This is a genomic window from Pseudomonas sp. C 49-2 (assembly GCF_003970195.1).
Classification (GTDB): Bacteria; Pseudomonadota; Gammaproteobacteria; order Pseudomonadales; family Pseudomonadaceae; genus Aquipseudomonas; species Aquipseudomonas canadensis.
Genome location: NZ_RXYG01000003.1, coordinates 397,133 through 450,937 on the forward strand (window position 1 = coordinate 397,133; position 53,805 = coordinate 450,937).

The window sequence follows — 53,805 nt, forward strand, 5'->3', positions numbered from 1 at the left end:
CCACAGGTTCCGTGTTCACCCAGGAGCATCTCATGCGTACATTTTTTCATCCCGAGCAACTTTTGCATCATCCGCGCAGCTACTACTCCCGTGGTCAGATGCGCACGCCGCAGGAGGTTCCCGAGCGTGCCCGCAACCTGCTGTTGGCCGCGCAAACCTTGGGTTTCGACATCCAGCAGCCGCAGGACTACGGCCTCGATCCATTGCTGGCCGTACATGGTGCGCCTTACCTGGCTTTCCTGCAGGAGGCCCACCAACGCTGGAAGGAAATCCCCGAAGACTGGGGTGACGAAGTCATGTCCAACATCTTCGTGCGCGAACCCAACGCCCTGCGCGGCGTCCTTGCCCAGGCTGCGCGCTACCTGGCGGATGGCAGTTGCCCAATCGGCGAGCTGACCTGGCGCTCGGCCTACTGGTCGGCCCAGAGCGCCGTTGCGGCCGCCAAGGATATTCTTGATGGCGCTCCGGCCGCCTACGCCCTTTGTCGCCCACCGGGCCATCATGCTCGCTACGATGCGGCAGGAGGATTCTGTTACATCAACAATGCTGCTGTAGCGGCGCAGGCATTGCGTCAAGGTTTCCAGCGCGTTGCCGTGCTCGACACCGACATGCACCACGGCCAAGGTATCCAGGAGATTTTCTACGACCGCGACGACGTGCTTTACGTCTCGATTCACGGTGACCCCACCAACTTCTACCCCGGCGTTGCCGGCTTCGCCGAAGAGCGCGGTAATGCAGCAGGTGAAGGCTTCAACCTCAACCTGCCAATGCCCCACGGTGCCAGCGAGGCGGTGTTTTTCGAAAAGGTGGATCTGGCGTTGGCGGCGGTGAAGAACTTCTCGGCAGATGTGCTGGTGCTGTCACTGGGTTTCGATATCTACGAGTTGGACCCGCAGAGCAAAGTCGCCGTTACGCGGGAAGGGTTCGCGCGGTTGGGTGAGTGCATTCGTGGATTGGGCTTGCCGTGTGTGATCGTGCAGGAGGGTGGGTATCACCTGGAGACGCTGGATAGCAATGCGCAGGCGTTTTTTAATGGCCCGCAGGTTTGGGAGCTGTTTTAACCTGCGCACCGCCTCAACGTATGGATGAAGCGGTGGTGCGGTGTTTACGGCAAGGATTTACGTGTGTCGGGTACCAGTTCCAACACCCGGTCCCTGCCACCCTCGGCCAGCAGATAGGTCCCTCGACTGGTTGGCACAATCGACTGCGGCGCCTTCAGGAACGACAAGACCGTCTGTTGGCGCCCCTGCTTGTCTATCAGTAACAACCTCGCTCGGTGCGTGGAGTCCTCATTGACCCACAACCCGCGCTCATCGCACATCAAAAACGTCGGTTTGTTCAGGTCGGCCAGCACGTCGGGATCGCTGCCGTCTTCTGTCAGCTCACGTACCACACCTTTTTCTTCTCGGTGTAGAGCATGCGCCCGTCGGTGCAACGGACGACGGACTCGCCTTCCTGAATCTGGTCACGCAATACGGTCAGGGTCTGGTCGCTCCAGCGATAACGCAACAGTCGCCCGACAGGCTTGCGGTCCTCGATGGCATAGAGGTAGTCACCGTCATCCCACAGGCCCTGCACGTTCTCACCTCTGAACAGTTCGCTGACGACGCCATCCTTGAGAAAGCTCACGGGCAAATTAGCGGACTCCTGGCTGAAAACCCAACCACCGCGTGTGGCGAACAGGCCGTCGGGTTTGGAGAGCTTGCTCACCATCACATCACGCGTTCCATCCTTGAGGATGCGCACGATGCTGCCCTTGGCGTCATCGAGTTCCTGACTCCCCATCGCCCTGCAACAATGCCGCGTAGTCTTGCCCACCGTAAAACACTCCCAGGATCGACACTGTTTCGGTCGCGGGGTCCGCCGTGAACGCAATGGCGGTGGTGCGTCGATAGTGCGTGATACGTAAGTGGGTCAGCAGATCGTCACGTCGAATTCCGCGCAAGGGAAACAGGCAAAGGTTTTCGCAGTAGCGGATGAGGTTGTCGATAAAGCGTGCAGCTACAACGGGGGAACCGGCATCGCTGATGTAGTCTTCAAGGGCGTCGAGTTGCGCCAACGCTTCAGGCGAAAAGGCTACCGTGTAACTCACGCTTTCCCGGTGCCTTGTCGCTGACGCTTGGCTGCCATGTGTTCTCGAACCTGTTCGACGGACAGCGCGCGCTCGGGCTCGGCCTTGAGGGCTGCCGCAGCTGGGATCACCTCGTCCCGCAGCCAGTCTTCCATAGCGCGATCACGGGCCAGCAAGACCCTCAGGCCGTCGCGGATCACTTCACTTTCGGATGCATATTCACCGGCTGCGACTTTGGCTTTGACCAGGGCAGCCATTTCGATTGGCAACGTAATGCTCATTTGCTGGGTTGAGCGCATGTGGAAGTCCGCCGAAGGATAGTAGGATTCAATCCTACTTGACCATTGGCGTGATGCAAGAAGCAACTGATCGATGCCGATATCCGGCGACTCGTCGTCTGTCCAGAAGTGATAGGTTTCCATGCGTGCTACAGCTCCCGTTGTTTAGGTCAGGTCGCAAGTATTGACCCATTTAGAGAACTGCGTGGTCGCATAAACCCAATAACCCACTGATATGTATGACTTCATATTTGTAGCAGGGTTATTACAACAAGCCGGTCCCGGCATGCATGGCGCGCCATCGGCTCCCATACGATAATGCCTGCCACCTCGACCACATTGGCCTTCCCGTGATCATCAACTTCGACCTCAACGACCTCCAAGCCTTCCGCGCCGTGGTAGACAAGGGCAGTTTTCGCGGTGCCGCCGAAGCTATCCGGATCTCGCAGCCGGCCCTCAGCCGGCGTATCGAAAAGCTCGAGACCGCCCTGGATGTGAAGCTGTTCGAACGCACCACGCGGCGCGTCAGCTTGACCATGGTCGGCCGCGCTTTCCTGCCTCAGGTCGAGCGCATGCTCGATGACCTCGACGTGGCGCTCATGGGCATCAGTAATGTCGCGTCCACCCGCATGGGTAATGTCACCATCGCCTGCGTGCCGTCCACCGCGTACTATTTCATGCCCCATGTGATCTCCGAATTCCACAAGTTGTATCCGAAAATTCGCCTGCGGGTGCTGGATGCCAGTGCCGGTGAAGTGTGCAATGCGGTGGAAAGTGGCGAGGCGGATTTCGGCGTGAGTTTCAGCGGCAGTCTGGCCGATGAAGTGGAGTTTGAACTGCTGCTGCAGGAGCGCTATGTGCTGGCCTGTCGCCGCGATCACCCCCTGGCCCAGCGTGACAGCGTGAGCTGGTCGGAGGCCTACGAACACGACTACATCACTGTGGACAAGACCTCTGGTAACCGCTTCCTGCTCGACCAGGCGTTGCGTGGCGTGCGGGTGAAAAAGCCGAGTATCTGCGAGACGCACCACGTAACGACGATGATCGGGCTGGTGGAGGCGGGATTGGGGGTGGCGATGGTGCCCTCGATTGCCATGCCGGCGGGCGAGCACCCGATCTTGGTGAGTGTGCCGCTGGTGGAACCGCAGGTGATGCGCAATGTGGGCTTGATAAAACGCCGCGGGCGGACCTTGCCGCCAGCGGCGCTGGAGTTGGAGCGATTGGTGCGGGAGATGCCGTTTCGGTCAGCGTGACACCGAGTCCAGGCCGGTGGCTTGCACCACCGGTTGCGCCTGGGGCGACGCCAGGTACTGCAACAAGGCCTTGGCCTGTTCAGGGTGTTCGGCATTCACCGGGATACCGGCGGCGAACCGCGTCACCGATTGCACGTCTTCCGGGATCTTGCCGACGTAGGTCACACCCGGCACTGGCAGCAATTCCGCGACCTGCTGCAGGCCCACTTCGTAGTCACCCTTGGCGACCTGTTCGGCCACCGGCAGGCGTTCGATCATGGTGCCCTTGGCCGGCATGCCGAGCTTCTTGAACAACTCCTTCTCGACATACACACCGCTGGCGCTGTCCGAGTAAGCCACGGATTTGGCCTTGCTCAGCACGGCTTTCAGTTCGGCATCAGTACCGATTGCAGGTTTGACCGCACCGGCCTTCACCACTAGGCCGATGCGCGAGTCCGCCAGTTCCACGCGGGAGGCCGGGTCGACCTTGCCTTGTTTGATCAGGTCATCCAGGGCGTAGCCGACCATGATCACCACGTCGGCGTGTTCGCCACGGGCGAGACGGTTGGGAATCGCTTCCGGCGCCTTGCCCATGGACGGACCCAGAATGGTGTCGAGGCTGTCACCGCTTTGCTTGGCGTACTGCGGGCCAAGCAGTTTATACGCGGCGGTGAAGCCACCCGATGTCATCACCTTGAGCTGTTCGGCCTGGGCCGACAGCGCCAGGGCGCCGAGGGCCAGGGCCGTCAGGGTCTTGAGCAACGGCTTCATCATGCCGCCTCCTGCATGACCTGGCCACGGGTGTTGGCGCGACGGTACAGCGCGAGGGTCGAGCACAGCGCGCAGGCTGCGGCGAACATCATCCAGTAAGCGGGCGAGGCTTTGTCTTCGGTGATGTGGATGAACCAGGTGGAAATCGCCGGGGTAAAACCACCGAAAATCGCGGTCGCCAGGCTGTATGCCAGGGAGAAACCCGCCACACGTACTTCCACCGGCATGATTTCGGTCAGGGCCGGGATCATGGCGCCGTTGTACATGCCGTAAAGGAAGGAGAACCACAGCAGGGTTTCCAGCATGTGGGCGAAGCTTGGGGCATTCACCACGTAGGACAGCGCTGGATAAGCGGTCAGAACCGTCAGTACGGTCATGGCGATCAGCACCGGCTTGCGGCCAAACCGGTCGCTCAGCGTGCCGCCGATCGGCAACCAGACAAAGTTCGACACCGCCACCAGCAGGGTCACCAGCAGGGCGTCGGAGGTGCTCAATTGCAGCACGGTCTTGCCGAAGGTCGGTGCGTACACGGTGATCAGGTAGAACGCGGTAGTGGTCATGGCCACCATCAGCATGCCGCCGATCACCACGGTCCAGTTCTTCACCAGGGTTGCCAGCACTTCACGCATGGTTGGGCGATGCTTGCGGTTGGCGAACTCTTCGGTTTCCTGCAGGTTGCGACGTAGGATGAAGATGAACGGGATGATCACGCAGCCGATGGCGAACGGAATGCGCCAGCCCCAATCAGCCACCACGGCGGGTTCCATCCATACGTTCAGGCCATAACCCAGTGCGGCGGCGACCACGATGGAGATCTGCTGGCTACCCGACTGCCAACTGGTGTAGAAGCCTTTGCGGCCAGGCGTGGCCATTTCTGACAAGTAAACCGATACGCCGCCCAGTTCTGCGCCGGCCGAGAAGCCTTGCAGCAGGCGACCGAGCAGCACCAGCAATGGAGCCCACAGGCCAATGGTGTGATAACCCGGCACCAGCACGATCAGCAGCGTGCCGCTGGCCATGATCGACAGGGTCACGATCAGCCCTTTGCGGCGACCGACGTCATCGATATAGGCACCCAGGATGATCGCGCCCAACGGACGCATCAGGAAGCCCGCGCCGAACACGGCGAAGGTCATCATTAATGACGCAAACTCATTAGCGGCAGGGAAGAACGCGGCAGCGATGTAGGTGGCATAAAAACCGAACAGGAAGAAGTCGAACTGTTCGAGGAAATTGCCCGAAGTCACGCGGAAAACCGCGCCCACTTTCGAGCGGGCAGAGTCGGGTCGGGTAGGGTTAGTCATGGTTTTGTGTCTCCAGCGTTCTTTTTAAAGTGCTTGTTTCGCCTAAGACCGAGAATAGTGGCTGACACATTTAGAAATGATAAGTGACAAATTTGGATAGATTGATGTGCATTGGCTATCAATCGGTAGCGCGGTCAAAAATACGTTCGCTGTTCTATGCTGAAGGTGTGACCAATTCTTACGGATGGGAGGTGGCGATGACTGATCAACAGAAACGGCGGGACGAGCGGGAGCTTGAGCAACCCCGGCAGCGTGAGGAAGAAAAGCCCCAGACCTGGAAGCATCCCGATGATGGGACGGAGCTTTCCGAGCGGGATAAGGAACGTCCGCTAAAACCCTGAGTGCACACCCACCATAGGAGCCGGCTTGCCGGCGATGGCGTATTCAAAATCGCCATCGCCGCCAAGCCGGCTCCTACATTTTTAATGCACGCGGTGGGGGAAACTATTTGACATATTTGATTTGTGATCACATATTGAGGCCATAAGAACGACAACACAGGTTTTGCCTCATGACAGATGGTCCGCTCCTCCTGCCCACCCTGCGCCAGGTGTCCCGCGATACCTTGCAAGACCAGGTCTACCGCCAGATCCGCGAAGCCCTGATGAGTGGCCGTTTCCAACCTGGCCAGAAACTCACCATCCGCGGCCTCGCCGAGGCCCTCGGTTCCAGCCCGATGCCGGTGCGTGAAGCCCTGCAACGCCTCAGCGCTGAAAACGCCTTTGAAGTCACCGAAACCTCCCGTCTGCGCGTGCGCCTGATGACGGTCGACCGCCTGCGTGAAATCCGTGATGCGCGGGTCGCCCTTGAAGGCTTGCTCGCCGAAAAGGCGGTGCTGCTCCTGCAGAAAGCCGACCTCGATGAAATCACCGATCTCTGCCAGCAGATGCAACACGCCGCCGACGAAGTCGACGTGTCCCGCTACCTGTGGACCAACTTCGCGTTTCACCGGCGCATTTACGCCGTGGCCCAGGCCGAGTTGACCATGGCCGCCGTGGAAAACTTCTGGCTGCACATGGGCCCGTGCTTCGCGCTGGTCGCCCCGGATAAAGCTCACCTGCAACGCTCGATGGAAGCGCACACGCGCATCGTCGAAGCGCTGGCTGCGCGCGACGGCGCCGGCGCACGCGCAGCGGTGACCGATGACATCATGCAGGCCGCCGACTCCCTGGCGCGTCTGCTCGTCAAGAACGACCGTTCGCGGTCGTCTGTTTCAGGAGGTAAACGTGCATGAGTGTCCTACAACGGCTGCAGCCTTATCCTGGGTTACGTGTGTTGATTTCCGGCGGGGCTGCCGGCATTGGTGAAGTGCTAGCGGCGGCGTATCTGGAAGCCGGTGCCCAGGTGCATGTGTGTGATGTGAGCGAGCCGGCCCTGGCCGCGTTCCGCGACAAATACCCAGGCACCGTCGCCACCCGCGCGGATGTCAGTGATGCCGCGCAGATCGAGGCGGTGTTCAAGGTGCAGCGCGAGCGTTTCAGCGGCCTCGATGTGTTGGTCAACAATGCCGGGATCGCCGGGCCTACCGGCGGCATCGATGCGATCAGCGACGCCGAGTGGCAAGCCACCATCAACATCAATCTCACCGCGCAATACCGGTTTGCCCACCACGCCGTGCCGATGCTCAAGGAATCGTCCCACGGCCATCTGTTGCATATCGCCTCGGTGGCGGGGCGCTTGGGCTACGCCTGGCGCACGCCGTACGCGGCGACCAAATGGGCGATCGTCGGCTTGATGAAATCCCTGGCCTCGGAGCTGGGCGAGAGCGACATCCGCGTCAACGCCTTGCTGCCTGGCATCGTCGAAGGCCCGCGCATGGACGGCGTGATCCGCGCGCGTGCGGAGCAGGTCGGCGTGCCCGAAGCCGAAATGCGCCAGGAATACCTCAACAAGATTTCCCTCAAGCGCATGGTCACCGCCGAAGACGTGGCAGCCATGGCTCTGTTCCTCTGTTCGCCCGCCGCACGCAACGTGACCGGCCAGGCGATCAGCGTCGACGGTAACGTCGAGTACCTGTAAGCCACGGAAGAACACATCGCGCTGCACCCAGGATTTTTTTCATAAGAATAAAAGTCGGAGATTCGTCATGTCCAAAAATCGTCCTGTCATCATCACCTGCGCCGTCACCGGTGCGATTCATACGCCGTCGATGTCACCGCATTTGCCGATCACCGCGCAGGAAATTGCCGATGCCGCCATCGGTGCCGCCGAGGCTGGCGCCGCGATTGTCCACCTGCATGCCCGTGACCCCAACGACGGTCGCCCCAGCCAGGACCCGGCGTTGTTCGCCGAATTCCTGCCGCAGATCAAGGCCGCCAGCGACGTGGTGATCAACATCACCACCGGCGGCGCGCCGACCATGGGCGTGGAAGAACGCCTGCAGCCGGTGATGCAGTTCAAGCCGGAGCTGGCTTCGCTGAACATGGGCTCGATGAACTTCGGCCTGTACGAAATGCTCAACCGCTTTACCGACTTCAAGCACGACTGGGAGCGGCCGTACCTGGAAGAAAGTGACGACCGGATCTTCCGCAACACCTTCCGCGACATCACCCACATCCTCAACTCCTGTGCCGAAAACCGCACCCGTTTCGAGATCGAGTGTTACGACATCGGCCACCTGTACACCGCCGCGCACTTCCTCGAACGTGGCCTGCTCAAGCCACCGTTGTTTATCCAGTCGGTGTTCGGCCTGCGCGGCGGTATCGGCGGCCACCCGGAAGACCTGGCGCACATGCGCCGCACCGCCGACCGCCTGTTTGGCGACGACTATGTGTGGTCGATCCTTGGCGCCGGGCGTGGGCAGATTCCGCTGGCGACCATGGGCCTGTCCATGGGCAGCAACGCCCGTGTCGGCCTGGAAGATTCGCTGTGGGATGGCCCGGGCAAACTGGCGGCGTCGAATGCCGATCAGGTCCGGCGCATTCGTACCGTGATCGAAGCGCTTGGCCATCGGGTCGCTACGCCGGATGAAGCGCGGGAAATCCTCGGGCTCAAGGGGCGCGACCAGGTCAACTTCTAACCCAACAAACCGCCGCGTCAAGGCGCGGCCTGCATCCCGCACAACAACAATAAGGGGATCACCATGCGTATCGAAGTGCTTGTCGACGTCAAGACCACCCTGGGCGAAGGCCCGGTGTGGGACGTCGAGCAACAACGCTTGTATTGGATCGACAGCGCCGACGGCCGCATCTTGCGATGCACCGACGACGGTCGCGAGCTGCGAGCCTGGGACGTGGGCCAGAAAATCGGCTCCATGGCCCTGCGCCGCGACGGTGAGTCGGCTATCGTCGCCCTGCAAAACGGCGTGCACACGCTCGATCTCAGTAGTGGCGAACTCAACCTGGTCGCTGATCCGGAACCGCACTTGCCGGTTAACCGCCTCAACGACGGCAAGGTCGACCGCCAAGGCCGCTTTATCTTCGGCTCCATGGACACCCAGGAAGACAACGCCAGCGCCAAACTCTACCGGCTTGATGCCGACCTGAGCCTGCACACCCTGGACGAAGGCATCATCGTGTCCAACGGCCCGTGCTGGAGCCCATCGGGTGACACCTTCTACTTCTGCGACACCTGGTCCGGCGAGATCTGGGCCTACGACTACGACCTGGCCACCGGCAGTGTCAGCAATCGTCGCACCTTCGCCAAGGTCGACACCTCCGGCGAGGGCGCTGCCGATGGTTGCACCGTGGATGCCGAAGGCTGCCTGTGGCAAGCGCTGGTCTACGCCGGAAAACTGGTGCGCTACACCCCCGACGGGCACGTCGACCGCATCATCCAGATGCCGGTGAAAAAGGTCACCAGCCTGACCTTTGGCGGGCCGAACCTGGACACCCTGTTTGTGACCTCCATGGCCAAGCCGCCGCTGCCGCGTTTTCCGGCGGACGGTCAGCAGCGCGGAGCGCTGTTCGCCATTACTGGGTTGGGCGTGCAAGGAATAGCCGAGCGACGGTTCGCCAGCTAGCGCGTGTGTGTGACAAGGCATATTCCTTCGCAACCTTGTGTCAGTGCGCGCCCTTGCGCGCCTGGAGAGGCCCATGGCAACTATAAAAAAAGCGTCGCTGCGCAGCATTCACCGGCATTCCTGGGTGTCGCTGCTGGTCTGCTGGATGATCTGGATCCTCAATGCCTACGACCGTGAGATCGTGCTGCGCCTGGGGCCGACCATTTCCAAGCATTTCGATTTGTCCGCCGACCAATGGGGCACCGTGGCCACGGTGGTCATGCTGGCCCTGGCGCTGCTGGACATCCCCGGTTCGATGTGGAGCGACCGTTACGGTGGCGGCTGGAAACGTGCGCGCTTCCAGGTGCCGTTGGTGCTGGGCTACACGGCGATCTCGTTTCTGTCCGGATTCAAGGCGTTGAGCGGCAACCTCGCCACCTTCATTGCCCTGCGCGTCGGCGTCAACCTCGGCGCCGGCTGGGGCGAGCCGGTGGGCGTGAGCAACACCGCCGAATGGTGGCCGGTTGAGCGCCGCGGGTTTGCCCTGGGCGCGCACCATACGGGTTACCCGATTGGCGCGATGCTTAGCGGTATCGTCGCGAGTTTTGTCATCACCGTGTTTGGTGAAGAGAACTGGCGCTATGTGTTCTTCTTCGCGTTCGTGGTGGCGCTGCCGCTGATGATCTTCTGGGCGCGTTATTCCACCGCCGAGCGCATCACTGCACTGTATGTCGACATTGCCGCCAAAGGCATGACCCCGCCGGACAACGCGCCGGCCAGCCAAGTCAAAGGCGAGGCCTGGCGTACATTCCTTGCCACCTTGCGCAACCGCAATATCGCCCTTACGGCGGGCAACACCATGCTCACCCAAGTCGTATACATGGGCGTCAACATCGTGCTGCCGGCCTACCTCTACAACATCGCCGGCTTGTCCCTGGCCGAGTCGGCGGGGATGAGCGTGGTGTTCACCCTCACCGGCATCCTCGGGCAACTGGTGTGGCCGTCGCTGTCGGACATCATCGGCCGGCGCACCACGCTGATCATTTGCGGCGTGTGGATGGCGGCGAGTGTCGGCGCGTTCTACTTCGCCAATACGCTGACGTTGATCGTCGTGGTGCAACTGCTGTTCGGCCTGGTGGCTAACGCGGTGTGGCCGATCTATTACGCCGTGGCCTGCGACTCGGCCGAGCCTTCGGCGACGTCGACCGCCAACGGCATCATCACTACCGCGATGTTTATCGGCGGCGGCCTGGCGCCGGTGCTGATGGGCAGCCTGATCGCCATGGGCGGCGGTTGGACCACGCTGCACGGCTACACCGTCTGTTTCTTCGTGATGGCCGGCTGCGCCCTGGGCGGCGCACTGCTGCAACTGTTTTCCCATCGCCCCCAGGCCATGGCCGTGCAACTCGACTCCTAGAACAACACCGATGCGCCCCCCAGCCCGGCTGGCGGGGCGCCAAGAGGAATTGCCGATGACTACCGCCACTTCCGCCCGCACCCCGCAGGCGTTGAACAAACTGATGTTCGTCAAGTTGATGCCCTTGCTGATCATCGCCTATATCCTGAGCTTCCTGGACCGCACCAACATCGCCCTGGCCAAGCATCATCTGGACGTCGACCTGGGCATTTCCGCTGCGGCGTACGGGTTGGGCGCGGGGCTGTTTTTCCTGACGTATGCGCTGTCGGAAATCCCCAGCAACCTGATCATGCACAAGGTCGGCGCGCGGTTCTGGATCGCGCGGATCATGGTGACCTGGGGCCTGATCTCGGCGGCCATGGCCTTTGTGCAGGGCGAGACCTCGTTCTACGTGCTGCGCCTGTTGCTGGGCATTGCCGAAGCCGGACTGTTCCCCGGCGTCATGCTCTACCTCACCTACTGGTTCAACCGTGAACAACGGGCGCGCGCCACCGGTTATTTCCTGCTCGGCGTGTGCTTCGCCAACATCATCGGTGGCCCGGTGGGTGCGGCCTTGATGCGCATGGACGGCATGCTCGGCTGGCACGGCTGGCAGTGGATGTTCATGCTCGAAGGCCTGCCAGCGGTGGCGTTTGCCTGGGTGGTCTGGCGCAAATTGCCGGACCGTCCGAGCAAGGCGCCGTGGTTGTCGGCCGAGGAAGCGCGCGGCATCGAACAGCGCATCGCCCAGGAAACCGAAGAGGGCGCGGGTGAGGGCGGTCACTCGTTGAAAAACTGGCTGACCCCGCAAATCCTGCTGGCGATTTTTGTGTACTTCTGTCATCAGATCACCATCTACACCGTGATCTTTTTCCTGCCGAGCATCATCAGCAAGTATGGCGAACTGAGCACCATGAACGTCGGCCTGCTGACTTCGTTACCGTGGATCGCGGCGGCACTCGGTGCCTTGCTGATTCCGCGTTTCGCCACGACGCCCGGACGCTGCCGGCGGTTGCTGGTCACAGGGCTGCTGACCATGGCGCTGGGCCTGGGCATCGCGTCGATATCGGGGCCGGTGTTCAGCCTGCTCGGTTTTTGCCTGTCGGCGGTGATGTTCTTCGTGGTGCAGTCGATCATTTTTCTGTACCCGGCTTCCCGACTCAAGGGCGTTGCGCTGGCGGGCGGGCTGGGTTTCGTCAACGCGTGCGGGCTGCTTGGCGGGTTTGTCGGGCCGTCGGTGATGGGCGTGATCGAGCAAAGCACCGGTAATGCGATGAACGGCCTGAAGGTGATTGCGCTGGTATTGGTGGTGGCGGCTATTGCGGCGCTGCGGTTGCGCATGGGGCACGAGCCTGAGCGTGGCGCACAGGCCAGCGAAGCGTCCTACACGTAGACGCCAGCAACGCGGCTTTCTACACTGCGGCTTGTCTTGGGGAAAGGGGCAGGCGCCGATGAATCGCAATGAATTACGCAAGGCCGACATCAACCTGATGGTGGTGTTCGAAGCGCTGATGCTGGAGCGCAACGTGACGCGGGTGGCGGAGAAGCTGTTTCTCGGCCAGCCGACCATCAGCTCGGCCCTCAACCGCTTGCGTACCTTGTTCAACGACCCGTTGTTCATTCGCGTCGGCCACCGCATGGAGCCCACGGCGCGGGCCGAGGAAATCATCCAGCACCTGTCGCCGGCGCTGGACTCGCTATCCTCGGCCTTGAGCCTGACCCACGATTTCGACCCGTCCATCAGCACCATGACCTTTCGCATCGGCCTGTCCGATGACGTCGAGTTTGGCTTGTTGCCACCTTTGCTGCGCGCCCTGCGCCAGGAGGCGCCACAGGTGGTGTTCGTGGTTCAGCACGTCGACTACTGGCGTATTCCCGACCTGTTGGCGTCCGGCGATATCACCGTCGGCATCACCCAGACCCGTGGCCTGCCGGCGAATGCCAAGCGCAAGCTGCTGCGGCATATTCGGCCGCGTTTATTGCGTGCCGACGCCTCCGACACACCGCTGACCCTCGATGAATATTGCTCGCGCCCCCATGTGTTGGTGTCTCACACCGCCAACGTGTCCGGTTTCGCTGATGAATGGCTGGCGGAAATCGGCCGCAAGCGCCACGTGGTGCTGTCGGTGCCGCAATACAGCGCACTGCCGGCGTTGCTCGCCGGCACCGACCTGATCGCCAGCCTGCCGGACTACACCGCCGAGGCCATGGCCGTGTCGGGCCACCTGTTCTGCGAGCCGTTCCCGTTCGAGACGCCGACCCTGGACTTGTCTATGGTCTGGCTCAGCCATGTGGACACCGACCCGGCCGAGCGCTGGGTACGCTCGCGACTGGAAGCGTTCATGAGTGATCGAGGATTGGCGACCAAGGCCTGACTCCGTGGTATATCTAGGATTCTTCCTACCAAAGACTCGGAGCCCTACATGCCACACCTGCATCTGGAATACACCGCCAACCTGACGAACCTGGCCGTTGAGAAAACCCTGCTACGGCTCAACAACGTGTTGATGGTGTCTGGCCAGTTCGGTTCCGAATTCGATATCAAAAGCCGTGCGGTCAAGGTCGAGACGTTCCAGGTGGGCACCTCCCTCGACCCTCGCGGTTTTATCGCAGTGAAGCTGTCGCTGCTCAGCGGGCGGTCGCCGCAGGTCAAGAAGCAGTTGTCGGAAAGCCTGTTGGCTGCCTTGCAGGACCTTGGCGACTGGCCGGCGGGCGTACAGGTTCAGCTGAGTGTTCTGTTGGTGGATATGGATCGCGATTCCTACAGCAAAGTCGCGATTGGTTAAGCCCTACAACAACCCCTGATCGGCACACACCTTCACCACCTGTTCACGAAACCAGGTATTGGCACTGTCCTGTTCACTGGTTTCGTTCCATTGCATCTCCAGCGTGAACCCCGGCAAGCCGTTCGGCGCTTCGCAATGGCCGAATGCCGTGGCCGGTGCCAGCAACTTTTGCACGCGGCGCGGCAGGGTGACGATGAAATCGGTGCCGGTGATCATCTTCAAGGCTGCGCTGTAGCTGTTGGCACGGGCGATGACCTGGCGCTTGTGGGCCTGGCGTGCGAGCCAGCCGTCGATCATGTTGGTGTCGGAGGTCCACGGCGTAGGGAACACATGGCGGCGTTCGACGAAGGAGTGCAGGCTGAAGGCCGGTTCCCGGGGGGCCGAGCGTTTGTCGAACACGCACACAAGGTCGTCCTCCAGCAGCATCTGGGTGCGGAAGTCTCTGTGGGCGCGGTGGAAGTTGGGGCCGAAGCAAATCACCAGGTCGAGACGACCTTCGCGCAGGTCGTCGGCGGGGATGTCGGTTTCCAGCTTCTGCACATTGACGATCACCGGCAGGTCGGCGCGGTCGAAGTTTTTCAACAGGCGCGGCAGGATCAACTGTTCGAAATATTCCGGCGCACACACGTTGAAGGTCACGGCCTTCTGCGTCGGATCGAACGCCTGGCCACCGGCGTGGCAAAGGTTGATGCTTTCGAGGATTTTCTGCACATGGCTGTACATGGTGGTGGCCTTGTACGTCGGCCGCATGCCGGCCCGCGTGTTGATAAACAGCTCGTCTTCGAAGCTGGTGCGCAACTTCTTCAGGCTGTAGCTCACGGTGGACTGGCTGACAAACAGCGTTTCAGACACCTCGGTAACGCTGCTCTGGTCATAGACGGCGATAAACACCATCAAGTCCTGCATATCGAGCTTTCTGAGCAAGTTACTGTTTAGCATCGGTTTCGTCCGTAAACCCTTTGTACCGAATTCAGTACAAGACAGCACAAAAGCTTAACGGAACGAGCGTGCCAATAGAATGCTATGTAGGGCGTTTCTATGTTTGGTGTGAGACAAATACTGTTTGCAACACGACCTCAGCGTATATGTCGTGCGTAATGCTTTGGGTTGAAGCGCGTCACGATCAACAGCATCAGCACGATCACCGCCGTCAGCGACCACCAGGCCCATTCGAAGCTGCCCAGTCTGTCACGGATCATCCCGGCGATCAGCGGCGACAACCCGGCAATCAGGTAGCCGATGCCTTGCACAAACGCGGTGAGGCCACCGGCGCGGCGCGGGTTGTCCAGGTGGTCGAGGGACAGGATCAGGCTCATCGGGAACAGGCCGCCGATGCCCAGGCCGAGCAGGCAAGGCCACAGCAGGCTCAGGTGTTGCGGGCTCAGGATCAGGCCGCAGAAACCGAGGATGATCAGCACCAGCAACACCGCAACGACGCCGCGTTTATCCTGGCGACGGTTGGCGATGGCGGGGGTGATCAGGCCGGACACGACTTCCATGGCCGTCAGGAAACCCAGCAGCAAACCGGCGTTCTGTTCACTCCAACCCTGCTCCACGTAGTACGGCGCCAGCCAGGCGAGTACGCAGGTGTAGGACGCGGTGCCGAGGCCGAAGAATACCGCGAGTAACCAGGCGCGACCGTTGCCGAAAAATGATTCTTGAGGGCCCGCACCGGCTTGGGGCAGTGGCGGCAACACCGAGCGCTGCGCGTACCAGAACACCAAGGCCAACAGCGCCAGCACCGCCCAGATCGCCAGGCCGATGCGCCAACTGCCGGTCTGTACCTGCACGAACGGTGCAAACGACGCGGCCAGCGCCGCGCCGCCCATGATCGCGGTGACGTACAGGCCCATGAACAGCGAGACATTGTCACTGAACCGCGACTTGATCAGCGCCGGCATCAGCGCCTGGATCATCGCAATCCCCACGCCGGCGGCGATGGCGCTGACAATCAACTCCAGCGCCGAGTCGAGGAACAGCCGCGACAGCGTCGCCACGCCAATCACCACCAGTGACACCACGATGCTGCGGTGCTCGCCAAAACGTTTGGCCACGCCCATTCCAAAGAACATCGCCAAGCCCATGGCCATCACCGGCAACATGGTCAGCAGGGCCGCGCTGCTGAAACTCAACGGCACGTCGCCACGAATCGAGGACAACAGGGGGCCGACAGCGGCCATTGAGGGGCGCAGGTTGAGGGCGACCAGCACGACACTGATCATCAGCCAGACGGCGGTGGTGGGTTTTGTTTGGACGGTTTCCATGGGACGGCCTTGAGTAAACAGGCGCGAATCAGGCCATGGGTGGGAGGAGGGGCGCAAATGAGAAAGTCGCAGGGGCTATCTAAAAATTGCGCTGATCAAAATGTGGGAGGGGACTTGCCTCCTCCCACATCTGACCTGCGCCGTCAGTTAGAGCTGATCACATGCTTGATCTCCTGAAACGCCGCCAACCCCCACGGCCCCAATTCACGGCCAATGCTGCTCTGCTTGTAACCGCCCCACGCGGCCTGCGGGAAGATCACCTGCGGCGCGTTGACCCACACCAGCCCGGCTTGCAAGGCGTTCGCCACCCGCTCGGCGGTTTCATGGCTGGCGCTGACCACACTCGCCACCAGGCCGAAATCGCTGTCATTGGCCAGGGCGATGGCCTCGGCTTCGGAGGTGAAGCGTCGTACACAGAGCACCGGGCCGAAGATTTCTTCGTTCCACAACGCGCTGTCCAGCGGTACGTCGGTGAACACGGTCGGGCGGATGAAAAAGCCCTGCGGCAAATCTGCCGGGCGATCGCCGCCGCACAGCAAGCGTGCGCCATCTTCAACACCGCGCTGGATGTGTCCGAGTACGCGCTGATATTGCACGCGGTTGATCAACGCACCCATTTCCACGTCATCGGCAAATGGGTCAGCCACGCGAATACCTTCAGCCCGTGCCTGCACACGTTGCAGGAATTCATCCGCCAGGCTGTCAGCTACCAGCACGCGACTGGTGGCGGAACACATCTGCCCAGCGTTGAAAAATCCACCGCCACAGGCCAGCTCCACTGCCAGGTCCAGGTCGGCATCGGCCAGCACCAGCAGGGAAGATTTGCCGCCCAGTTCCAGGCTCACGCCCTTGATGGTTTCGGCCGCGCGCTGCATCACCTGCACGCCGACGGCGTTGCTGCCGGTGAAGGAAATCTTCGCCACGCGGCGATCCGCCGCCAGCGGCGCGCCCACTTCCAGGCCCGTGCCGCACACCAGGTTGAATACCCCAGCCGGCAAGCCGGCCTCGGCGATAATCCGCGCCAGTTGCAACTCCGCCAACGGCGTCACTTCCGATGGCTTGAGCACCACGCAGCAACCGGCCGCCAGCGCCGGGGCGAGTTTCCACGCGGTGGTGACCATCGGGAAATTCCACGGCACGATCAGCCCGACCACACCGCATGGCTCACGGCGCAGGCGTGCGCTGAAGTCCGCGCTGGGCAATGCCACCGGGCTATCCTGGCTGGCATCCATCGCTTCGGCCACGCTGGCGTAATAGTCGAAGGTGGCGATCACATCGTCCACATCAATCGCGGCTTCAAACAGCGGTTTGCCGTTGTTGCTCGATTGCAGGTGCATCAGCTGTTCGCGCTGCTCGCTGACGCCTTGGGCGATCTTGCGCAACAGCACGGCGCGGTCGCGGCCGGTGCTTTTCGACCAGTCGATGAAAGCGGCGCTGGCGGCATCGACGGCCTGGGTGACGGTGCTTGCATCACCGACGCTGACTTGGGCCAGGACGGCCTCCGTCGCGGGGTTGATCACCTCAAGCGAGGCCTGTCCGGCATGCCATGCCCCATTGATATACACACCGTTCAAGACCACGCTCATACCGCTACCTCCTTCATCCACAGCCCTTGGTCGACTTCAATCAGTGTCGGCCCTTGGCGATCAGCCGCAGCGCGTAGTGCCGCACGTAACGACTCAATCCCTTGAATGCTGTCGGCGGCGCAACCGAGTGCCTTGGCCACCCCGATAAAGTCCGGCGTGTAGATGTCCACGCCGACCGGCTCGATGGCGCGGTTGACCATGTATTTCTTGATCTCTTCATAGCCGTGGTTATTCCATAGCAGCACGATCACCGGCGTGCGCGCTTCCACGGCGCTGGCCAGTTCCGGCAGGGAGAATTGCAGGCCCCCGTCGCCGATCAGGCACACCACCGGCTGCCCATCGCCACGCCCCAGCCAGGCGCCGATGGCGGCGGGCAGGGCGTAGCCCAAGGTGCCGTAGCCGGTGGACGAGTTGAACCAGCGGCGCGGGTGGTCGAGGTTCAGGGTCAGGTTGCCGCTGTACACCGGTTGGGTGGAGTCGCCCACCAGTACGGCGTTGGGCAATTCTTCGAGGACGGTATTGAGGAACAGGGTTTGCGCGCGGGTGGCTGCGTCCCAGCTCGGGGTCAGTTCCGCCCACAGGTGTGCTACGCGCTCAGCGCCCCACGCGCTGTCACGCGGTGGCAAGGGTTTGCTGCTCAGCTCGGCCAGCAAGGCCTCTGCGGCGATTTGGGCATCGGCCACCAGCGCCACTTGCGGTGGATAGTTACGCACGGTCTGGTCGGGGTCGATATCGATGCGCAGCAGCGCGCCGGGAATCTCGAAACCACCGGCGAAGGTCACGTCGTAGTCGGTTTCCGCCAGTTCGGTGCCGATGGCTAGCACCACGTCCGCTTCGGCCACCAGCGCACGGGTGGCGACCAGGGTCTGGGTCGAGCCGATCAGCAGCGGGTGGCGGCCGGGCAGCATGCCTTTGGCGTTGATGGTCAGGGCCACCGGCGCGCCGAGCACTTCGGCCAGTCGGGTCAGTTCCGGGGCCGCGTCGATGGCGCCGCCACCGGCCAGGATCAAGGGTTTCCTGGCCGCCGCGAGCAGTTGGCTCATCTGCTTGACCGCCGAAGGCGCGGCACCGGCACGGGCCACGCTGACCGGTTCACTGCCCCGCAGTGCGTCGGCATTTTTCACCAGCACATCCAAGGGGATTTCGATGTGCACCGGTCGCGGCCGCCCGGCCTGGAACAACGCAAACGCCCGTGCCAACACGCCGGGCAGCTCCGCCGCCGACATCAGGGTGTGGGAGAACGCCGCCACGCCGGCCATCATCGCGCCCTGGTTCGGCAGCTCATGCAGCTTGCCGCGTCCGCCGCCCAATTGGCTGCGCGACTGCACGCTGGAAATCACCAGCATCGGGATCGAGTCGGCATAAGCCTGGCCCATGGCGGTGGTGATATTGGTCATGCCGGGGCCGGTGATGATGAAGCACACGCCGGGTTTGCCGCTGGTGCGCGCATAACCGTCGGCCATGAAGCCGGCGCCCTGTTCGTGGCGCGGGGTGACGTGACGGATGCTGGAACGGGCCAGGCCGCGGTACAGCTCCACGGTGTGTACGCCGGGAATGCCAAACACCTGGTCCACGCCGTAGCCTTCCAGGAGGTTGACCAATACTTCGCCGCAGGTCGCCATACAGATCGCTCTTATTGTTGAGGTAAGGCGTTATTGGACCGGCTGGCCCGTAGCGGCAACAATCGATAAAAAGTCATACTAGCCATGTCCTCACGTCATGGCTTGCCCCCCTATGAAACGCCTCCCGCCACTGCCCGCGCTGCACACGTTCTGGGTCACGGCCCAGTGCTGCAACTTCACCCGCGCTGCCGAGCAGTTGCACATCACCCAAGGCGCGGTGAGCCGGCAGATTGCCGGGCTGGAAAGTCATTTGGGCTATGCGCTGTTCCAACGCCAGGCGCGGGGTCTGAGCCTGACCGACGCAGGCCGCGAATGGTCACTGCGCGCACAGCAGGTGTTTGGCCTGCTTGGCGAAGCGGTGGAGCAGATCGGCAGTCGCCGCCAGACCCTGCAACTCAAGGCCTCCACCTGTGTGATGCGCTGGCTGCTGCCGCGCCTGATGCAGTGGCAGAAGGAACGCCCGGACGTGCCGGTTGAACTCACCACCACCGTGGCCTACACCGTGGACTTTCGCCGCGAGCAATTCGACGCGGCGGTGATCTATGCACCCATCGCCGAGCAAACGAGCGCGGCGCGGCATCTGTTCGACGAACAGCTCACACCGGTCTGCGCACCGGCACTACTTGCGGGCTTGCACACACCGCAAGATTTGCAACAACAGGTCTTGCTGCACCCCACGCGGGATGAGCGGGATTGGGCATTGTGGCTCAAGGCGGCGCAGACGCGACTGGGCAATTTGAGCCAGGGGCATCATTTTGAAACGCTGGATCTGGCGATGACGGTGGCGTCCCAGGGTTCCGGCGTGGCGATTGGCGACAGTGCGTTGATTGGCGAGGATTTGAAGGCGGGGCGGTTGGTGATGCCGTTTGAGTTAAGGGTGCCGACGGGGATGGGGTATTACTTGGTGTATCCACCGGGGGCCGAGCCTTCGGCGGGTCTGGAAGCCTTGATGGATTGGTTAGTGAGCCAAGCGCAACAGTCGTAACACCGCAGACCAAATGTGGGAGCTGGCTTGCCTGCGAAGGCGCTATGTCAGTCAATGATGTGCTGACTGATCCAGCGCTATCGCAGGCAAGCCAGCTCGCACAGTTTTTAACCGCGTTGCCTCAGTAGCCTACGGTGAAGCGCTGGCGCGAGTGCTTCGGCGATTCAACTTCGTCGATCAAAGCAATCGCATAGTCAGCAAAACTGATCCAACTGCGGCCTTCACTGCTCACCAGCAAGTCATCCTGGCCCACCCGAAATTTACCGGTGCGCTCAGTCTCGACGAACTCCGCCGACGGCGACAGGAACGTCCAGTCCAGTTCCTTCTCCTGGCGCAGTGCGTCGAGAAACGCCGCACCCGCCGTGGCTTCAGCTTTGTATTCCTCAGGGAAACCCACGCTGTCGATCACCCGACCGCCACTTGGCAGCAATAGCGAACCGGCACCGCCCACCACCAGCAGGCGTTTCGCCCCGGCTTTCTTCACCGGCCCGATCACGGCGCTGGCGGGCAGGGTGGCGAAGTGCGCCGCGCTGATCACCACGTCGCTGCCACTCACTGCCTGTTGCAGGGCGTTGGCATCCAGGGCGTCGACTTGTTTGACGGTGACGCCAGGGCGCACGGCCAGCTTGTCGGTATTGCGTGCGATGGCGGTGACGGTATGCCCACGACGCAGCGCTTCTTCCAGCAGTTGGCTACCGGCACGGCCAGTGGCACCAATGATTGCAATCTTGCTCATGACGTTCTCCAGTACGTTAGGGTTTGAAACGGTTCACCACTTCATTTCGCCCTTGGCGACTTTGGCGCTCAGTTCCAGCGAGCTTTCGTCGGCGAGGGTGGGGTAACGCTTTTTCATGGCCGCGATCAGGGCGGTGGAATCCTTGGCCTTGGCGGTCTCGGCGTCGAAGGCCTTGATGTAGTCGGCGGTAAAGGCCACGGATTTCAGGGATGGCGTGCCCAGGTAGTGGCCAGGCACCACGGTGCGCGGCTTCAGTTGTTCAATGCGTTGCAGGGTGGCGAGCCAATCCTTGTGGGACTGCGCGCTCTGGGTATCGGCCATCCACAGGTGGATGTTTTCGGAGACGACTACGCCACCGACCACGGCCTTGATCGACGGGATCCACACAAAGCTGCGATCCGGCTGTGGGCCGTCCAGGCCGATCACCTCCAGTTGCTGGCCTTCCAGGCTCAAGCTGTGGCCTTCGAGGACCTGCGGCACGATAGTTTTGGCCGGCTTGTCGGCACCCATTTTCGGGCCCCAGAACTCAAGCTTGCCGGCGACGGTGGCCTTGATGTGGTCGACCACCGGTTGTGGCGCCAGCACCTTGGCGTCGGGAAAGGCGGTGGTGAGGGTGTCGAGGCCGAAGTAATAGTCCGGGTCGCCATGGCTGATGTAGATGGTGGTCAGGTGTTTGCCGCTGGCACGGATCTTCTGCACCAATTGTTCGGCCTGGCCTTTGCCGAATTGGGCGTCGACCAGGATCGCGTCCTTGGCGCCGCTGACCAGCACCGAGCTGACCGGGAAGATCGCGGCTTCGCCTGGGTTGTACACATCCAGCTTCAGGTCGGCCGCAGCCGCATGGGCGGCGAAGGCCAGGGTGGCGGTGGCCAAGGTCAAGCGCTTGAAGGTTGAGAACATCGGGCGGCTCCAGCATCGGTAAAGGATGCACAGAGCTTAGTTGCACAAAACCAGACTAAAAATGCGATGCTGGGACATAGTTTGTTTCTGAAAGTGGACAGATCATGGATCGTCTTCAAGCAATGCGCGTGTTTGTCACGGTGGTGGACCTGGGCAGCCAGTCCGCTGCCGCCGATCATCTGGACCTGTCGCGCCCGGTGGTGTCGCGTTATCTGGCGGAGCTGGAAGACTGGGTGGGTGCGCGTTTGCTGCACCGCACCACGCGCAAGCTCAGCCTGACGGCGGCGGGCAGTGAAACCCTGCCACGCTGTCGGCAATTGCTGGAATTGTGTTGCGACATGCAAGCCGCCGTCAGCGAGCCCGATGACGCGCCTCGTGGTTTGCTGCGCCTGAGCGTCAGCACCTCGTTCGGCCAAGCGCAATTGGCCCAGGCCATTGCCGAGTACGTCAAGCGCTACCCGCTGGTGACGGTCGACCTGCAGATGCTCGATCGCACGGTGAACCTGGTGGATGAGCGCATCGACCTGGCTATCCGCACCAGCAGCGACCTGGACCCCAATCTCATTGCCCGACGCCTGACGGTGTGCCGCTCGGTGGTGTGTGCTTCGCCGGCTTATCTTTTGGAGCATCCGTCCCCTCGGAAAGTCGAGGATCTGGCCGGGCACAATTGCCTCACCCATTCCTATTTCGGCAAAAGCCTGTGGCATTTCGAGGAGCGTGGGGAGCCTGTCTCGGTGCCGATCAACGGCAATATCACCTCCAACGAGGCCAGCACGTTGTTACGCGTAACGTTGGCCGGTGCAGGGGTGTCGATGTTGCCCACTTACCAGGCCGGCGATTACATCCGACGCGGCGAACTGGTGCGCCTGCTGCCTGACGCCGAGCCACGGCAGATGAACATCTACGCGGTGTACGCCTCGCGCAAGCACATGCCGTCGGCGTTGCGCAGTCTGTTGGATTTCCTGGTATTGCGGTTCCCGGAAGAGCCGGCGTGGGATGTCGGTCTCTAGGCCGGGATCAACCTGTTGAATGTCGTCCGATAATGGCAACTTGGCCGGGTTGACCTATGCTTTAGACAGCACCCTGTAGATCCGCAGAGGTCTGTGCCATGAGCATTAAAACCAGAAAGTACCTGATGATTTTCAGCCTGTGCGCCATTGCCAGCGCACTCTACGGGACCGCCGCCTACCGTGTGGAGCTAACCCGTATGCAGCCGACCTTTGCGATCAGCTGCCATCAGGATCAATGTGTTCCCCACACCGGCAGCTTCAGCGCGCTCAGGTAGCCGGTTGTTCGGCTTTCAACTGCTCGCGAAACGCCTTGGGTGAGAACCCGACCCGTCGGCGAAACAGTCGAGAGAAGTTGGTGGGGTCGGAAAAACCCAACACCTCCGACATCTCATTGATGGTCATGCTGGTGTAAGTCAGCAGGCGCTTGGCTTCCAGCAATTGGCGGTCATGCATGATCTGCAGCGCAGGTTGGCCGCCCAACTCCCGACACGTCCCGTTCAGGTGTGAGACAGAGATGCCCAGCTTGTGGGCAAGATCCTCGATCTTCGGGTGTTCGCGGTAATGCTGCTCGACCAACTGGGTAAAGCGCCGAAAGTACTCACGCCCCCGTGGCGCGCGTGGGTGACGGCGCTGGATGGCCTGGCGGCTGATCCACACCAGCAACACGCTGACCAACGCGTGCAGCATCATGTCCCGTGCCGGTTGTTCATCGGCGTATTCATCCTGCAAGCGCGCGAACTGGCTGTTCAGGTAATCACTGTCTTTGCCCGCCGGGTAACTGCCGAGTGTCTGCAAACCGTCCACCGTTGTACCCAGTTGGGTTTGCAGGTGGCTGACCAACGGCGCCGACAGTGTCACCACGTAACCTTCAACGTCCTCGGGAAAGCGGAACCCATGCACGCACAAGGGGGGCAGTACTTGCAGCGTCGCTTCGTTCAGCGTGGTGCGTTGGCCTTCGATCTCCAACTGTGCCTGACCTTTGTGCACGTACAGCAATTGGCACAGATCCGCGTGCCGGTGGGGTTGGATTTCCCACTGGTATTCCCGACTGCGCCGGGAAATGGTTTCGCAGTGCAACAAATCGGGGGTGGGCCATTGCTGGTGTTCCCCGTAAAGCTTGAAGACCGGAATTGCGGTTTTGGTCATGGTTTCAACCCGATACTCGAAAGAGTGGTGCGGTAATCGCCCCGATTGGCAAAAAGCGCAGGCTTTGGCTCAGTTTTCACCTTCTTATGCCGCTCACTCAAGTGAAAAATGTCAGCAACAAGATCAATGACAACTCTTTCACCCGATCCGTTCGAGTGGAAATTGCGGACCATAAAAATAATGAAAACGCTGAAAACCCAAGTCGCCATTATCGGCGCCGGTCCTTCTGGATTGCTGCTTGGCCAACTGCTGCATCAGGCAGGGATCGAGACCCTTATCCTAGAGCGCCAGAGCGCCGATTACGTGCAAGGCCGCATCCGTGCCGGGGTGCTGGAACAAGGCATGGTCGACCTGCTGAGGCAGGCGGGTGTCAGTCAGCGAATGGATAGCGAAGGCCTGGTGCATGATGGTTTCGAGTTGGCGCTGAACGGTCAACTCACCCATATCGACCTCAAGGGCCTGACAGGCGGTCAATCGGTGATGATTTACGGCCAGACCGAAGTCACCCGCGACCTGATGGCCGCCCGTGCCGCCGCCGGTGCCACCACCCTGTATGAAGCGCGCAATGTGCAGCCTCACGATCTCAAAAGTGATCGACCCTGGCTGACCTTTGAACATCAGGGCGAATCCTTTCGCCTGGAGTGCGATTACATCGCCGGTTGCGACGGTTATCATGGTATTGCGCGCCAATCGATCCCTGCTGAGTCGCTCAAGGTCTTCGAGCGGGTCTACCCCTTTGGTTGGCTAGGCATCCTCGCCGATACACCGCCGGTACACGCCGAGTTGGTTTACGCCAAGCACGCGCGCGGCTTTGCGCTGTGCAGCATGCGTTCGCCGACGCGCAGCCGTTACTACCTGCAGGTGCCGGTCGAGGAACCGATTAACGAATGGTCCGATGCACGCTTCTGGGACGAACTGAAAAGCCGCCTGCCCAGCCACCTAGCCGATCAGTTGGTGACCGGCCCGTCGATTGAAAAAAGCATCGCACCGCTGCGCAGTTTTGTGGTGGAACCCATGCAGTACGGGCGCCTGTTCCTGCTCGGCGATGCGGCGCATATCGTGCCGCCCACCGGCGCCAAGGGCTTGAACCTGGCGGCCAGTGATGTGAGCACCCTGTACCGGATCTTGCTCAAGGTTTACGGCGAAGGGCGGGTGGATCTGCTGGAGCGCTATTCCGCCATCTGTCTGCGGCGGGTGTGGAAGGCCGAGCGGTTTTCCTGGTGGATGACCTCGATGTTGCATCAGTTTCCCGAGGCCGACGGTTTCAGCCAGCGCATCGCCGAGAGTGAGCTTGAGTACTTCATCCACTCCGAGGCGGGACGCAAGACCATCGCAGAAAATTACGTCGGACTTCCATACGAAGCTATCGAATAGCCTGCTATCGTATCGAGCATTCCCGTGGGCCGCCTTTTCCCGCGGGCCCTGCTCGAAGGTCCTGCCGTGACGCACCTCAATCAGCCTGTTCCGCCACTGCCCGCTGTGCGCAGCATTCTCGCCTCACTGATGATGGCGATCTTTCTGGGGGCGTTGGACCAGACCATTGTCGCCGTGTCCATGCCCGCGATCTCCGCCCAGTTCCATGACGTCAACCTGCTGGCCTGGGTCATCTCCGGCTACATGGTGGCGATGACCGTCGCGGTACCGATCTACGGCAAGCTCGGTGACCTGTACGGGCGGCGGCCGATGATGCTGATCGGCATGGGCCTGTTCACCCTGGCCTCGCTGTTCTGCGGCATGGCGCAAAGCATGGAGCAACTGGTGCTGGCGCGGATCCTCCAGGGTATCGGCGCAGGCGGCATGATTTCGGTGAGCCAGGCGATCATCGGCGACATCATCCCGCCCCGTGAACGTGGCCGCTACCAGGGCTATTTCAGCAGCATGTACGCGGTGGCCAGCGTGGCCGGGCCGGTACTGGGCGGCTACATGACCGAGTACCTGTCGTGGCGCTGGGTGTTCCTGATCAACCTGCCCCTGGGTGCCGGCGCCTGGTATGTGGCTCATCGCACGCTGGTGGGGTTGCCGGTACCGCAGCGCAAGCCGATCATCGATTACCTCGGCACTGTGCTGATGATCATCGGCCTGACGGCCTTGTTGCTGGGCATCACCGAAATTGGCCAGGGCCATCATTGGCGCGATGATCAAGTGCTGGGACTGCTTGCCTGTGCGTTGGTGGCGTTGACGGTGTTTGTCTGGCACGAACGCCGGGCGCGGGAACCGTTGTTGCCGATGCATTTGTTTGCCAACCGCAGTGCGGTGTTGTGCTGGTGCACGATCTTTTTCACCAGCTTCCAGGCGATTTCCCTGACGGTGCTGATGCCGCTGCGTTATCAGACGGTGACCGGTTCCGGCGCGGACAGCGCGGCGCTGCACTTGCTGCCATTGGCCATGGGCTTGCCGATGGGGGCTTATTTTGCCGGGCGCATGACCTCGGTGACCGGGCGCTATAAGCCGATGATCCTCAGCGGCGCGCTATTGAGCCCCTTCGCCATTCTCGGCATGGCCCTGAGCGCGCCGCAGGCGGTGGGGCTGACGGCCTTGTTCATGCTGCTGTGCGGCATTGCGGCCGGCATGCAATTCCCGACGTCCCTGGTGGGCACGCAAAACTCGGTGGAGCAGCGCGATATCGGCGTCGCCACCAGCACCACCAACCTGTTCCGCTCCCTGGGCGGGGCGGTGGGGGTGGCGTGCATGTCGGCACTGTTGCTGGCGCTGTTGCAGGATTCCAGCTTCGCCCACCTGGCCAGCGGCGCGTTGGTGGCCGAAGGCGGTTCCGGTAACGTGCTGCTCGACGGCCTCAACGCCGCTCCCGGCCCGGCGCAGGATGCCCTGCGCGGGGAGTTGGCGGTGACGTTCCGGCATTTGTTGATGGTCAGTGCGGCGGTGTCACTGCTGGGGCTGGCGGCGGCGATTGCGATGCCCAATCGGGTGCTGCGTGGCCGTGAAGACAAGGCCAAGTAGTTTCAAGGGCTGTAATAACCCACCGCCACCATGAAATGCCCGGCCTTGCGCACATACGCATGCTTGTTCTCGATCTTGTCGGTCACCGGGTTTTTCCAGCGGTATTTGTACTCACCCTGGTCCTGCTCGGCCATCAGCTTGAGGATCGGCTCGCCCACCGGCTTACCGTCCGGGTCCTTGATCTTGCTGAAGTCGGTGTTGATCAGCCGCAGCGTAGTACCGTGGGCCACGTAGCGCCGGGTATTGAGGTCCACCACAAACACGTAAAGATCATCCTGTAGGAAACCGCCCTGCAATGAATTGATGGCCTTGAGTGTGCCGGTTTCATCCTTGAGCAAGGCGGTTGCCGCCTTGTTGCGCAGGGAACGGGCCTGTTCCGGTGTGGCCCGTGGCAAGTAATAGCCCACCGCGAGGATGCGTTCGCCCACGCGCTGATAAAAAACGTGCTTGTGTTCGACCTTGCCATCGTTCCAGTTTTGCCAGCGATAGTCGGCCTGCTGGATGCCCTGGCCTTCCGGCACCTTGAGCGCATCCTTGAAGGACTGGCGCAAATCCGGCCCGAGGACTTCGGACACGTCACGGCCGATCAAGGCGGAGGATGGACCACCGCTGGCCAGCAGCACGCCCTTCGTGTCGACCACAAACACATAGCGATCGTGGTCGACGAATTCGCCCTGTCGACTGAAGGCGGCAAACGCCTTGTCGCCGTTGCTCTGGTAGTAGACCAAGGCTTTTTCCAGCAGCGCCTTGGCCGCCTTGGCGTCTTCATCCTGAGTCGTTTCAGCGTGCACCTGGCTGAAACACAACAGCAGCAGCCAGGTGAGTTGGAACACTACCTTCATTACCCGTCCCTCGTTCTTGTTGATGTGACAAGAGCGTAGACGGTCACGGGCGACTCAGAAGGGTTTGGTCGGCAGGTACTTGCCGTCCAGGGTGATCACCGCGCGGGAGCCGCCGTCCGGGTCCTCGACCTTCTTGATGTCTAGCTTGAAGTTGATTGCACTGATGATGCCGTCGCCGAATTGCTCATGGACCAGCGCCTTGAGGGTGGTGCCATAGACCTGAAGCATTTCGTAGAAGCGGTACATCGTCGGGTCGGTCGGCACGCCGCCGGGGAAGCTGCCGCGCAGTGGCACGCTTTGCAGCAGGCGGCTGGCGTCCTGGTCCAGGCCGAGCTTGTCGCAGACCACGTCCGCAGCGTCCTTGGGCAGCGGGTGCTGGCCGAGCAGAGCGGCGGTGACGAACGCCAGGCTGAGCCCGGTGCCGTCGGTGAGGTCTTGCCAGGACAGGTTCTTGCGTGCCTTGAGGTCGATAACGGTGTCGGCCAGGGCCAGGCGTGGGGTTTGTGAGAAGTTGGATTGCAACATGATGTTGTCCTCTTGGTTGAAATGGGGTCAGGCAGCGTGGATCTGATTGAGCAGCGACACGAAACGCCCACTGCGGCTGTCCAGGGCGTCGATGGCGCCCGTTTCGATGTCGTACACCCAGCCGTGCAACGTCAGTCGGCCTTGTTCCAGAGCCAGGGCGACGGAAGGGTGGGTCTTGAGATTGGCCAACTGGGCGATCACGTTTTCGCGTACCAAGTCGCTCAAGCGGGCGGCATCGGATGTGTGCTGGCGTGCGGCGTTAATCACCTTGGCCGACTCTGCATGGCGCAACCAATTGGCCACGGCGGGCAGGTGGTCCAGGCATTTGCAGGTGGAGATGGCAGTCATCGCCCCGCAGTCGGAATGGCCGCAGATCACAATGTCACTGACCCCCAGCACCGCCACCGCATATTCGACGGTGGCCGACACACCGCCCGGCTCCGGGCCGTAGGACGGCACGATGTTGCCGGCGTTGCGGATTACGAACAGGTCTCCCGGTTCTTGCTGGGTCAGTAGCTCGGGGACTACACGGCTGTCGGAACAGGACACAAACAGTGTGCCCGGGGTTTGCGTGGTCGCCAGGTGTTTGAACAGGTCGCTGCGTTGGGCAAAGGCTTCGGCCTGGAATTTGCGGAAGCCATCGATGAGATGTTGCATGGGAGGTTCTCCTTGCGTCGCTGATGGGGCAAGGATGGAAGTTTTCAGCTATAGCGTCCAAGACCGACTTATTATGGTTTCCATTGGTCATGCCTATAGTTGGGGGCTTCGATGCTGCTGCGCCATATCCGTTACCTGCTGGCGGTGGCTGAACACCGCAATTTCACCCGCGCCGCCGAGGCGCTGCATGTGTCGCAGCCGACCTTGTCGCAGCAGATCAAGCAGTTGGAGGACACCTTGGGTGCACCGCTGCTGGACCGCTCCGGGCGCAGCGTCAGCCTGACCGACGCCGGCGAAGCCTATGTGCGCTTTGCACGGCTGGCCTTGCAGGACTTGCAGGCTGGCACCCGCGCCATGCATGACGTGCAGGACTTGAGCCGGGGCAACCTGCGCCTGGCCATGACGCCGACTTTTACCGCCTACCTGATCGGGCCGTTGCTGGCGCAGTTCAACCAGCGGTATCCGGGGATTACGGTGAGCATCGAGGAGCTGACCCAGGACCGCATGGAAGCCGCCTTGGCGGAAGACGCGCTGGATATCGGCATAGGTTTTACCGGCGAGCATCTGCCGGATATCGAGTGCGAAGGGCTGTTTGTTGAAACGCTGAGTGTGGTGGTCGGCGCCAATCATCCGGGGGTGGACAGTCGGCAGTGGCTGGCGCAACCCCTGGTGTTGTTGAACACCGGCTTTGCGACCCGCCGCTACATCGATGATTACTGCCGTGCCCAGGAGGTATGCCCTTTGATTGCCATGGAGGCCAACTCCATCAGTGCAATCATTGAAATCGTGCGCAGCACGGCGCTGGCGACTATCCTGCCCAGTGCAATCGCCGAGGCCCAGCCAGGTTTGAACGCAGTGGCAATCAGCCCTGCATTGCCGCAACGCACCGTGGCACTGCTGAGCCGCAAGGGCGCCTATCGCAGTGCCGCGTGTCGCGCCTTCGTGTCGTTGATCAAGGCGCGGCCAGCCACTGGCTGACGATAGCGTCATAGGCCCCCGTGGCCTGGCTCAGGTGCAGCCATTGATCGACGTAGCTTTTCCAGGCCACATCATCACGGGGCAACAGGAAGGCTTTTTCGCTGTACTGCATCTGCCGTTCGGGGTTCACCGCACACAGCCCCGGCTTGAGCTTCTGTTGGTAACGCGCTTCGCTGGCGTCGGTGATCATCACATCGGCCTTGCCCGCCAGCAGTTCATCGAAGATGGTCACGTTGTCGTGCAGGCGGATCTGCGCCTGGCCCAAGTGGGCACGGGCGAATACTTCGTTGGTGCCGCCGGCCGGTTCGATTACGCGTACCTGGGGCTGGTTGATCTGTTCGACAGTCTGGTAGCGCTGCACATCGGCGCAGCGCACCAACGGGATTTTGCCGTCGACGCCCAGGGATTGGCTGAAGAAGGCTTTTTTCTGGCGCTCCAGCGACACCGAAATCCCGCCCACGGCAATGTCACAGCGCTGGGCCAGGAAGTCCGGCATCAGGGTTTTCCAGGTGGTGGGCACCCATTGGATCTTTGCGTTGAGGCTCTTGGCCAGGGACTCGGCCATGGCAATGTCGATGCCTTCATAGCTGCCGTCGGCGCGCAGCGAGGTGTAGGGCTTGTAGTCGCCGGTGGTGCAAACGGTCAGCGTGCCGCGCTGGAGCACCTGGTCGAGGCGCGACGGCGCGGTGTCGGCCAGGGCATTGGTGGCCAGACTTGCCAGTACACAGAGGGCAAAAGGAGCTTTCATGCGGTCGAGTCCTTGGGGCATGGGCGTGGGCGCTCATTATTTCCAGCACCGGGCCAGGTAGCAAGGCGCGGCGAATGTTTAGCCAAGTCGCAACCAAACTCCGTCAACCCTGAATTTAATCACCTGTGCAGGCGTGTGACGCTGGCGGTTACCTCTAGCACTGTGATCCCCGCATGGACGGCTCCTCCGACACCCATCCCGCGATACTGCCGTCCGATCTCGCGTTCTGGGCACTGTTTCACTGCCGACACGCACGCCCACCAGATAGCGCATTCCTACGTTGATCCATCCCCTGGATGGCGTGCACCTGCGCGCCTGCCTGACCCACACGTATGAGAATGCCCATGAGTGTCTTTGCCTGCCTGCACGAAGCCCAGTCCTTCCTCGAACAAAACCCGGACATCGAGATGTTCGAGCTGTTTATCCTCGACAACAACGGCGTGCCACGCGGCAAGTTGCTGCACCGCGATGAGTTGCTGGCGGTGTATGAAAGCGGCCGGCCGCTGCCCAGTACCATTCTTGGCCTGACCATCAATGGCGACGACGTGGAAAACTCTGGGCTGGTGTGGGAGGTGGGTGATATTGATTGCCGCGCCTACCCGATCAGCGGCAGTTTGCAGCGCATGCCGTGGCGCCTGATTCCGACGGCGGCCGTGCAAGTCAGCATGCACCCCACCGAAGGCCTGCCCGCGACCGTCGCCGATCCCCGGCATTTGCTGGCGAAGGTGATCGATGGACTCAAGGCCGACGGTTATTACCCAGTGATGGCGGCGGAACTGGAGTTCTACCTGCTCGACCAGAAACCCGACAGCAACGGCCGCCCGCAACCGGCGCGGGATGTGGACGGCGGGCGCCCGCGCTCGACTCAGGTCTACGGCCTGCGCGAGCTGGAGCAGATCGAACCCTTCCTCGCTGACCTTTACAGCGCCTGCAAACTGCAAGGCATCCCGGCGCGCACGGCAATCTCCGAATACGCCCCAGGCCAGGTGGAAATCACCTTGGAGCATCGCGCCGACGCCCTGCAAGCCATGGACGAAGCGGTGCGCTACAAACGCCTGGTCAAGGGTGTGGCGCATAAACACGGGATGACGGCCTGTTTCATGGCCAAGCCGTTCGACGACCTGGCCGGCACCGGCATGCACATGCACGTGAGCCTGGCGGATGCCGAGGGCAATAACCTGTTCGCCAGCGAAGCCACCGACGGCACACCGCTGTTGCGCCAGGCGGTGGGCGGCATGCTCAGCACCTTGCTCGATTCCTTGCTGATGTTCTGCCCCAATGCCAATTCCTACCGCCGCTTTCAGACCAACAGCTACGCGCCTCTGGCCGCCACTTGGGGCGTGGACAACCGCACCGTCAGCCTGCGCGTGCCGGGCGGGCCAGCGAGTTCTCGACATATCGAGCACCGAATCTGCGGTGCCGACGCCAACCCCTACCTGGCCGCCGCCGCGATTCTGGCCGGCATCCATCGCGGCATCCGTGAGCAGCGTGACCCCGGCGCCCCGGTAGAAGGCAATGGCTACGCCCAGGCCAAGGAGTTGCTGCCTACCGACTGGTTGACCACGTTACGTGCCCTGGAAGGTTCGAGCTGGGCGCGGGACGCGTTCGGCAGTGAATTCCTCGACGTGTACCTGGCGGTCAAGCGCGCCGAATATCGCCAGTTCATGGGTGAAGTGGGCGAGCAGGATTGGCGCTGGTATCTGCATCAGGCGTGAACAGGCTTCGGTGGTGAACGTTTCGACCTTTTTTTGACATTGCACTGGTTAAGCTGCGAATCAAGGTCGTTCACTGCCGTTCCACCCACATGAGCCCGCGATGTCGCCACAACCACCATCCTCCATCGAGATTGAATACGCCGAGCGCTGTGACCGTGAGCACGCCAGGGTCTGCGGCGATACACGGCCGCCAGGGCTGCGGCAGCGACTGGCGTCGTGGCGCGATGAGCGGATGGTGCGCCAGGCGCTGAAAGTCGCCGGTGAACCTGGGTTGGTGTTGGACCTGGCCTGTGGCTCGGGGCGCTTCTGGCCTGTGCTGGCCGAACACGTCAACCGGGTGATCCTGGCGTCGGACAACTCCCAGGACATGCTCGACCATGCCCGCACCCATCACCCGGCGTCCTTGCTCAAGCGCGTCAAGACCTTCCAGGGCTCGGCGTTCTCCATCAGCTTGTCGGCGAATGCGGTGGATTGCATTTTCTGCCTGGAATTGTTTCGCCATGTGCCCAGCAGTGAAGGGCGCTTGGCCCTACTGCGCGAGTTCCACCGGGTCAGCCGCGACACGGTGATTGTCTCGGTCAACTCCCGTACCTGCGTCGATGATGAGTTCCGCCAGGCGGGCTTCAAGGTCCTGCATCATCAAGAATTCATGCCCGGCTCAAGCCTGTGGCGGGTCTACGTGCTGCGTAAGAGAGGATAAGTCCCGCCTGTCGGACTATTCTTCAACTCCTGTCTGAGTTTTCATGGTTGCCTGTGCACTGCGGATGCTCGCTAGCCCCTTTCGCGATATATACTGCGCGCCATTCTTCAAGGGAGAGCCGTGTGGCCATCGATATTCACTGGATCTGCGACAACGATAGCCTCGGCCAGCATTGCGCCGAATGGCAGCAGTTGCCATTCGTCGCCCTCGACACCGAATTCATGCGGGTCGACACCTTTTATCCCATTGCCGGGCTGATCCAGATTGGTGATGGCGTGCGCGCTTACCTGATCGATCCCCTGACCATCGACAACTGGCAACCCTTGGCCGCCTTGCTGGAAAACCCGGCGGTGATCAAGGTGGTGCACGCCTGCAGCGAAGACCTGGAAGTGTTGCTGCGCTTGACCGGCAGCCTGCCAGTCCCGCTGTTCGACACCCAATTGGCCGCCGCTTACCTGAACCTCGGTTTCTCCATGGGCTATTCGCGCCTGGTGCAAGCCGTGCTGGATATCGAGCTGCCCAAGGGCGAGACCCGTTCGGACTGGCTGCAGCGGCCCTTGTCCGATACGCAAGTCAGCTACGCCGCCGAAGACGCGGTGCACCTGGCTGAGGTCTACACGCGTCTGCGCCCGCAGCTGTCGGACGACAAGTACGCCTGGGTGCTGGAGGACGGCGCGGAGTTGGTCGCCAACCTGCGCCGCGAAGTCGATCCCTACGAGGTGTACCGCGACGCCAAGCTGGCCTGGAAGCTGTCCCGCGCCCAACTCGCCGTACTGCGTGAACTGTGCGCCTGGCGCGAGCAGCAGGCCCGCGCCCGTGACCTGCCGCGCAACCGCATCATTCGCGAACACTCGTTGTGGCCCTTGGCCAAATCCCAGCCGGATAACCTCGCCGCCCTGGGCAAGATCGAAGACATGCACCCGCGCACCGTGCGTCAGGACGGCCAGTTCCTGCTGGACCTGATCAAGCGTGCCGGCAGCGTGCCGATGGACCAATGGCCGCCTGCTGTTGCCGAACCGTTGCCGGTGGATGCCGCCGCGCTGATCAAGCAACTGCGCGCCCTTGGCCAGGCGGAAGCCGAACGCCTGGAGATGGCGCCGGAACTGATGCTGCGCAAGAAAACCCTCGAAGCCCTGGTCAAAAGTGGCTACCCCGATGGGCCTTATAAATTGCCAGACTCGCTGCGTGGCTGGCGCCGCGAGTTGATGGGCCAGGCGCTGCTCGACAGCCTGGCTACCGCCGGAGAACAGCCTTGAAACGTATTTGCTCCATTTACCGCAGCACCAAACGCGCCGGCATGTACCTTTACGTACTCAAAAGTGATGAGCTTAAACGTGTGCCCGAAGGTTTGCTCGCGGTGTTCGGCCAGCCGCTGCTCGCGTTCAACCTGGTGCTGACGCCTGAACGCAAACTGCAACAGGAAGACATCGTGCAGGTGCTGGAAAACCTCGACAAACAGGGTTACCACCTGCAAATGCCGCCGCCCGAGGACGAGTACATCGAACACTTGCCCGAAGAACTGCTGCGCCGCAACGACCCGATGTGATCGACCGGTGCTCCGTCCGGGGCACTTGCTTCAATGGAATCGTATAAGTGGGCGGTGGCCGTAAGGATGCGGGCAGCCGTCCGTACTGTTTTTGAAAGGTTTTATGCATGCGTGTTCTGATTGCTGAACAGGATCACCCGCTCTACGCCCAATTGCTGGGCGAAGCGGCACCGGACCTTGAAGTGTTGACCAGCGGCGACTCGGCAGAACTGTCGCGGCTGGCCGCCGATTGCCCGGTCTGGCTGGGCCAGCCGGACCTGCTGGCGACGCTGCTGCGCCAGGGCCATCACCCGCAATGGCTGCAATCGACCTGGGCCGGCATCACCCCGTTGCTGGCTGAAGGCTTGCCCCGCGACTATCGCCTGACGCGTGCGGTGGGCATTTATGGCCAGGTCATGGCCGAATTTGTCCTCACCTATATGCTCGGCCACGAACGTGAGGTATTGGCACGTCTGGTCAGCCAGGTCGAGCGCAAATGGGACAACCGCATGGGCCAGAGCCTGGCGGGGCGCAAAGTGCTGATCGTCGGCACCGGCGATATAGGCCAGAGCGTTGCCGAGTTCCTGGTGCCGTTCGGCGTGAAGTTGTACGGCATCGCCAGCACCGCTCGAGAGCAGGCGCCGTTTGTCGAAGTGGCCGGGCTTGACGCCCTGGGCCGTCTGGTGGGCGAGGTGGACTACGTGATCAACCTGCTGCCCAACACGCCGAGCACCCATGACCTGTACGACGCGGCGCTGTTCAAGCAATTCAAGTCGACCGGGTTGTTCATCAACGTCGGACGCGGAGTGGCGGTGGTGGATGCGGACTTGGTCGAGGCCCTGAAAGAAGGGCACCTGGCCGGTGCGGTGATTGACGTGTGCCGCCAGGAACCGCTGCCGCAACGTCATCCGTTCTGGACCGCGTGGGGCCTGTTGTTGACCGGGCACAGTTCGGCACCGACGTCACCAGCATTGATGGTGGAGTTGTTCGTGCAAAATGTGCGGGCGTATCAGGCCAAGCAAGCATTGCGTGGAACCGTGGATTTCGAGCGCGGTTACTGATAGCAGAGGAGCCGGCATGCCGGCTCCTCTTGGCATTACAGGCTGAAGTCACCTTCCGATACCAACTCGCTCAACGGCCGGCGTGGGCTCGGCGTTTCGCGACCTTGCAGGTACTCCGGCAAGCTCGACTTGTCCCCCAATTTGCCAATCGCGACGGCGGCATGCAGTGCATAACCTTCCGGGATTTTCAGCTCTTTGCGGGTCAGGTCCTGATCGAAACCGGCCATGCCGTGGGTGTGCCAGCCGCTGAGGCTAGCCTGTAGCGCTAGGTGGCCCCAGGCCGAGCCTGTGTCGAAGGTGTGCCACAGTGCCGGGGTTTCTTCCGTAGCGCCGGGGGCGGTGAAGTCGGTTTTCGAAGCGATGATCACCAGGGCCGACGCGTGTTGCGCCCAGCCACGGTTGAATTCATTCAGCAAGTCCAGGAAACGCTCCCAGTCCGGCGTGTCGCGGCGCGCGTAGAGAAAGCGCCAAGGCTGCGAGTTGTAGGCGGACGGCGCCCAGCGCGCGGCTTCGAAGAAACTCAGCAGGGTCTCCTTGGAGATGCTCTCGCCGGTGAAGGCGCGGGGCGACCAGCGGTCGGTGAACTGGGTGTGGATCGGATAGTCGGCAACACGTGTCATGGAGCAGTTCCTGATCGTCAATTCGGCGCTCAAAGCTACTGCGCGGCCACTAGACTGACAAGTGTTGTAACACCGCCAGTCGTAAGCGCTTGGCCGCAGGGGCCTTGGGCACTAGACTGGCGGCCTTTTCACCTACCGATACTGATGTAGAGCCATGGCCGCCAAAGTCGAACCTTTCTGGATACGCAAAACCCTTGAACACCTCGACCAGGAGGAGTGGGAGTCGTTGTGCGACGGCTGTGGCCTGTGCTGCCTGCAAAAGCTAGAGGACGAAGACGACAACAGCGTCTATTACACGCGGATCGCCTGCAAACTGCTCGACCTGAAAACCTGCCAGTGCACCGACTACCCGAACCGTCGCGCGTCGGTGCCGGATTGTATCCAGCTCACGCCGGGCCAGGCTGACCAGTTCAAATGGTTGCCGCCCACCTGCGGCTATCGCCTGGTCAGCGAGCGCAAGGACCTGCCGCTATGGCACCACCTGGTCTGCGGCGACCGCGATGCCGTGCACCACGAACGCATTTCCCAGTCCGGGCGCATGCTCAGCGAAGGCAGCGTGCCCGAAGACGACTGGGAGGATTACCTGATTTTCCGCGCGGGCTGACAAGGAGTGGGTATGAGGGGGGCAATCAAGCTGGCGGCATCGTTGGTGTTGCTGACGCTGAGCACATCGGCGTGGTGCGCGAAGAAAGTCGACCTGGATTATCACGTCAAACTGTTGCCCCAGAGTGATCAGGCTGAAGTGCGGGTGAGTCTGTCCCAGGGCTCGGCGGTGCGCAGCCTGAACTTCGACCTTGGTGCCGATGGTGACTACAGCGACTTCAAGGCCGACGGCCAGTGGAGCGTCACCGAGCATCGCGGTCAGTGGCAACCCAGCGCCAATAAAGCCAGCCTGACCTACCGCGTACGCCTCACCCACGCACGCAAGGCCGGTGTCTATGAAACGCGGATGACGCCGAGCTGGGCGTTGTTTCGCGGCGAAGACCTGGTGCCGACGGCGAAACTGGACCAGCAAGACGGCGTCGAGTTGGTCTCACGCCTGGTGTTCGAACTGCCAGCCGGCTGGAAAAGCGTTGAAACCGCTTGGCCGCGCATCGGCAAGCACAAATTCCGCATTGATAACGTCTCCCGCCTGTTCGACCGGCCCACCGGCTGGATGCTCGCTGGCAACCTCGGCAGTCGCCGCGTGCGCCTGGGCGAGACGGAAGTCACCGTGGCTTCGCCCAAGGGCCAGGCCATGCGCCGCATGGATGTGCTGACATTGCTGACCTTCGTCTGGCCCCAAGTGGAAGCGGCCTTCCCGCGCCATCCGGCCAAGCTGCTGGTGGTGGGCGCCAGCGACCCGATGCGCCGTGGCGCGTTCTCGGCGCGGGATTCGGTCTACCTCAACAGCCGCACGCCGCTGGTCAGCGAAAACGGCGGCAGTCCGTTGATACGTGAAGTGGTGCAGGCGATCGGGCGCTTCAATGATCACGACACCAGTGACTGGATCAGCGAAGGCCTGGCCGAGTACTACGGCATCGAACTGGTACGTCGGGCCGGTGGTATCACCGACGAGCGGTATCAGGCAATACAGGCGCGGTTGGCCAAGGAGGGCAAGGACGTGACCAGCCTGCGTGGCGAACACGTCAGCGGTGCGACGGTGTCACGGGCGGTGGTGGTGTTGCAGGAACTGGACCGCGAGATTCGTGTGAAGACTCACAACAAACGGTCATTGGATGACCTCGCGCAGGCGGTGATGCGTGCCAACAGCATCACCACCGCGGAGTTTGTGAAGCTGGCTGAAAGCATCATCGGCGAGTCGTCGGTGGTGCTGGACAACAAGCTGCTGCGTTAGCCGGTGGTTTTAGTAGCCTTCTCGGCCGCGACTTCGGCCTTGGTCTTCAGATTCTTCAGCTCGGCCCCGGCGCGTTCGATCTTTGTGCGCACCGCGTTCATGTCCTGGCGGCCCTGCTCCAGCTTGTCCTTGAGCGAGCTGTGACCGGTAAAACCACGGGCCAGCGCCACACCGCCGATGGCCACCTGGATCAAACCGAAAATTCCGCCACGGCGCAGGCCTTTGCCCACCATCATCGCGCCACCGGCCACCGAGCCAATGCGCTCCCAGCCGTGCACGTTCTGTGTGGGCTGGGTCTCGAAAGGCGTGTGTTCGATGATAGGTCGCAAGGTTTTGCTGTCGCTCATGATCTGTCTCCAACGAGGGCTATTGATAAATAGCTGACTGCCCGCAGGCACCGGATGTTCCCGCAATCTCAATACTTGGGGCCCGAGCGGGTGTTGTTGCCCTTGGCCAGGCGGTCGTAAAGCACGACGTTGACGGTGGCGGCAAGGTTCATGCAGCCGGTGGTCGGTATGTAGACCACGTCTTCGCACCAGTCGCGGATCTCTTTGTCGAGGGAGCCGTCTTCCGGGCCGAAGATGTACAGCGCGCGGTCGGGGTGGGTGTATTCCGGCAGGGGACGAGCGCCCTCCACCAGCTCCACGGCAACGGGAATGCAGCCCAGGGGCAGAATTTTCTTCAGGTCATCAATGCCGATCAGCGGAATGTCGTGGTGGACTTTCTTGGTGTCGGTGATGAAGTCCCGCGCGCGCTCGTAACGCACGCCGGTGTAGAACACCGAGGCCACGCCGTAGCAGCCGGCGGCACGCATGACCGAGCCGACGTTCTCGGGGGATTTGGGGTTGTACAGACCGATGCAGCTGTAGCGTTTATTGCCCACGGGGAAGGGTGCCTTGGAGGAAAACGGCGATTATACGGGGATTAGGCAGGGTGCGGTGTTGTCTGGGATATCGCTATCGCGGGCAAGCCCGGCTCCCACAGAGGAATGCATTCCAATTGTGGGAGCTGGCTTGCCTGCGAAGAGGCCGGCACAGTCAGCGAAGATTTCAGTCGTCCTTCTTCATCAACCCTGCCAACGCCGCAAACGGGTTATGCGTGGCCTTGGCAATCGTCGGGCTGCTGGTAGAACCTTCGCCGAAGTACTGCTGGTCGGTATACCGCGAGTGTTCGTTGTCGTGGCAATACAGGCACAACAATTCCCAGTTCGAACCGTCCTGCGGATTGTCATCATGATTGTGGTTTCGATGGTGTACGGTCAGCTCACTCAGGCGTTTGCCGGCGAACTCACGGGCGCAGCGGCCGCACACGTGGGGGTACATTTTCAAGGCTTTATCGCGGTAGCCCATTTCCCGGTCGCGCTGGGCATCGGCAAGGATGCGGTCCAGCTTGGCGGTGTGGGAGGGCGGGTTGGTCGAGCTCATCATGGCTCCTGGCTATTTTGGGGTTCACGGATAGGGTTGATTCTAGCCGCTCGCGATGCAAATAACCGCTTCACTTTATCGATAAGGATCTGAAACTCATGCGTCTGCATTCATGGACTATTGCACTGTTGTTGTGTGGGCTCACGGCCCAAGCCCAGGCATTCTCTACACCACAACCCGGCCAGGTGATCGAGGTGGCCCTCGACCAATTGCACCCGACCCAGGCGGTGGTGGGTTTTGACCAGATTTACTACAGCCTCGGCCTGTTTGCTGACAAACCCGCCAAGGTCTTCGATGAATACTGCGAAACCAACGGCCAGGGCGAGGCCGACAAAGTGCCCAAGAGCGCGGACCTGCACAAGCCGGCGAGCTTCACCTGCAAGGACCCGGTGGGCACCCATCCCGACGACATGAAAACCGTGGTCGTCGGCCCTGGCGGCCAGTTGTACCTGACCGACGGTCACCACAGCTTCACCACCTTGTGGGAAGTGCCCGGCGGTGGGCCTCGCCTGAACATGTGGGTCAAGGTCACCGATGACTTCAGCAACAGCCCGACCATGGCCAACTTCTGGCAGCGCATGGAGGCCGCGCGCAAGGTCTGGCTCAAGGACAATCAAGGCCAGACCCTGCCGCCCGAGCAACTGCCGGCGCACCTGGGCTTCAAGAACCTGCAGGACGACACTTTTCGCAGCCTGGTGTATTTCACCCGCAAGGCTGCGTATGGCAAGCCTGAGGCCGGGGAGATCGCGCCGGAGTTCCTGGAGTTCTACTGGGGCAACTGGCTGCGCACTCAAATTGATCTGGGCAAGTACAACCTGAACAAGAAGGGTGGCTACAAGGACGCCATTGAGGCCGTGGCCAAGCGCATGGTCAGCCTGGCGCCGGGCTCACAGGTCGGCGATAGCGGTTTCACCGCCCATCAACTGGGCGGCATGACTAAACTCGACCGAAATGAGCTGGAAAAGACCTTCGACAAAAAAGTCCCGTATGTGATCGATTACCGCAATTCCCTGCGCTAACCGATCACACCTTCTGCGCAATCCAGATGGTGTGTCGGGTGCCCTTGTTACCATGGGCAAACACCTGCACTTCCTCGGCCTTGAAACCGGCCTTGCGCAGTTTGTCGCTGAACAGCTTGTCCGCGCTGGCCGACCACACGGCCAGCACGCCTTTGGGGCGCAGGGCCTTGGCGCAGGCGGCCAGGCCGCCGGCGGAGTAGAGCCAGCTGTTGGCCTTTTGCGTGAGGCCTTCGGGGCCGTTGTCCACGTCCAGCATGATCGCGTCAAAGCCCTGGGGCTCGGCCTGCAGCACCTTGGCCACGTCTTCCAGGCGGATCACCGTGCGCGGGTCCAGCAGCGGGCGGCCGGATTTTTCGCCCAGCGGTCCACGGTTCCACTCCACAACGCCCGGCACCAGTTCTGCCACGACCACTTCGGCAGTCTTGCCCAGGTGCTTGAGGGCTGACGCCAGGGTAAACCCCATGCCCAAGCCACCGATCAACACCCGTGAATCCGCACGCCCGGCGACTTTGCGGCAGGGGATCTCCGCCAAGGCATCTTCGGAACCGTGCATGCGCGTGTTCATCAACTGGCCGCCGTCACCGCCCTGAATCTTGATGACGAAATCTTCACCGTATTCGAACAGGCACAAGGCACCGCCGTTGTCGGGGATCGGGGTGGTGTCCAGCAGAACGAAACGTTTCATGGAAATCTCATTGGGAAGGGCATTCTTGCGCGGTTGGGAGTAGCCTTACGACATTCCGGTCAGGCCATGGAGCCATCGATGAAGTGCAGCATTCTAACGGTCATTGTGTTGAGCGCGCTCGCCTCTGGTGCGGCGCAGGCTCAGGAGTTGCAAACCGTACCGGTCGCGCCCGCCCCAACGCCGGGCGCGCCGGGCACCCCGACGCCGACGTTGTACCCGCAAGTCACCCCACCGGTCGTGCCCAAGACCAACGGTTCGCCGCCCTTGGTGCCGATCGTGCTGCCAACGCCGCCCAAGGACCAGACGGTGCCGGGCCTGCTGCAAAATGACAGCAAACCGAAGACGCCTGGCGGTTAAAACTGTTGCGAGAGTAATTGCCCATCGGCCATGCGCAAGCGCTTGGACAGGGCGATGGCAATCGCGCGGATGATCTTGGCGGCGACCCTGGGCGCTTCGTTGAGCATTTTTTCCAGGGAGTCCTTGCCCAGATTCAGCAGCACGCAGTCACTGGCCGCCATGCAACTGGCCGAGCGTCGCTCGCCGTCGAGGACCGCCATTTCGCCAAAGGCCCGACCGCTGCGCAGGGTGGCGATGGTCAGGCGCTGGCCTTCGTGGTTGGTTTTTTGCACCGCCACCTGGCCGCTGTGGATGATGCACATGAACGTGCCAGCATCGCCCTCGAGGAAAATCACCTCATCGCGGGCAATGCTGCTGATATTGAAATAGCCGGCGGCGACGTGAAAGTCTTCCGGCAACAGCGGGTCGAACAGGCCGCAATCCATGAGCATGTCGCGGATTTCGTTATTGAGAAGCGTCGGTTGTGGCATGGCAGCAGTATTGATCCGTCAATCATGTGGGGCGTTCTGTGTTCAGACAGAGCCGCCCCGCTAAGTTCCTTAAATGAGTTCCAGCGCCCTGAACACAAAGCCATATTCGAGTGCTACGTCACGTAATCCCTGGTAACGACCGCTCATGCCACCGTGGCCGGCGCCCAGCTCGGTCTTGAGCAACAGCAGGTTGTCGTCGGTCTTGGTGTCGCGCAGCTTGGCCACCCACTTGGCGGCTTCCCAATATTGCACGCGGCTGTCGTTGTAGCCGGCGATCACCAGCAGGTGCGGGTAGGCCTGGGCGCGAACGTTTTCATACGGCGCATAGGCCTTGATGCGCTCGTAGACGTCCGGTGCTTGCGGGTTGCCCCACTCGTCGTACTCGGTGATGGTCAGCGGCAGTTCAGGGTCGAGCATGGTGTTGAGCACATCGACAAACGGCACTTCGGCAATCGCCGCCTGGAACAGCTCCGGACGCTGGTTGAGCACTGCGCCGATCAACAGGCCGCCGGCACTGCCGCCGCTGATGGCGAGTTGTTTGGAGGTGGTCAGGCCCTCGGCGATCAGGTGTTCGGCGCAGGCGATAAAGTCGCTGAAGGTGTTCTGCTTGTGTTCCTGCTTGCCGTTGCGATACCACGCCTCACCCAACTCACCGCCGCCGCGCACATGGGCGATGGCAAACGCCACGCCTCGGTCCAGCAGGCTCAGGCGTGCATGGGAGAACCACGGGTCCAGGCTCGAACCATAGGCGCCGTAGCCATACAGGTAGAGGGGCGTTGGTTTACCCAACTGGTCGCGCTTGACCACCAGGCTGATCGGCACCTGGGTGCCATCCGCCGAGGTGGCCCACAGGCGCTGGCTCACGTAATCGTCGGCATTGAACACGCCGAGTACCGGGGTTTCCTTGAGCACCTGTTGCGCGCCACTGGCCAGTTCCAGCTGACGGACCTGGGCCGGGCGGTTCAGGGCTTCGTAACGCAGGCGGATCTTGTCGCTGACAAATTCCAGGCTGTTCTGTACGTAGAGGCTGTAGGCAGCGTCAGGCAATTCCACGCGATAGGCCGGCAAGCCCTGCGGGTGCACTTCGATCACCGGCAGGCCACCGATGCGCAGGCTCAAGGTCATGGCATGGGTGTTCAGGCTCACGCCATCGAGCATCACCTCATCGCTGTGGGGGATCAGGTTCTGCCATTCAGCTTGTGTCGGCACGTCGCCAATGTCGGTTGCCACGAACAGGGCGTAATTGATGCCTTCGCGGTTGCTGCGGATAAACCAGGTCCACGCCCCATTTAACTGGCCGTGGTCGACATCGTATTCATGGTCTTCTACACGTGGCGCCAGGCAGGTGAAGTCCAGGTGTGGCTGATCGGCGTCCAGGGCCCAGACTTCGCTGGTGGTCTTGCTACCGAGGGACAGCAGCAACTGGCGCTCGGAGCTGGAACGGTAGCAATGCAGGAAGAAACGTCCGTCGGGTTCATGGAACACTTCCTGCGCCGCCGTGCCGTCCAGGCGATAGCGATACAGCTTGTGCGGGCGGTGGGTGTCGTCCAGTTCGCCAAAGAACAGGGTCAGGCTATCGTTGGCCCAGGTCATGCTGCCGTCGCAGTCTTCAAACGCCAGTTCGCTGACTTTGCCGGTGGCCAATTCCTTCACGTACAGGGTGTAGATCTCTTCACCGCTGGTATCGAGGCTGTAGGCCAGGCGTTGGTGGTCGGGGCTGATGCTGAACGCGCCGAGGGAGAAGAAACCGCCATTGGCCAGCACGTTCGGGTCCAGCAACAACTCTTCGCTGCTGTCGTCCACCTGATTGCTGTCGTCGGCCGGGCGGCGGCAGCGGTAGTGGCGGGCGTATTCGTCACCGGCGGTGGTGCGGGTGTAATACAGATACGGGCCCCACGGTGACGGCAGCGACAGGTCGGTTTCGAGAATGCGGCCCTTGATCTCCTCGAACAGGGTTTCGCGCAGTGCTGCCTGGTCGGCGAGCTGGGCTTCCTGCCAGGCGTTTTCGGCCTTGAGGTAATCGAGCACCTCAGTGCTGTCGCGCTCTTGCAGCCAGGCGTACGGATCTGGACCTTGGGCCTTGCGGGCAATCGGAGCGGTCGATGTAGGCATGGGATTATTCTCTATCGGGCGGACGGTGGCAGGCTTTGCAGCCGCGACACGCAAAAGCCGTTATCATAGCCGCCTGTTTGCCAACCTTGCCATGGACACCATGACCGAGAACGACTATCTGACCGCTTGGGGCCTTTACGCCTTCGCCGCTTTGGGCTGCCTATTGGTGTGGTGGCGCATGACCCGCTGGATCTGGCGCTGGCTGCGCGAGCCGCTGCAATTGCTGATGGCGGTGCTGCTGTTCAGTCCGACCATCGTCGACCCGGTCAAGACCCAGTTCGCACCGGCCGTGGCCATCACCGCCCTGGACTTGGTGCTCAAGGTTGGCAATAACGCCTGGCGGGCCATTTCCGATCTGTTCATGTACACCATGATCGCCTTTGGCGTGTACCTGGTGTTTGTGCTGATCCGTTGGCCCATCGAGCGCGCCGCCAAGGCCCGCCGTGAGCGCAAGGCCGCCGCGGATGCTGCGCTGGCTGCCGAGCCGGATCAAGATGAAGACGACGTGCCTTTTCGCCGTCCTGCACCTGTGAGCGGTATGCGCGTCGAACCGCGCCTTTAACGTTGTCCGCCCTGCTGCGAGAGCCCTGGCATGTGTGAATTATTGGGCATGAGTGCCAACGTCCCCACCGATATCGTGTTCAGCTTCACTGGGCTGATGCAGCGCGGTGGGCGCACCGGTCCCCACCGTGACGGTTGGGGCATCGCGTTCTATGAAGGCCGTGGCCTGCGCCTGTTCCAGGACCCGGCCGCCAGCAGCGAATCGGAAGTCGCGCTGCTGGTGCAGCGTTACCCGATCAAGAGCGAGGTGGTGATTGGGCATATCCGCCAGGCCAACGTCGGCAAGGTCAGTTTGGCCAACACCCACCCGTTCGTGCGCGAACTGTGGGGCCGCAACTGGTGCTTTGCGCATAACGGCCAGCTGGCCGACTTCAACCCACGCGCCACCTTCTACCGCCCGGTGGGCGATACCGACAGCGAAGCGGCCTTCTGCGATCTGCTCAACCGCGTGCGCGAAGCCTTCCCGGAGCCGGTGGACATTGAAGAAGTCCTGCCGGACCTGATCGCCGCCTGTTCCGAATACCGCAGCAAGGGCGTGTTCAATTGCCTGCTCAGCGACGGCGACTGGCTGTTTTGCTATTGCTCGACCAAGCTCGCACAAATTACCCGTCGCGCTCCGTTTGGCCCGGCGCGCTTGAAAGATGTCGACGTGATCGTCGATTTTCAGGCCGAAACCACGCCCAACGACGTGGTGACCGTGATCGCCACCGAGCCTTTGACCGACAACGAAAACTGGACCCGCTACGAACCGGGCCAATGGAGCCTGTGGCGACGTGGTGAATGCGTCAGCCAGGGCATCACCGAGTAAGGATATCGACCATGTTGCTCAGTTATCTGCGGTTGGTGCTGTTTGCCATTGGCCTGTTGGTCGGCGTGCAAGTGCCGGGGTTCATCAGCGACTACGCCAAGCGCGTCGAAGCCCATTTGATCGAGGCCCAGACCGGCCTCAGTGGGTTTGAAACCACTGCACGGCAGTTCTTCAACGGCGACTTGAAGGCATTGGTGGCGCATTACCGCGCCAGTGACGACCCGGTGTTCCAGAGCGACGCCAACAGTCTGGGCGCCATGCTTGATCGCCAGGTAGCCTTGGACAAGCAATTCCAGGCCATGCAAGGCCCGTGGTACATCCGCGCCCTGCAAGTGGCGGTGGCGGCGGACCCGGATATCCGCCAGGAAACCTGGAACGGCTACAGCTATCAGATCCTGCTGACGCCCGAGGCCATGGGCTGGGGGCTGGGCGGGGCGATGCTGTTGTCGTTCGGCCTGGAGTGCCTGTTCCGTTTGATCGACTGGGTGGTGTTGGGCGGCAAGCGCCTGCGCCAGAGTCGACCGATTGAAGAGCGAGACCTGAAAGGCCTCTAAAGACCGACGCGGTCAAATGTGGGAGCTGGCTTGCCTGCGATAGCTATTTATCAGTTAATGCATCAGTGACTGATACACCGCTATCGCAGGCAAGCCAGCTCCCACAGTTTTAATCGGGTTTTGTCAGTAACATTCTGTCTTCACCGACTTCTTCGGCATAGCGGGCAACGACTTTCTGACACAACCCCACAATCTCTTCCACCAGTTCCACCCCCACGCGCCACGACACCACCACCTGCAAGTTCGGCAGTTTCTGCGCCATCGGCAACATCACCAATTCGCCGCGCGCCAGTTCTTCGCTGACCAGCACCGGCGGCAGCGCGCCAATGCCGAAGCCATCGCGCAACAAGCGAGTAATCGCCGACACCGAGTTCACACAGTTCATCCGTGGCGCGGCCACGCCGTTGGCTTGCATCAGGCTGATCACGTCCTGGTGCGGATGGGAGTTTTTCGAGTAGGTGATGATGCGCTCCTGGGCCAGTTCGGCCAGGGAGGCGTAGTCACGGTTATAGATCGACTGGCTGGCGACGATCCAGGCCATGGGGTGGCTGCACAGCTCCAGGCTGCGCACGGTTTCGAGGCGCAGCAGGTCGGTTTGCAGGATCAGGTCGAGGAAGCCTTTTTGCAGCTGATCGCTGAGGTTCAGCGCGGTATCGGCGACCAATTCGATTTCTACCAGCGGGAAGTAGTCCATCAGTTCCGCCACCAACGGGCTCAGCCAGGTGTGGATCACCGTGTCCATTGCGCCGATGCGGATGCGCCCGACTTTGCTGCTGGTAGTCTCCAGGGACTGCTTCAAGCCCTGCATGGTCACCATCATTTGCTCGGCGTAATCGAGCACCTTCAAGCCTTCCGGGGTCAGGCTCACGCCGCGTGAGTCGCGCAGAAACAATTTCACCCCCAGTTCACTTTCCAGCACCGCGATGCGGCTGGAGATCGACGCCTGGGTGGTGAACAACTTCTCGGCGGTCAGGCGGAAACTCTTGAGCTTGGCCACCCAGACGAAGGTTTCGAGGAACTTCAAATTCATGGGATCAACTTTTTCTTATGCATGGATCGGTTTTTATTAGTTGGACGCCGCACCGGGCCAGCGCCAAAAATCGAGCCATCCCACGATAAGCGTCGTAGGGGGGTCAGGACAAGTTGCGAGTTCTGTGTAAAAAATCCCACACTACAAAAAAATAAAGCCTACAGGAGCGACCAGCGTGAGCCGCCTTCTTCTGAATTGCGACATTGGCGAAAGCTTCGGCAACTGGACCCTGGGTCTGGACGCCGAGGTCATGCCGTTCATCGATTGCGCCAATGTGGCCTGCGGCTTCCATGCCGGTGACCCGAGCATCATGCGCAAGACCGTCAGCCTGGCACTCAAGCATGGCGTGCAAGTCGGTGCGCACCCGGCGTATCAGGACCTGCAGGGTTTTGGCCGTCGTTCCATGGTCTACACGCCCCAGGAAATCCAGGACCTGTTGCACTATCAGATCGGCGCCCTCGACGGCATCTGCCGGGCGCAAGGTGGGCGGGTCAGCTATGTGAAGCCCCACGGCGCGATGTATAACGACATGATGGCCAACCCGGCGCAATTGCGTGCGGTGATCCAGGCCGTGGCGGCCTACGGCGAACTGCCGCTGATGTTGCTCGCCACCCGCGACAACAGCGTAGCGCAGGCGTTAGGCGACGAGTATGGCGTCACCCTGTGGTTTGAAGCCTTTGCCGACCGCGCCTATGACAACAAGGGCCACTTGGTTTCGCGCCAGTTGCCCGGTGCCGTGCACCACGATTCCGACACCATCCTGCAGCAAGCCCTGACCATCTCCCGAGGTGAAGCCCTGACCGCCAGCGACGGCAGCTCGTTGGTCCTGCAGGCCAATACGCTGTGCGTACACGGTGACAACGCCAGCTCGATCGCCGCCGTGCAGCGTATCCGCGAGGCATTGAAGCCAGCATGAAGCCTCGGATTGAAGTGGTAGCCATCGACTGCCTGATGGTGCGTCTGTTTGATGCAATCGCCGAAGCCAACATGCCGTGGATGCTCGCCGCCACTCAGCGCTTGCGCAGCGGTTTCGGCGCGGCCTTGGTGGACCTGGTGCCGTCCTACACCACCTTGATGGTGCATTACGACCTCGGCGCATTGAACCCAGCCCAGGCACGGGAATTGATCGACCTGGCTCTGACCGACCTGCAACCGCAGACCCAGGGCAGCGGCCAGTGCCATGTGCTGCCGGTGTGGTATGACCTGAGCGTCGGTCCTGAGCTGACCCTGCTCAGCCAGCGTAGCGGCCTGGCCATCGACGATGTGATCCGCCGCCACAGCGCCCACGAATACCAAGTGTTCGCCCTCGGCTTCGCCCCCGGTTTTGCCTTTATGGGCCTGGTGGATGAAATCCTCGCTGCGCCACGCCTAAACACCCCGCGCAAACGCGTGGCGGCGGGCAGTGTCGGCATCGCCGAACGGCAAACCGCCGCCTATCCGGTGGTCTCGCCGGGCGGCTGGAACCTGATAGGCCGCACGCCGGCCAAACTCTTCGATCGTGAGCGAGACGGCTACAGCCTGATGCAACCGGGCGACACTGTGCGCTTCGAATCTGTCGATCACGCCGAATTCATCAAACTGGGTGGCGATGACACGCCGTTGGAGGCGCAGGCATGAGCCGCTTGATCATCGAGGCCAGCACACCGCTGTGCCTGTTGCAGGACGCCGGCCGTTTCGGCGTGCGCCACCTGGGCGTGACCCAGGGCGGCGCGCTGGATTGGGTGTCGATGTCCTGGGCCAACTGGCTGCTGGACAATGCGCTGGACGCGCCGGTGGTGGAAATCACCCTCGGTGGTTTTACCGTGCAGGCCGAGGATTATTGCCTGCTGGCCCTCGCCGGTGCGGATTTGGGTGCTTACATCGACGAACGCGCCATCAGCCCTGGCCGCAGTTTTATCCTGCAAAAGGGCCAGCGTTTGCGTTTCACCCAGCCATTCGATGGCGCGCGGGCCTACCTGGCGGCACCGGGTGGGTTTGATGCGCCGGATGTGCTGGGCAGTTGCGCCACCGTTGTACGTGAAGAACTGGGCGGCGTGGACGGTTTCGGCAAGGCACTGGCCGAAGGCGCGTGCTTGGTCTATTCCGGTACAGGTGGCGCAATGAAGGTGCTGAGCGCACCGGATTTGCAATCCGGTAAACCGTTGGATGTGATCGTTGGCGCGCAGATTGGCCAGTTCAGCGGGCAAAGCCTGTTCGATGCGTTCAACACAGCATGGGTCCTCGACAGTCGTGCCGACCGCATGGGCATGCGTCTGCTGGGCACGCCGTTGCAGTACCAGGGGCCGTCGCTGATTTCCGAAGGGATCCCGTTGGGCGCAATCCAGGTACCACCGGATGGGCAGCCGATTGTTTTGCTTAATGATCGGCAGACCATCGGTGGTTATCCGCGCCTGGGAGCCTTGACGCCATTGGCGTTGGCGCGCTTGGCGCAGTGTTTGCCGGGTGAAAAAGTACGGCTTGCACCGGTTGTACAGCAAACCGCCCACGAACAGCATGTGAAGTTTTTGGCTCGATACAACAGTGGGGTTTGAGGGCCGTTTTAGTGTTGAGCACTGGAACGAGGAACCTGGGTATGTGTGGATGCAGCGCTTCATGGCCAAGTACAGGAAGTTGATCTGGATTAACCCGTATCCCAAGGACACGTGGGGGTATACCGCCTCGATCAATATCGTTCGGAAACTGATCGAGGGTCAGATGTAACCGCTAACCTTGCGCGGCCTGGGGGAAGGGATGCGGTTCTTGTCCAAATAAGCGCCCAGTATTGCTCAGCACTTTTTGCGTGGGCGCGGTACTGGCGGCTTACGCGGTTTTTTCGAAGGCTTGCATGTGTGTGCATCATGCCAGTCGAAGACTAGAAAATTTCGAGTAAAACGACGGACCAGCTCTGTGTCAACAATGTTGGACTTACCGTCGTTATTCAAATCCCAACTAATTGGCGTACCCGCACCGGAACCGTCGCCGTTGGTGTAAAACGCAGCCGTATAGACAATAGTTTCATCACGAGGAACACCCTCGCCTTCATGAAAATGCAGGCGCACGGTATCGGGTATGCCGTTGGCGTCAAAGTCTTCGGCAAAAATCTTCAGGTATTTAACGAAGGGCGCATCCAGGCTGAACCAATTGAACTCAATGAATTGCTGCGCGAATTCAAGCGCCATCACTTCATCCAGCCTGTCGACCACGCCGTTGTTATTGACGTCGTCGGCCAGGCTCCATTCAAGTTTGCCGTCATTATTGATATCGAAGAGGGTGGCTTTTAAAACAACAGGCTGGGCAAGAGCCTCATCGTGAAAGTCCAGGTAAACCACATCGGGTTTGTTGCTGTCGTAGACATCGTGAGCACGCAAGATCAAGAAGCGCATAAAGAAAACCGGTAAAGGAAGAAGACAATAGGCTCCCATTTGTACGGTTTGACGTCGATTCACCGACCTCGCCAGAAACCGTCAGTCAATTCCGACCTCTTTGAGGCGCCGACGGGGAAACTCGCATCAGCGATGCCGAGTTCCTACAAAATCAGCGAAACCGCTGCAAATACTGAATGTGTTGACGGTGCGCAGTCTCTTGAACCACCGGTACCAACCGAACTTTCTACCCCGGCAGACACTGCGCCAGCCGCGCCAGCGCACCTAAACGCGGGTAACCAACAATGGTCTGCCGATCATTGAGCAACACAATCGGCGCGTTCGTGTGTGCAACGCTGCAGTCGCACAGAGGTGTCAGAAGTGGCTGACTCTTCCTATCAGGTTTAGGGTATCGAGCTTCAGCGGTAGCAATGCCAGCCTATCGGCTCTGCCCTCAACTGATTTGCCATATGCGATTCTTGATCTTGCGCGCTTATGATATCGACGATAACAATAAGCCTGATGTGGTTTATCTGGACTTCTACGATGAAACGCTTGCCTATACGGCTGCCCTTTATATCAGCGGTGATGGCTCCGGTAAGGGAGCCTCTTTAAGTTGGGATGTAAATAACGACGGTCGGATCAATCTTGTGGATAAGGAACTGGTCCAACGTTTCAGCAGGAATTTTCTGGTGTTCGGATGGCACGACGGGTGCCAATCCAAATCATATCAACTCATGTAGAGCGGATATTCGGTTCCTCCGAAGGCTAGCGGTTTACTTGGACAAGAACCGCATCCCTTCTTCCAACCCGCGCAGCGTCAGCGGATACATCTGATCCTCCACCAACTCCCGCACAATCCCCGTCGACGCGGTATACCCCCAGGTGTCCTTCGGATACGGGTTAATCCAGATCAGCTTCTTGTACTTGGCCATGAAGCGCTGCATCCACACATAGCCCGGCTCCTCATTCCAGTGCTCGACGCTGCCGCCGGCCTGGGTGATTTCATACGGCGCCATCGACGCATCGCCGATAAAGATCACTTTGTAGTCCGCGCCATATTTGTGCAGCAAATCCTGGGTCGAGGTGCGTTCCGAGGTGCGGCGCTGGTTGTTCTTCCACACCGACTCATAGACAAAGTTGTGGAAGTAGAAGTACTCCAAATGCTTGAACTCGGTCTTGCACGCCGAGAACAGCTCTTCGCAGATCTTCACGTGGGCATCCATCGAGCCGCCGATATCGAACAGCAATAGCAGCTTGATGGTGTTGCGCCGCTCCGGGCGCATCTGGATATTCAGCAACCCGGCGTCACGTGCGGTGTGGTCGATGGTGCCGTCAATATCCAGCTCTTCCGCAGCACCCTGGCGCGCAAATTTGCGCAGGCGGCGCAGGGCGATCTTGATGTTGCGCGTGCCCAGTTCAACCTGGTCGTCGAGGTTCTTGTACTCGCGTTGGTCCCACACCTTAACGGCCTTGCCCTGGCGCTTGCCGGCATCGCCGACGCGAATGCCTTCCGGGTTATAGCCGCCGGAGCCAAAGGGGCTGGTGCCGCCGGTGCCGATCCACTTGTTGCCGCCGGCGTGACGTTCCTTCTGTTCTTCCAGGCGTTTCTTGAATTCCTCGATGAGTTTGTCGAGGCCACCCAGCGACTGGATCTGCGCGCGTTCCTCATCGGTCAGCGAACGTTCGAATTCCTTGCGCAGCCAGTCTTCGGGGATCAACGCCTGCAGGTGGTCGTCGAGTTTTTCCAGGCCATTGAAATAAGCGCCGAAGGCCCGGTCGAACTTGTCGAAATGCCGCTCGTCCTTGACCAGGATCGCCCGGGCCAAGTAGTAGAACTCGTCCATATCGGCGAAGGTCACGCGCATTTTCAGCGCGTTGATCAGGTCGAGCAGCTCGCGCACCGACACCGGTACCTTGGCGGCACGCATCTCGTTGAACAGGTTGAGCAGCATCAGCGATTACCGCGACGGCTCATGAACGCCAGACGCTCCAGCAACTGCACGTCTTGCTCGTTCTTCACCAACGCACCGGCCAGCGGCGGGATGGCTTTGGTCGGGTCGCGCTCGCGCAGCACGGCTTCGCCGATATTGTCAGCCATCAACAGCTTGAGCCAGTCCACCAGTTCGGAGGTGGAGGGCTTTTTCTTCAGGCCCGGTACTTTGCGCACGTCGAAGAACACGTCCAGCGCTTCGCTGACCAGGTCTTTCTTGATGTCGGGGTAGTGCACGTCGACGATCTTCTGCAAGGTGGTGCGGTCTGGGAAGGCGATGTAGTGGAAGAAGCAGCGACGCAGGAACGCGTCCGGCAGCTCTTTTTCGTTGTTGGAGGTAATGATGATGATCGGGCGTTTCTTGGCCTTGATGGTCTCGTCAATTTCGTAGACGTAGAACTCCATCTTGTCGAGTTCTTGCAGCAGGTCGTTGGGGAACTCGATGTCGGCCTTGTCGATTTCATCGATCAACAGGATCACCCGCTCCTCAGACTCGAAGGCTTCCCAGAGCTTGCCCTTTTTCAGGTAATTGCGCACGTCATGCACCTTGTCCACGCCCAGCTGCGAGTCGCGCAGACGGCTGACCGCGTCGTACTCGTACAGGCCCTGGTGGGCCTTGGTGGTGGACTTGATATGCCAGGTGATCAGCTTGGCACCGAAGGACTCGGCCAATTGCTCGGCGAGCATGGTCTTGCCGGTGCCGGGCTCGCCCTTGACCAGCAGCGGCCGCTCCAGGGTGATGGCGGCGTTGACGGCCAGTTTCAGGTCATCGGTAGCCACATAGGCCTGGGTGCCTTCGAACTTCATCGGTGTTTCCTCGCATTCATCAATGCCCGGACTATACCGCGCAGCCCCGGCGACTGTGAACGCAGGCGGCTTATTCAGTCTCTGAATGACCAGTCACGATCAATCCGCCGACGGCTTGGGTTGTTCATAGCGCGCATTGAACGCCTGGATGAACCCATTGCGCAAAATCGCCAAAAACGCGGAGAACGCGCTGACATTTTGCTGGTGCACGCTGCCACTGAGTTCAACACGGGTGGCGAACTGGTTTTTCGCCTGGTTTTTCAGCACGGTTTCACTGGCGCCGACCACGGCCTCCCAGATCGAGCGGAAGATGTTCTTGTCCTTGTTCTCCACGTCCTGTTGCCAGTCGAACACTTCCACATCGCGCATCAGCGGCTTGATATAGCCGGTCAACTGGCCTTTTTCCGCCTGGGCTTCGATCACCACGTCGCCGGTGCCAGCCTTGAAATCG

At 61.2% G+C, this 53,805-nt stretch carries 60 protein-coding genes and 3 pseudogenes (1 of these 63 running past the window's edge); 34 read left to right on the plus strand and 29 right to left on the minus strand.

What is annotated here, in order from left to right; all coding sequences use genetic code 11:
- Positions 1–32: 32 nt before the first annotated feature.
- Positions 33–1,061 (plus strand): histone deacetylase family protein, encoded by a 1,029-nt coding sequence (locus EJ576_RS08200; protein ID WP_126570011.1) that lies wholly within the window; start codon positions 33–35, stop codon positions 1,059–1,061.
- Positions 1,062–1,105: 44 nt separating this feature from the next.
- On the opposite strand, the pseudogene EJ576_RS08205 reads toward EJ576_RS08200, so the two are convergent.
- The 3 genes and pseudogenes from EJ576_RS08205 to EJ576_RS08215 form a co-directional block, all read right to left on the minus strand.
- Positions 1,106–1,785 (minus strand): annotated as a pseudogene (locus EJ576_RS08205) (hypothetical protein).
- A complete protein-coding gene (locus tag EJ576_RS08210; RefSeq protein ID WP_122724899.1) occupies positions 1,763–2,092 on the minus strand; it encodes a type II toxin-antitoxin system RelE/ParE family toxin in 330 nt (109 codons plus the stop codon). The pseudogene EJ576_RS08205 and the gene EJ576_RS08210 overlap by 23 nt, the downstream one beginning before the upstream one ends.
- Positions 2,089–2,370, minus strand: a complete 282-nt coding sequence (locus tag EJ576_RS08215) for a type II toxin-antitoxin system ParD family antitoxin (protein WP_028619359.1) — start codon at positions 2,368–2,370, stop codon at positions 2,089–2,091. The genes EJ576_RS08210 and EJ576_RS08215 overlap by 4 nt, the downstream gene beginning before the upstream one ends.
- A 329-nt stretch (positions 2,371–2,699) precedes the next feature.
- Between EJ576_RS08215 and EJ576_RS08220 the strand changes: the two genes are divergently transcribed.
- On the plus strand, positions 2,700–3,602 hold the full coding sequence (locus tag EJ576_RS08220) for a LysR family transcriptional regulator (protein WP_122725480.1): 903 nt from the start codon (positions 2,700–2,702) through the stop codon (positions 3,600–3,602).
- Here EJ576_RS08220 and EJ576_RS08225 read toward each other — a convergent pair.
- Together EJ576_RS08225 and EJ576_RS08230 are read right to left on the minus strand one after the other, a co-directional pair.
- The gene (locus tag EJ576_RS08225) at positions 3,594–4,352 is read right to left on the minus strand and encodes a substrate-binding domain-containing protein (protein ID WP_126570107.1); all 759 of its coding nucleotides are present in this window, start codon (positions 4,350–4,352) and stop codon (positions 3,594–3,596) included. The genes EJ576_RS08220 and EJ576_RS08225 overlap by 9 nt on opposite strands.
- Complete coding sequence (locus tag EJ576_RS08230) at positions 4,352–5,656, minus strand: MFS transporter (protein WP_126570013.1); 1,305 nt, start codon at positions 5,654–5,656, stop codon at positions 4,352–4,354. Before EJ576_RS08230 ends, EJ576_RS08225 begins: the two co-directional genes overlap by 1 nt.
- Positions 5,657–5,760: 104 nt before the next feature.
- Here EJ576_RS08230 and EJ576_RS08235 point away from each other — a divergent pair, with 104 nt between their 5' ends.
- The 9 genes from EJ576_RS08235 (at position 5,761) to EJ576_RS08275 (ending at position 13,778) form a co-directional block, all read left to right on the plus strand.
- The gene (locus EJ576_RS08235; protein ID WP_123476371.1) at positions 5,761–5,997 is read left to right on the plus strand and encodes a hypothetical protein; all 237 of its coding nucleotides are present in this window, start codon (positions 5,761–5,763) and stop codon (positions 5,995–5,997) included.
- Positions 5,998–6,167: 170 nt separating this feature from the next.
- On the plus strand, positions 6,168–6,890 hold the full coding sequence (locus EJ576_RS08240) for a GntR family transcriptional regulator (RefSeq protein ID WP_122724907.1): 723 nt from the start codon (positions 6,168–6,170) through the stop codon (positions 6,888–6,890).
- A complete protein-coding gene (locus EJ576_RS08245) occupies positions 6,887–7,675 on the plus strand; it encodes an SDR family oxidoreductase (protein ID WP_068934923.1) in 789 nt (262 codons plus the stop codon). The genes EJ576_RS08240 and EJ576_RS08245 overlap by 4 nt, the downstream gene beginning before the upstream one ends.
- 67 nt (positions 7,676–7,742) lie before the next feature.
- On the plus strand, positions 7,743–8,675 hold the full coding sequence (locus EJ576_RS08250; RefSeq protein ID WP_016975200.1) for a 3-keto-5-aminohexanoate cleavage protein: 933 nt from the start codon (positions 7,743–7,745) through the stop codon (positions 8,673–8,675).
- A gap of 63 nt (positions 8,676–8,738) precedes the next feature.
- Positions 8,739–9,617: an SMP-30/gluconolactonase/LRE family protein gene (locus EJ576_RS08255; protein ID WP_126570014.1), complete on the plus strand. Its 879-nt coding sequence runs from the start codon at positions 8,739–8,741 to the stop codon at positions 9,615–9,617.
- Positions 9,618–9,690: 73 nt separating this feature from the next.
- Positions 9,691–11,013, plus strand: coding sequence for an MFS transporter (locus EJ576_RS08260; protein ID WP_028619366.1), 1,323 nt, complete (start codon positions 9,691–9,693; stop codon positions 11,011–11,013).
- 55 nt (positions 11,014–11,068) lie between these two features.
- A complete protein-coding gene (locus EJ576_RS08265; protein WP_033902627.1) occupies positions 11,069–12,385 on the plus strand; it encodes an MFS transporter in 1,317 nt (438 codons plus the stop codon).
- 58 nt (positions 12,386–12,443) lie between these two features.
- Positions 12,444–13,367, plus strand: coding sequence for a LysR substrate-binding domain-containing protein (locus EJ576_RS08270; RefSeq protein ID WP_122724911.1), 924 nt, complete (start codon positions 12,444–12,446; stop codon positions 13,365–13,367).
- Between the two features lie 48 nt (positions 13,368–13,415).
- A complete protein-coding gene (locus EJ576_RS08275; RefSeq protein ID WP_028619369.1) occupies positions 13,416–13,778 on the plus strand; it encodes a 5-carboxymethyl-2-hydroxymuconate Delta-isomerase in 363 nt (120 codons plus the stop codon).
- 3 nt (positions 13,779–13,781) lie between these two features.
- On the opposite strand, the gene EJ576_RS08280 is transcribed toward EJ576_RS08275, so the two are convergent.
- The 4 genes from EJ576_RS08280 to EJ576_RS08295 form a co-directional block, all read right to left on the minus strand.
- Positions 13,782–14,717, minus strand: coding sequence for a LysR family transcriptional regulator (locus EJ576_RS08280; protein ID WP_122724915.1), 936 nt, complete (start codon positions 14,715–14,717; stop codon positions 13,782–13,784).
- A gap of 137 nt (positions 14,718–14,854) precedes the next feature.
- Positions 14,855–16,042, minus strand: a complete 1,188-nt coding sequence (locus tag EJ576_RS08285; RefSeq protein WP_068934918.1) for a cyanate transporter — start codon at positions 16,040–16,042, stop codon at positions 14,855–14,857.
- 143 nt (positions 16,043–16,185) lie between these two features.
- On the minus strand, positions 16,186–17,628 hold the full coding sequence (locus EJ576_RS08290) for an aldehyde dehydrogenase family protein (protein WP_122724917.1): 1,443 nt from the start codon (positions 17,626–17,628) through the stop codon (positions 16,186–16,188).
- Positions 17,625–19,250 carry a 5-guanidino-2-oxopentanoate decarboxylase gene (locus tag EJ576_RS08295; RefSeq protein WP_126570015.1) on the minus strand — a complete coding sequence of 542 codons (1,626 nt, stop codon included), beginning with the start codon at positions 19,248–19,250 and terminating at the stop codon, positions 17,625–17,627. Before EJ576_RS08295 ends, EJ576_RS08290 begins: the two co-directional genes overlap by 4 nt.
- A gap of 112 nt (positions 19,251–19,362) precedes the next feature.
- Between EJ576_RS08295 and EJ576_RS08300 the strand changes: the two genes are divergently transcribed.
- Positions 19,363–20,235, plus strand: a complete 873-nt coding sequence (locus EJ576_RS08300; protein WP_126570016.1) for a LysR substrate-binding domain-containing protein — start codon at positions 19,363–19,365, stop codon at positions 20,233–20,235.
- Between the two features lie 121 nt (positions 20,236–20,356).
- Here EJ576_RS08300 and EJ576_RS08305 read toward each other — a convergent pair whose 3' ends face one another.
- Together EJ576_RS08305 and EJ576_RS08310 are read right to left on the minus strand one after the other, a co-directional pair.
- Complete coding sequence (locus EJ576_RS08305) at positions 20,357–20,971, minus strand: NAD(P)-dependent oxidoreductase (RefSeq protein WP_126570017.1); 615 nt, start codon at positions 20,969–20,971, stop codon at positions 20,357–20,359.
- A gap of 33 nt (positions 20,972–21,004) precedes the next feature.
- Positions 21,005–21,871 (minus strand): MBL fold metallo-hydrolase, encoded by an 867-nt coding sequence (locus EJ576_RS08310; RefSeq protein WP_126570018.1) that lies wholly within the window; start codon positions 21,869–21,871, stop codon positions 21,005–21,007.
- A gap of 104 nt (positions 21,872–21,975) precedes the next feature.
- Between EJ576_RS08310 and EJ576_RS08315 the strand changes: the two genes are divergently transcribed.
- Together EJ576_RS08315 and EJ576_RS29745 are read left to right on the plus strand one after the other, a co-directional pair.
- The gene (locus tag EJ576_RS08315; RefSeq protein WP_122724927.1) at positions 21,976–22,881 is read left to right on the plus strand and encodes a LysR family transcriptional regulator; all 906 of its coding nucleotides are present in this window, start codon (positions 21,976–21,978) and stop codon (positions 22,879–22,881) included.
- A gap of 98 nt (positions 22,882–22,979) precedes the next feature.
- The gene (locus EJ576_RS29745) at positions 22,980–23,156 is read left to right on the plus strand and encodes a hypothetical protein (protein WP_164393652.1); all 177 of its coding nucleotides are present in this window, start codon (positions 22,980–22,982) and stop codon (positions 23,154–23,156) included.
- On the opposite strand, the gene EJ576_RS08320 is transcribed toward EJ576_RS29745, so the two are convergent.
- The gene (locus EJ576_RS08320) at positions 23,149–24,027 is read right to left on the minus strand and encodes a helix-turn-helix domain-containing protein (RefSeq protein ID WP_123476357.1); all 879 of its coding nucleotides are present in this window, start codon (positions 24,025–24,027) and stop codon (positions 23,149–23,151) included. The genes EJ576_RS29745 and EJ576_RS08320 overlap by 8 nt on opposite strands.
- Before the next feature lie 189 nt (positions 24,028–24,216).
- Here EJ576_RS08320 and pobA point away from each other — a divergent pair, with 189 nt between their 5' ends.
- Both pobA and EJ576_RS08330 read left to right on the plus strand, forming a co-directional pair.
- Positions 24,217–25,401: a 4-hydroxybenzoate 3-monooxygenase gene (gene pobA, locus EJ576_RS08325; protein ID WP_178083530.1), complete on the plus strand. Its 1,185-nt coding sequence runs from the start codon at positions 24,217–24,219 to the stop codon at positions 25,399–25,401.
- 66 nt (positions 25,402–25,467) lie between these two features.
- Complete coding sequence (locus EJ576_RS08330; RefSeq protein ID WP_126570109.1) at positions 25,468–26,985, plus strand: MDR family MFS transporter; 1,518 nt, start codon at positions 25,468–25,470, stop codon at positions 26,983–26,985.
- Positions 26,986–26,987: 2 nt separating this feature from the next.
- Here EJ576_RS08330 and EJ576_RS08335 read toward each other — a convergent pair whose 3' ends face one another.
- From EJ576_RS08335 to EJ576_RS08345, 3 genes are read right to left on the minus strand one after another with little or no spacing between them, the layout of a single operon-like run.
- Positions 26,988–27,827 (minus strand): cache domain-containing protein, encoded by an 840-nt coding sequence (locus tag EJ576_RS08335; RefSeq protein WP_126570020.1) that lies wholly within the window; start codon positions 27,825–27,827, stop codon positions 26,988–26,990.
- Between the two features lie 54 nt (positions 27,828–27,881).
- Complete coding sequence (gene cynS, locus EJ576_RS08340; protein WP_028619382.1) at positions 27,882–28,352, minus strand: cyanase; 471 nt, start codon at positions 28,350–28,352, stop codon at positions 27,882–27,884.
- 27 nt (positions 28,353–28,379) lie between these two features.
- Entirely contained in the window at positions 28,380–29,009 is a 630-nt protein-coding gene (locus EJ576_RS08345) for a carbonic anhydrase (RefSeq protein ID WP_033902612.1), read from the minus strand.
- Positions 29,010–29,120: 111 nt separating this feature from the next.
- Here EJ576_RS08345 and cynR point away from each other — a divergent pair, with 111 nt between their 5' ends.
- On the plus strand, positions 29,121–29,987 hold the full coding sequence (gene cynR / locus EJ576_RS08350; RefSeq protein ID WP_126570021.1) for a transcriptional regulator CynR: 867 nt from the start codon (positions 29,121–29,123) through the stop codon (positions 29,985–29,987).
- On the opposite strand, the gene EJ576_RS08355 is transcribed toward cynR, so the two are convergent.
- Positions 29,962–30,735 (minus strand): transporter substrate-binding domain-containing protein, encoded by a 774-nt coding sequence (locus tag EJ576_RS08355; protein ID WP_123476345.1) that lies wholly within the window; start codon positions 30,733–30,735, stop codon positions 29,962–29,964. The genes cynR and EJ576_RS08355 overlap by 26 nt on opposite strands.
- A gap of 344 nt (positions 30,736–31,079) precedes the next feature.
- Here EJ576_RS08355 and EJ576_RS08360 point away from each other — a divergent pair, with 344 nt between their 5' ends.
- From EJ576_RS08360 to EJ576_RS08380, 5 genes are all read left to right on the plus strand, one after another.
- Positions 31,080–32,450, plus strand: a complete 1,371-nt coding sequence (locus EJ576_RS08360) for a glutamine synthetase family protein (RefSeq protein ID WP_016975223.1) — start codon at positions 31,080–31,082, stop codon at positions 32,448–32,450.
- A gap of 100 nt (positions 32,451–32,550) precedes the next feature.
- Positions 32,551–33,150 carry a class I SAM-dependent methyltransferase gene (locus tag EJ576_RS08365; RefSeq protein ID WP_028619387.1) on the plus strand — a complete coding sequence of 200 codons (600 nt, stop codon included), beginning with the start codon at positions 32,551–32,553 and terminating at the stop codon, positions 33,148–33,150.
- A gap of 122 nt (positions 33,151–33,272) precedes the next feature.
- The gene (gene rnd / locus EJ576_RS08370; RefSeq protein ID WP_126570022.1) at positions 33,273–34,406 is read left to right on the plus strand and encodes a ribonuclease D; all 1,134 of its coding nucleotides are present in this window, start codon (positions 33,273–33,275) and stop codon (positions 34,404–34,406) included.
- A complete protein-coding gene (locus tag EJ576_RS08375; RefSeq protein WP_028619389.1) occupies positions 34,403–34,696 on the plus strand; it encodes a YcgL domain-containing protein in 294 nt (97 codons plus the stop codon). Before rnd ends, EJ576_RS08375 begins: the two co-directional genes overlap by 4 nt.
- Positions 34,697–34,803: 107 nt before the next feature.
- Entirely contained in the window at positions 34,804–35,736 is a 933-nt protein-coding gene (locus EJ576_RS08380; protein ID WP_122724941.1) for a D-2-hydroxyacid dehydrogenase, read from the plus strand.
- A 35-nt stretch (positions 35,737–35,771) separates the two neighbouring features.
- Here the strand turns inward: EJ576_RS08380 and EJ576_RS08385 are convergent, their stop codons facing one another.
- Positions 35,772–36,356: a nitroreductase family protein gene (locus tag EJ576_RS08385; RefSeq protein WP_126570023.1), complete on the minus strand. Its 585-nt coding sequence runs from the start codon at positions 36,354–36,356 to the stop codon at positions 35,772–35,774.
- A 154-nt stretch (positions 36,357–36,510) separates the two neighbouring features.
- On the opposite strand from EJ576_RS08385, the gene EJ576_RS08390 reads away from it, so the two are divergent.
- Together EJ576_RS08390 and EJ576_RS08395 are read left to right on the plus strand one after the other, a co-directional pair.
- Positions 36,511–36,960, plus strand: a complete 450-nt coding sequence (locus EJ576_RS08390) for a YcgN family cysteine cluster protein (RefSeq protein ID WP_003172524.1) — start codon at positions 36,511–36,513, stop codon at positions 36,958–36,960.
- A gap of 12 nt (positions 36,961–36,972) precedes the next feature.
- Positions 36,973–38,193: a hypothetical protein gene (locus EJ576_RS08395; protein ID WP_126570024.1), complete on the plus strand. Its 1,221-nt coding sequence runs from the start codon at positions 36,973–36,975 to the stop codon at positions 38,191–38,193.
- On the opposite strand, the gene EJ576_RS08400 is transcribed toward EJ576_RS08395, so the two are convergent.
- The 3 genes from EJ576_RS08400 to EJ576_RS08410 form a co-directional block, all read right to left on the minus strand.
- Positions 38,190–38,540: a DUF2892 domain-containing protein gene (locus tag EJ576_RS08400; RefSeq protein WP_126570025.1), complete on the minus strand. Its 351-nt coding sequence runs from the start codon at positions 38,538–38,540 to the stop codon at positions 38,190–38,192. The two genes, EJ576_RS08395 and EJ576_RS08400, sit on opposite strands and share 4 nt — an antisense overlap.
- A 68-nt stretch (positions 38,541–38,608) precedes the next feature.
- On the minus strand, positions 38,609–39,076 hold the full coding sequence (locus tag EJ576_RS08405; protein WP_003189607.1) for an RNA methyltransferase: 468 nt from the start codon (positions 39,074–39,076) through the stop codon (positions 38,609–38,611).
- A 166-nt stretch (positions 39,077–39,242) separates the two neighbouring features.
- On the minus strand, positions 39,243–39,617 hold the full coding sequence (locus EJ576_RS08410) for a YajD family HNH nuclease (protein ID WP_003210675.1): 375 nt from the start codon (positions 39,615–39,617) through the stop codon (positions 39,243–39,245).
- Positions 39,618–39,715: 98 nt separating this feature from the next.
- On the opposite strand from EJ576_RS08410, the gene EJ576_RS08415 reads away from it, so the two are divergent.
- Positions 39,716–40,636, plus strand: coding sequence for a ParB/Srx family N-terminal domain-containing protein (locus tag EJ576_RS08415; RefSeq protein WP_122686475.1), 921 nt, complete (start codon positions 39,716–39,718; stop codon positions 40,634–40,636).
- Between the two features lie 4 nt (positions 40,637–40,640).
- Here the strand turns inward: EJ576_RS08415 and EJ576_RS08420 are convergent, their stop codons facing one another.
- Positions 40,641–41,321 (minus strand): spermidine synthase, encoded by a 681-nt coding sequence (locus EJ576_RS08420; protein WP_028619395.1) that lies wholly within the window; start codon positions 41,319–41,321, stop codon positions 40,641–40,643.
- A gap of 78 nt (positions 41,322–41,399) precedes the next feature.
- Between EJ576_RS08420 and EJ576_RS08425 the strand changes: the two genes are divergently transcribed.
- A complete protein-coding gene (locus EJ576_RS08425) occupies positions 41,400–41,678 on the plus strand; it encodes a hypothetical protein (RefSeq protein WP_068934897.1) in 279 nt (92 codons plus the stop codon).
- On the opposite strand, the gene EJ576_RS08430 is transcribed toward EJ576_RS08425, so the two are convergent.
- On the minus strand, positions 41,675–42,148 hold the full coding sequence (locus EJ576_RS08430; RefSeq protein WP_122724949.1) for a cyclic nucleotide-binding domain-containing protein: 474 nt from the start codon (positions 42,146–42,148) through the stop codon (positions 41,675–41,677). The genes EJ576_RS08425 and EJ576_RS08430 overlap by 4 nt on opposite strands.
- A 69-nt stretch (positions 42,149–42,217) precedes the next feature.
- Positions 42,218–44,260, minus strand: coding sequence for a S9 family peptidase (locus EJ576_RS08435; protein WP_126570026.1), 2,043 nt, complete (start codon positions 44,258–44,260; stop codon positions 42,218–42,220).
- 25 nt (positions 44,261–44,285) lie between these two features.
- Between EJ576_RS08435 and EJ576_RS08440 the strand changes: the two genes are divergently transcribed.
- The 3 genes from EJ576_RS08440 to EJ576_RS08450 are packed head-to-tail and all read left to right on the plus strand — an operon-like array spanning position 44,286 to position 46,183.
- Positions 44,286–44,822 carry a hypothetical protein gene (locus EJ576_RS08440; RefSeq protein ID WP_028619398.1) on the plus strand — a complete coding sequence of 179 codons (537 nt, stop codon included), beginning with the start codon at positions 44,286–44,288 and terminating at the stop codon, positions 44,820–44,822.
- Positions 44,823–44,852: 30 nt separating this feature from the next.
- Positions 44,853–45,629 carry a class II glutamine amidotransferase gene (locus EJ576_RS08445; protein WP_122724953.1) on the plus strand — a complete coding sequence of 259 codons (777 nt, stop codon included), beginning with the start codon at positions 44,853–44,855 and terminating at the stop codon, positions 45,627–45,629.
- Positions 45,630–45,640: 11 nt separating this feature from the next.
- Positions 45,641–46,183 (plus strand): DUF2937 family protein, encoded by a 543-nt coding sequence (locus EJ576_RS08450; protein ID WP_126570027.1) that lies wholly within the window; start codon positions 45,641–45,643, stop codon positions 46,181–46,183.
- A gap of 109 nt (positions 46,184–46,292) precedes the next feature.
- Here EJ576_RS08450 and EJ576_RS08455 read toward each other — a convergent pair whose 3' ends face one another.
- Complete coding sequence (locus tag EJ576_RS08455; protein ID WP_122724955.1) at positions 46,293–47,213, minus strand: LysR family transcriptional regulator; 921 nt, start codon at positions 47,211–47,213, stop codon at positions 46,293–46,295.
- Between the two features lie 175 nt (positions 47,214–47,388).
- Between EJ576_RS08455 and EJ576_RS08460 the strand changes: the two genes are divergently transcribed.
- The 4 genes and pseudogenes from EJ576_RS08460 to EJ576_RS29930 all read left to right on the plus strand — a co-directional run.
- Entirely contained in the window at positions 47,389–48,129 is a 741-nt protein-coding gene (locus tag EJ576_RS08460; protein ID WP_126570028.1) for a 5-oxoprolinase subunit PxpA, read from the plus strand.
- On the plus strand, positions 48,126–48,830 hold the full coding sequence (locus tag EJ576_RS08465; RefSeq protein ID WP_126570029.1) for an allophanate hydrolase subunit 1: 705 nt from the start codon (positions 48,126–48,128) through the stop codon (positions 48,828–48,830). The genes EJ576_RS08460 and EJ576_RS08465 overlap by 4 nt, the downstream gene beginning before the upstream one ends.
- Complete coding sequence (locus EJ576_RS08470) at positions 48,827–49,744, plus strand: biotin-dependent carboxyltransferase family protein (RefSeq protein ID WP_126570030.1); 918 nt, start codon at positions 48,827–48,829, stop codon at positions 49,742–49,744. The genes EJ576_RS08465 and EJ576_RS08470 overlap by 4 nt, the downstream gene beginning before the upstream one ends.
- Positions 49,745–49,754: 10 nt before the next feature.
- A pseudogene (locus EJ576_RS29930) lies at positions 49,755–49,913 on the plus strand (hypothetical protein); the annotation flags it as partial.
- A gap of 65 nt (positions 49,914–49,978) precedes the next feature.
- Here the strand turns inward: EJ576_RS29930 and EJ576_RS08480 are convergent.
- Together EJ576_RS08480 and EJ576_RS08485 are read right to left on the minus strand one after the other, a co-directional pair.
- The gene (locus EJ576_RS08480) at positions 49,979–50,575 is read right to left on the minus strand and encodes a hypothetical protein (RefSeq protein ID WP_126570032.1); all 597 of its coding nucleotides are present in this window, start codon (positions 50,573–50,575) and stop codon (positions 49,979–49,981) included.
- Positions 50,576–50,726: 151 nt separating this feature from the next.
- Positions 50,727–50,894 (minus strand): annotated as a pseudogene (locus EJ576_RS08485) (allophanate hydrolase); the annotation flags it as partial.
- Positions 50,895–51,024: 130 nt separating this feature from the next.
- Here EJ576_RS08485 and EJ576_RS08490 point away from each other — a divergent pair.
- Positions 51,025–51,297 carry a hypothetical protein gene (locus EJ576_RS08490; protein WP_126570033.1) on the plus strand — a complete coding sequence of 91 codons (273 nt, stop codon included), beginning with the start codon at positions 51,025–51,027 and terminating at the stop codon, positions 51,295–51,297.
- A 33-nt stretch (positions 51,298–51,330) separates the two neighbouring features.
- Here the strand turns inward: EJ576_RS08490 and EJ576_RS08495 are convergent, their stop codons facing one another.
- From EJ576_RS08495 to EJ576_RS08505, 3 genes are all read right to left on the minus strand, one after another.
- Complete coding sequence (locus EJ576_RS08495) at positions 51,331–52,509, minus strand: VWA domain-containing protein (RefSeq protein ID WP_016975243.1); 1,179 nt, start codon at positions 52,507–52,509, stop codon at positions 51,331–51,333.
- Complete coding sequence (locus tag EJ576_RS08500) at positions 52,509–53,354, minus strand: MoxR family ATPase (protein ID WP_003210690.1); 846 nt, start codon at positions 53,352–53,354, stop codon at positions 52,509–52,511. Before EJ576_RS08500 ends, EJ576_RS08495 begins: the two co-directional genes overlap by 1 nt.
- A 99-nt stretch (positions 53,355–53,453) precedes the next feature.
- Positions 53,454–53,805 carry the end of a DUF748 domain-containing protein gene (locus EJ576_RS08505; RefSeq protein WP_126570034.1) on the minus strand. The gene runs 725 nt beyond the window's last position, so only the last 352 of its 1,077 coding nucleotides appear in the window; its start codon lies off the right edge, out of view — the gene reads right to left on this strand; it ends in the stop codon at positions 53,454–53,456.

What these genes read in the sequence shown, in the direction of transcription:
- EJ576_RS08480 (WP_126570032.1), bottom strand. Translation starts at nt 50,575, where the DNA reads ATGCGCTTCTTGATCTTGCGTGCTCACGATGTCTACGACAGCAACAAA.
- EJ576_RS08295 (WP_126570015.1), bottom strand. Translation starts at nt 19,250, where the DNA reads ATGGCGACCTGCGGCGAAGTATTGGTCAACCTCCTGGAAGGCTACGGC.
- EJ576_RS08215 (WP_028619359.1), bottom strand. Translation starts at nt 2,370, where the DNA reads ATGCGCTCAACCCAGCAAATGAGCATTACGTTGCCAATCGAAATGGCT.
- EJ576_RS08335 (WP_126570020.1), bottom strand. Translation starts at nt 27,827, where the DNA reads ATGAAGGTAGTGTTCCAACTCACCTGGCTGCTGCTGTTGTGTTTCAGC.
- EJ576_RS08385 (WP_126570023.1), bottom strand. Translation starts at nt 36,356, where the DNA reads ATGACACGTGTTGCCGACTATCCGATCCACACCCAGTTCACCGACCGC.
- EJ576_RS08245 (WP_068934923.1), top strand. Translation starts at nt 6,887, where the DNA reads ATGAGTGTCCTACAACGGCTGCAGCCTTATCCTGGGTTACGTGTGTTG.
- EJ576_RS08425 (WP_068934897.1), top strand. Translation starts at nt 41,400, where the DNA reads ATGAAGTGCAGCATTCTAACGGTCATTGTGTTGAGCGCGCTCGCCTCT.
- EJ576_RS08490 (WP_126570033.1), top strand. Translation starts at nt 51,025, where the DNA reads ATGCGATTCTTGATCTTGCGCGCTTATGATATCGACGATAACAATAAG.
- EJ576_RS08285 (WP_068934918.1), bottom strand. Translation starts at nt 16,042, where the DNA reads ATGGAAACCGTCCAAACAAAACCCACCACCGCCGTCTGGCTGATGATC.
- EJ576_RS08320 (WP_123476357.1), bottom strand. Translation starts at nt 24,027, where the DNA reads ATGACCAAAACCGCAATTCCGGTCTTCAAGCTTTACGGGGAACACCAG.
- EJ576_RS08275 (WP_028619369.1), top strand. Translation starts at nt 13,416, where the DNA reads ATGCCACACCTGCATCTGGAATACACCGCCAACCTGACGAACCTGGCC.
- EJ576_RS08235 (WP_123476371.1), top strand. Translation starts at nt 5,761, where the DNA reads ATGTGCATTGGCTATCAATCGGTAGCGCGGTCAAAAATACGTTCGCTG.
- EJ576_RS08415 (WP_122686475.1), top strand. Translation starts at nt 39,716, where the DNA reads ATGCGTCTGCATTCATGGACTATTGCACTGTTGTTGTGTGGGCTCACG.
- EJ576_RS08390 (WP_003172524.1), top strand. Translation starts at nt 36,511, where the DNA reads ATGGCCGCCAAAGTCGAACCTTTCTGGATACGCAAAACCCTTGAACAC.
- EJ576_RS08420 (WP_028619395.1), bottom strand. Translation starts at nt 41,321, where the DNA reads ATGAAACGTTTCGTTCTGCTGGACACCACCCCGATCCCCGACAACGGC.
- EJ576_RS08495 (WP_016975243.1), bottom strand. Translation starts at nt 52,509, where the DNA reads ATGCTGCTCAACCTGTTCAACGAGATGCGTGCCGCCAAGGTACCGGTG.
- EJ576_RS08450 (WP_126570027.1), top strand. Translation starts at nt 45,641, where the DNA reads ATGTTGCTCAGTTATCTGCGGTTGGTGCTGTTTGCCATTGGCCTGTTG.
- EJ576_RS08430 (WP_122724949.1), bottom strand. Translation starts at nt 42,148, where the DNA reads ATGCCACAACCGACGCTTCTCAATAACGAAATCCGCGACATGCTCATG.
- EJ576_RS08435 (WP_126570026.1), bottom strand. Translation starts at nt 44,260, where the DNA reads ATGCCTACATCGACCGCTCCGATTGCCCGCAAGGCCCAAGGTCCAGAT.
- EJ576_RS29745 (WP_164393652.1), top strand. Translation starts at nt 22,980, where the DNA reads ATGAGCATTAAAACCAGAAAGTACCTGATGATTTTCAGCCTGTGCGCC.
- EJ576_RS08500 (WP_003210690.1), bottom strand. Translation starts at nt 53,354, where the DNA reads ATGAAGTTCGAAGGCACCCAGGCCTATGTGGCTACCGATGACCTGAAA.
- EJ576_RS08300 (WP_126570016.1), top strand. Translation starts at nt 19,363, where the DNA reads ATGAAACGCCTCCCGCCACTGCCCGCGCTGCACACGTTCTGGGTCACG.
- EJ576_RS08465 (WP_126570029.1), top strand. Translation starts at nt 48,126, where the DNA reads ATGAAGCCTCGGATTGAAGTGGTAGCCATCGACTGCCTGATGGTGCGT.
- EJ576_RS08345 (WP_033902612.1), bottom strand. Translation starts at nt 29,009, where the DNA reads ATGCAACATCTCATCGATGGCTTCCGCAAATTCCAGGCCGAAGCCTTT.
- EJ576_RS08315 (WP_122724927.1), top strand. Translation starts at nt 21,976, where the DNA reads ATGGATCGTCTTCAAGCAATGCGCGTGTTTGTCACGGTGGTGGACCTG.
- EJ576_RS08250 (WP_016975200.1), top strand. Translation starts at nt 7,743, where the DNA reads ATGTCCAAAAATCGTCCTGTCATCATCACCTGCGCCGTCACCGGTGCG.
- cynS (WP_028619382.1), bottom strand. Translation starts at nt 28,352, where the DNA reads ATGTTGCAATCCAACTTCTCACAAACCCCACGCCTGGCCCTGGCCGAC.
- EJ576_RS08445 (WP_122724953.1), top strand. Translation starts at nt 44,853, where the DNA reads ATGTGTGAATTATTGGGCATGAGTGCCAACGTCCCCACCGATATCGTG.
- EJ576_RS08280 (WP_122724915.1), bottom strand. Translation starts at nt 14,717, where the DNA reads ATGCTAAACAGTAACTTGCTCAGAAAGCTCGATATGCAGGACTTGATG.
- EJ576_RS08470 (WP_126570030.1), top strand. Translation starts at nt 48,827, where the DNA reads ATGAGCCGCTTGATCATCGAGGCCAGCACACCGCTGTGCCTGTTGCAG.
- EJ576_RS08270 (WP_122724911.1), top strand. Translation starts at nt 12,444, where the DNA reads ATGAATCGCAATGAATTACGCAAGGCCGACATCAACCTGATGGTGGTG.
- EJ576_RS08200 (WP_126570011.1), top strand. Translation starts at nt 33, where the DNA reads ATGCGTACATTTTTTCATCCCGAGCAACTTTTGCATCATCCGCGCAGC.
- EJ576_RS08395 (WP_126570024.1), top strand. Translation starts at nt 36,973, where the DNA reads ATGAGGGGGGCAATCAAGCTGGCGGCATCGTTGGTGTTGCTGACGCTG.
- EJ576_RS08290 (WP_122724917.1), bottom strand. Translation starts at nt 17,628, where the DNA reads ATGAGCGTGGTCTTGAACGGTGTGTATATCAATGGGGCATGGCATGCC.
- EJ576_RS08360 (WP_016975223.1), top strand. Translation starts at nt 31,080, where the DNA reads ATGAGTGTCTTTGCCTGCCTGCACGAAGCCCAGTCCTTCCTCGAACAA.
- EJ576_RS08400 (WP_126570025.1), bottom strand. Translation starts at nt 38,540, where the DNA reads ATGAGCGACAGCAAAACCTTGCGACCTATCATCGAACACACGCCTTTC.
- EJ576_RS08260 (WP_028619366.1), top strand. Translation starts at nt 9,691, where the DNA reads ATGGCAACTATAAAAAAAGCGTCGCTGCGCAGCATTCACCGGCATTCC.
- EJ576_RS08255 (WP_126570014.1), top strand. Translation starts at nt 8,739, where the DNA reads ATGCGTATCGAAGTGCTTGTCGACGTCAAGACCACCCTGGGCGAAGGC.
- EJ576_RS08310 (WP_126570018.1), bottom strand. Translation starts at nt 21,871, where the DNA reads ATGTTCTCAACCTTCAAGCGCTTGACCTTGGCCACCGCCACCCTGGCC.
- EJ576_RS08355 (WP_123476345.1), bottom strand. Translation starts at nt 30,735, where the DNA reads ATGAAAGCTCCTTTTGCCCTCTGTGTACTGGCAAGTCTGGCCACCAAT.
- EJ576_RS08305 (WP_126570017.1), bottom strand. Translation starts at nt 20,971, where the DNA reads ATGAGCAAGATTGCAATCATTGGTGCCACTGGCCGTGCCGGTAGCCAA.
- EJ576_RS08455 (WP_122724955.1), bottom strand. Translation starts at nt 47,213, where the DNA reads ATGAATTTGAAGTTCCTCGAAACCTTCGTCTGGGTGGCCAAGCTCAAG.
- EJ576_RS08265 (WP_033902627.1), top strand. Translation starts at nt 11,069, where the DNA reads ATGACTACCGCCACTTCCGCCCGCACCCCGCAGGCGTTGAACAAACTG.
- EJ576_RS08410 (WP_003210675.1), bottom strand. Translation starts at nt 39,617, where the DNA reads ATGAGCTCGACCAACCCGCCCTCCCACACCGCCAAGCTGGACCGCATC.
- EJ576_RS08380 (WP_122724941.1), top strand. Translation starts at nt 34,804, where the DNA reads ATGCGTGTTCTGATTGCTGAACAGGATCACCCGCTCTACGCCCAATTG.
- EJ576_RS08225 (WP_126570107.1), bottom strand. Translation starts at nt 4,352, where the DNA reads ATGAAGCCGTTGCTCAAGACCCTGACGGCCCTGGCCCTCGGCGCCCTG.
- EJ576_RS08230 (WP_126570013.1), bottom strand. Translation starts at nt 5,656, where the DNA reads ATGACTAACCCTACCCGACCCGACTCTGCCCGCTCGAAAGTGGGCGCG.
- EJ576_RS08240 (WP_122724907.1), top strand. Translation starts at nt 6,168, where the DNA reads ATGACAGATGGTCCGCTCCTCCTGCCCACCCTGCGCCAGGTGTCCCGC.
- cynR (WP_126570021.1), top strand. Translation starts at nt 29,121, where the DNA reads ATGCTGCTGCGCCATATCCGTTACCTGCTGGCGGTGGCTGAACACCGC.
- EJ576_RS08365 (WP_028619387.1), top strand. Translation starts at nt 32,551, where the DNA reads ATGTCGCCACAACCACCATCCTCCATCGAGATTGAATACGCCGAGCGC.